Genomic DNA, 56,255 nt, shown 5'->3' with positions numbered 1-56,255 from the left:
CTCCAGCCTGATCAGTCACCTGCTCACCGCGACCGGCCGGCCGAACGTCTTCGGCGGCAACATCGGGGTGCCGACCCTGGACCTGCCCGAGGCGGAGCTGTACGTGCTGGAACTGTCCAGCTACCAGTGCAGCGACCTCACCGACTCGCCCCGGGTGGCGGTGGTCACCGCCCTCTTCCCCGAACACCTGGACGCACACGGCGGGGAACGGGAGTACTACCGGGACAAGCTCAACCTGCTCGCCCACGACCCGCAGACGATAGTGGTCAACGGCGGCGACCCCCGGCTCGCCGCCGAGCTGGGTGAGCTGCCAGCGGTCCGGGCCGGCCGTCCCGACACCACGCACGTCGCCACCGGCATCGACGGCACCCAGTGGTTCCACAGCGGCGACCAGCCGCTCTTCCCGCGCGCGGTGCTGCCGTTGGTGGGCCGGCACAACGAGGGCAACCTGTGCGTCGCGCTCGCCGTGCTCGCCGCGCTCGGCATCGACGTGGTGGCCGAGAAGGACCACCTCGCCGTCGCGGTAGCCGAATTCCAGGGGCTGGCCCACCGGCTCACCGAGATCACCGACCCGTCCGGGCTGACCTTCGTCGACGACACCCTGGCCACCAGCCCGTACGCGGCCATGCACGCCATCGACGCGTACGAGGGGCGACCGTTGACGGTGATCGTCGGCGGCAACGACAGGGGACTGGACTACACCCCGTTGGCCGAGCACCTGGCCGAACGGGAGCTCACCGTGATCGGCATTCCGGACAGTGGCGCCCGCATCGTCGAGGCGCTCGACGGCCTGCCGAAGGTGCGGACCGAGCTGGTCGACGACCTGGTGGACGCGGTCCGGCTGTCCCGGGAGGTGACCCCGGTCGGTGGGGTGGTGCTGTTGTCGCCGGCCGCGCCCAGCTACGGCCGGTTCCGCAACTTCGAGCACCGCTCCGAGGTCTTCGCCCAGGCCGTCGCCGACACCGCCGGCTGAGTCAGCCCCGGTCGGCCGGGGTCGGGTCCGGCGCCTGCACGCCGGGCAGCAGCACGGTGTCGGCGTCGTTCCGGGACTCGCTCGGCTCCGGTGGGTCGGGCTGCGCCGCGACGACCGGTGGGCGGCGGTCCTTGTTCGGGGTCCAGGCGAATGCGAGTGCCCCACCGAGCAGGGCCAGCAGCATCCCGATCACGAAACCGCCCAGGTTCGAGGTCAGCCAGGAGACCAGCCCGAGCACCAGCGTGACAAGTGAGTAGAAGACCCTCTGTTGCGGGTTGGCGATCAGCAGCACCCCGCAGAGCACCAGGACGGTGGGTACCAGGTACGCGGCGAGCCCTTGCGGCCCGACGTGCAGCAGCACCCCGAGCGGCGCGCGCAGGGTCACCAGCATCTCCGCGCCGCCGAGGGCGATCAGCACAGCGGCGGTGAAGGGGCGGCCCCGCCGCCAGCGGCGCCACCGCCCGCGGGATCCGCGGACGGCCGGCGCAGCCTGGTGTCGTTTCGCGCTCACGTCAGCATCCGTCTTGGGTGAACGCCATGCGCAGGTTGGGCAGGTTGAAGACGGCGGCCGTGGTGGCGTAGTTGTTCTGCCGCAGGTTTTCGATGACGATCGAGTCCGCCTGCTGGGAGAAGACGCCGGGGTTGCCCTTCACGCCGGGCACCTTGTCCAGGGTGCTGGCATCCTGGCCGATGTCGATGTTCTTGAAGGCGGCGTTGCCGGCGATCTCGTCACCGTCGACCACCAGGGTCCGGGCGCTGACCGGTTTGTCGCCGTTGCCGGCAGTGATCTTCAGGAAGACGCCGCCCAGGTTGATGCTCTGGCACAGGTTGGTCAGCTCCGCCTTGTCGATCGCCGAGACCATCACCAGGACCTGCCCGCCGGTGTCGCCCTCGTTGGGGCTGTTCTCGATCATGTGGTCGAGGGTGGCGAACTGCTCGAACCCGGTGCCGGTGAGCTTGTCGGCGGTGACGGTGAACGGCATGCCCGAGATGGCGAACTGCGCGGCCAGCACGCCCTGGGCGGTCAGCATGATCATGCCGGCGGCGCCCGCGGCGACGGTGCCGAACGCGGCGGCGAACCGGCGCCAGCGCACACCGCTCCGCGGTGGGCCGGGTTCGATTTCTGCGGTCTCCTCCGACATGGCGCTCTCCTTAGAGATCATTTATCAGCGACAATGGGAATTGCGACCCGGGATGCTGCTTATCTAGGCGCAGAGCCGAAGTTACCGCCGAGTAAATGTTGGGTCAACAGCGTGTAGCAGCCAGTTGCGCGGCATTTGTCAAATGCGGCCAAAGTGAAAAACCGCTGCGGTTTCCGACCGGGGGGTCAGGAGTGGGGCGTCGGCACGCACGGCGCGGTAGTGCTCGGGCCGTCGTCCGGGCGGATCGGGCGGGTCGCCCGAGCCGCGCCCTCGGTGCCGAGGAACGGCGCGGTGGCGGCGTAGGTGAGCACCGGCAGGAGGTGCGGCAGCTCCGCCGCCCGGCCCTGCGCCACGCGCCCGCGAATGGTGGCGTAGACGCCACCAACCACTGTGGACACAAGTGCGTCGCGGTCCACACCGGTGACCTCCGGTCCGGGACCGGCGTCGGCGAAGAACCGGCGGAAGCTGCCGAGCAGCGCGTCCCGTTCCCGGCGGGCGTCCGGGCCGGCGGCGTCCACCTCGACGAGCGCCATCCGGGCGAACGCGGGCACGCTCGCCAGCACCTCCAGCAGGGTGCGTAGTGCCGCGCGGGCGCTGTCCGGCCAGGCCGGGCCGGCCTCGCTGTAGGCGCTGTCCATCAGCTGGGACACCACTGCGATGCCGTGTCGGTACGCGGCGAGGAAGGCGTCCTCCTTGCCGGTGAAGAGGGCGTAGAAGGCCGGGCGCGTCACCCCGGCGGCGTGGCAGATGTCGCTGACCCGGGCGTTGTCGTAGCCCTTCGTCGCCACCTCGTGCACGAGCCCGTCGAAGAGGCGGTCGCGCTGGGTCGCGGCCACCGTCTCGGCGGAGACCCGGCGCGGGCCGCGCTTGATCGCGCGGTCGGGGTCGCGACCGGGACGCGCGCCAGGGAGGGGTACCGACGCTGGGTGCGGGTGGCTCTGCGTGGTCAACTCATTGACCTCTTTTGATGCGTTGACTTTGCGACCCTCCGGGGTTTATAACTTTCTTCACGCTCCGTTGGTGTCCAGTTACCTATGGTGATCTCCCCGGATGGCCGCCCTGACTCGTCGAAGGAGGGCTCGATGGCTGTCATTATCGCCGAACACGAGCACCCTCCCAAGGCCGAGAAGGCGCAGGTGAGGCGACTCCGTCGCGGTGCGCCACGCTGGCCCGCCCACTGAACGCCCCCACCGGCCGCCGGCCGGCCCTGACCGCCGTCCGGCACTCCGCCGCCACCGCCGCCCGGTCCCGACGACCGTCCGGCTCCATCAACGTCCACTGTGGACGTACCTGACCGCCGCCCGGGCGCCCCGCCCGGCGGTGACCGCCTGTGCGGTCCGCTCATTCCCGTCCCACCGCCGGAAGGAAGAACCATGCTCAAGTACGGAAGAATCGGTGGGGGCCTCGTGGCCCTCGCACTGCTGACCGGTCTCGTCGCCGCCACGCCGGCCTCCGCCGACCCGTCGGCAGCCCTCGCCGGCAACGTGCTGACCTACCCCACGGCCGGCGGCACGGCCGTCGCCGTCAACGACGTCATCCAGGCCAGCCTCAAGACCGGCACCAACGCCACCTTCTACAACTCCACCTCCGGCACCACCGGGATCAAGTGCGCCGCGTCCAGCTTCAGCGCCAAGGTGCTGACCAACCCGATCGCCCCGGGCACCGCCACCGAGAGTCTCACCGCCCAGAGCTTCGGCACCTGCACCACCAACGTGTTCGGCACCACCGGGGTGCAGAGCATCGCCCTCAACAACCTGCCGTACACCACCTCCGTCACCAGTGCCGGCGTCGTCACGATCTCCGGCACCACGGCGGCGCCGGTCCAGAGCACCGTCGTGCTGAACTCGCTGCTCGGCACGATCAACTGCGTCTACCGGACCAGCACCAACAGCCTCACCGGCACTGCGGCCAACGCCAGCAACTCGATCACCTTCACCAACCAGCCGTTCACCAAGTTCTCCGGCCCGTCCCTCTGCTTCAACACCGCGTACTTCTCGGCGACCTACTCGCCAGTGCGCGACAGCACCAAGGGCAACGCCGCCGTCTACGTGAACTGACAACGGTCCGCGGGGCCGGTGCGCGGCGACGAGCCGTGCGCCGGCCCCGCGCGGCGAGCCGGTCAGCGGGTGGTCAGCTCGCGGTGCAGGGCGCGCATCGACCGGATCGCCGAGCGGATCTCCTGCAGGTAGCGGCCGGGGGTCAGCGTCGGCTCCGGCAGCCGGGCCAGATCGACCAGGCCGGGGTCCACTCCCACCGTGTCGATCCCGCAGCCGTACGGCACGGCCAGGGTGCGCAGCGCGTCGCAGTGCTGGAACGGCACGTAGATCGGCGCGGTCACCAGCAGCACCTCGTCGTCGAGGGCGAGCCGGACGTGCCCGGCCCAGAATCGCTGGGTGTCGGCGGTGTGGGCACGCCGCCGGTGCGGTTCGCTGGAGGGCGCGGCGAGCACCCGCACCGGTGGCAGGCCGGCCGGCAGATACGTGCGTGACGACCAGGAACGGTGCGGGTGATCCGCGTCGACCCCGTCCTCGACGGCCGGGGCGCGCACGCCGAACGCCATCCGGACCGCCGCGTCCAGGACGTCCACCTCGGTCACGCAGCCGGGCACCCCCGCCTCGGTCAAGGTCCGGTGTTCCCGCTCGGAGAGCGGGCGGAAGCTGCCCAGCACCGCCACCTCGCCGGTCACCGTCAACCCGCCGTCGAGCAGGTGCGCGGCGTACGCGACGCGGCGCAGGCAGGCGTGCGCCAGACCGCCCAACACCACCAGATGGGCGTACGCGGCCCGGGCCGGTGGCACGGGGCGGACGAGCCCGAGCGCGGCGGCGGTGGCGCGTACCAGCTCGACGGTGCCCTGATCGAGGTCCGGCTCCCGCGCGTCGGGTCTCTCCCGGCCACCCCGGAAGTCCCAGTGCGTGGCGGAGAAGTCGTCGAGGAACCCGAGCGTTTCGGCGAGGTCGCCGGTCGGCCACCTGCCGCCGAAACGGTCGACCAGCCGGCGCAGCGGGTCGGCACCGGCCCACCCCGCGATCCCGTCGGTCAGCGCTGACGTGTCCGAGGTCCCGGCGGGCAGCGGCACACCCGACCCGACGAGCACCGGCCGCGGCCGTGGCGGGTCGGGGAGGTCGGACACCGTCGGATCGTACCGACCGGCGTGCACGACCCGAGCGCACGACCCGTCAGCCCGGGCGGTCGGAGTCCCACCGCTCGGTAGGTGATCGACTCGGCTTCATTGATACCGGGGCTCCATCGGGCTTGGATACCCCGGCTTCGAGAAACCCGAGTCGATCACCGCCGCCGGGCCCGCGCGACGAGCGGCGCGCGACTGCCGCGGCGGCCGGCGGTCGAACCCACAGCCAATGCGGACGCCGACCGACCAGCCCTGACGGACTCGGCCGGTCATGGCGTACGCCGACGGGTCGCGGTCGTCGACGCCGAGCCTGGCTCGGTCGGGTACGCGTCCATCACGCGCCACGAGGTTGTCCGATACCGATCAGTGCGTCGATGGACCCACGCAGAGGGCCGGCGAACGCTTGACCGGTAGGAAATCTCCTACCTATTGTGGTCGGCATGACAGTCACGCATGTGCAACTCGTCTCTGTACCCGTCACCGACCAGGACCGGGCCCGCGACTTCTACGTCGACGTCCTCGGCTTCGACCTGGTCTGGGACAACCCGATGGGCCCCGACGGCGGGCGCTGGGTGCAGGTCGCGCCCAAGGGCGCCGCCACCGCCCTGACCCTGGTCACCTGGTTTCCGACGATGCCGCCCGGCTCGCTGAAGGGGATGGTGCTGGAGACCGACGACCTCGACGCCGACGTCGCCCACCTGCGGGAGCGGGGCGTCGAGTTCGAGAGCGACATCCAGTCCGCACCCTGGGGCCGGTATGCCACGCTGCACGACCCGGACGGCAACGGCATCGTCCTCCAGGCCACCCGTGTCTGAACCGGACGTCTTCGCCGCCCTGGCCAACCCGACCCGCCGGGAGCTGCTGCGGCTGTTGCGCGACGGAGGGCAGCAGCCGGTGCAGCGCCTCGCCGACCACTTCGACATGCGCCGGCCCAGCCTGTCCGAGCACCTGCGGGTCCTCAAGGACGCCGGCCTGGTGGTCGAGCGGCCGGTCGGCCGGCAACGGCTGTACGCGCTGCGCCCCGAGCCGCTGCGACAGGTCGCCGACTGGCTGAGCCCGTACGAGGCGTACTGGCGGGGACGGCTCGGCGCACTGCGCGACGTGCTCGACGAGGTCGACGAGGTCGACGAGGTCGACGATGAGTGAGCAGACCACGATCCGGGTGGACCAGTTCCTGCCGCACCCACCGGCGAAGGTGTGGCGGGCGTTGACCGATCCTGATCTGATCGGGCGCTGGCTGATGCCTACCGACTTCGTACCGGTCGTCGGGCACCGGTTCACCCTGCGTACCGACCCCCGCCCCGGGCACGGCTTCGACGGGGTCGTGCACTGCGAGGTGCTCGACCTCGACCCGTACCGCCTGCTGCGCTGGGCCTGGCGCGGCGGAACGCTGGACACCGTCGTCACCTGGACGCTGGTGGCCGAGGGGAGGGGCACCCGGCTCTTCCTGGAACACGCGGGCTTCGATCCGGACGACCCGCTCCAGCGCCGCACCGCCACGCTGCTCGGCGGCGGCTGGCGCTCGCACGTCTGGCGCCGCCTCACCGAGACCCTCGACACGATCCCCACCTGATCAGCCCCCGGTACCGCCACGCGGTAATGAACCGGCGGCGGGTGCGGGGGCGTACCGGGCGGGGGGTCAGGTCGTGGGGAAGAGGCGCGCGTGCAGGGCCGCCGGGTCGGTGAGCTGGGGTAGGTCGCGGGCGGCGAGCCAGGCGGCCGCCGCCGCGCCGTCCCCCGCGGAACGCAGTGGCGCGTCGGGCCAGTGACGGGTGACCTCGGTGCGGACCGCGGCGCCCAGCGGGGTGTCGCCGGTGAGCAGACCGCCGCCGAGGACGAGCGGGGTTCGTGCCCCGGCCGGCCGGATCCGGCTCACGCTCTCGGCCAGGTGCCCTGCGGCCTCGGCGATCAGCGAGGTGGCGACGGGTTCGCCGTCGACGGCGGCGGTGACGACCAGCGGCGCCAGCCGGGCCAGCTCGATCGGCGGGCGGCGGGTGACCGCCTGGATCGTGGCGTCCACGGTGTCGCGGGGCCGGGAGGCGACCTCGGCGCTGCCGGTCAGTGCGGTGAGGACGGCCGTGGTCAGTGTGCCGGGGGTGCGGGCGGCGTCCAGGTCGGCCAGGAGGCGGCGGACGGCCTCTCGGCCGAGCCAGAACCCCGACCCGGCGTCGCCGAGCAGCCAGCCGTGGCCGTCGGCGATCCGGTCGAGGCGCAGGTCGACGACCTGCGCGGTGATCGCGCCGGTGCCGGCGATGAGCACCGTCCCGTCGGGCTCGGCGGTGCCGGAGGCGTAGGCGACCAGGGCGTCGCCGTGCACCGCGTACGGGCAGCGCAGGCCGGCGTCGTGCCAGGCCCGGTCGAAGGCGGCCCGGCCGGCGGGGTCGGCGAGCAGCCGGCCCGCCCCGGCCAGCCCGATGGTGCCGGCGACCACCCGGGCCGGGTCGACGTCGGCGAGCGCCTCGCGGAGCGCGGTCAACAGTTCGGCGGCGGCCCGTTCGGCGCCGTGGCTGGTGGGGTTGCCGCCGCCGGCTCGGCCGGTGCCGAGGCGTTCGCCGGCGAGGGTCAGGGCGGTCGCCCGGGTGGACGTACCCCCGACATCGAGACCGACCACGACGGTGTCGGACATCGGCACGGGCCTCCTTGCGCTGCGCGGTTCTGGGCCTGTTCATGCTGGTCGGCGCGGCCGCGCGGGGCAACTTCGAGGCGGCGCGGAGGGACGTGCGCCAGGTAACAGTTTGAAAACTTCGCCCACGGTCTTGACATAGACGGTCGTTCAGTAAGAAATTTTACCACTATCAGTTAACAGTCCTTCGAAAATGCGAGGCGTCGATGGTTGATCATGAGGTGGACACCGCTGCGGGGACCGCGGTGGTCGACGCCGACGCGATCGACCGGCGAAACGCCCTCGGATCGACGTCCGACGGGGTGTTGGCCCGGGTCCGCAACAGTCTCGGCGAACTGACCGGCGCGCTACGCCGCGTCGCCGAGCATGTCCTCAGCGACCCGGAGGCCGCGGCCCGATCCACAATCGTCGAGCTGGCCGAGCGCAGCGGCACCTCACCGGCGACCATCACCCGCTTCTGCCGGGCGATGGGCTTCGAGGGGTACGCCGACCTGCGGCTGGGCATCGCCGCCGAGACCGGTCGGGCCCGCTCGGCCGGCTGGACCGTCGACATCGGCCGCGAGATCCAGCCGAGCGACCCGCTCGGACGGGTGCTCGACCAGATCATGGCCGCCGACACCCGGGCGATGCACGACACCGCCGCGCTGCTCGACCTCGGCGAGGTGGAACGCGCCGCGGTGGCGATCGCCGGCGCCAACCGGGTGAACATCTTCGGGGCCAGCGGCAGCGCCCTCGTCGGCGAGGAGATGCAGTTCAGCCTGCACCGCATCGGGGTGGCAGCCTGGGCCTGGAGCGACGTGCACGAGGGGCTGGCCAGCGCCGCGCTGCTCGGCGTCGGCGACGTCGCGCTCGGCATCTCGCACACCGGCCAGACCCGGGAGACGATCGAGATGCTCGCCGAGGCGGGCAGCCGGGGCGCCACCACGCTCGCGCTCACCGGCTTCCCCCGCTCACCGTTGGCCGAACTGGCCGACATCGTGCTGCTCACGGCCAGCCAGGCCACCACCTTCCGACCGGACGCGCTCTCCGCCCGGCACCCCCAACTGGTGGTGCTGGACCTGCTCTACATCGCCGTCGCCCAACGCACGCACGACCGCGCCCACGCGGCCTTCCGACGGACCGCGCAGGCCGTCGACGGCCACAAGGCGGCGAAGGGAGCCCTCGCATGATCAGCGCCCAGGGGTACGCGGACGCCGTCCGCCCGGTGCTCGACCGGCTGCTCGACTCGGAATCCGACGGCATCACCCGGGCCGCCGACCTGATCGCCGACAGCCTGCGCGACGGCGGCGTGCTCCAGGCGTTCGGCGCCGGGCACTCCGAGGCGTTCGCCGCCGAGCTGGTGGCCCGGGCCGGCGGGCTGGTCCCCACCAACCGGCTCTCGGTGCGGGACCTGGTGCTGCACGGTGACGCGCCGCGCGACGTGCTCGCCGACCCGAAGCTGGAACGCGACCCCTCCATCGCCCACCAGATCTACGCGCTCGCGGCGCCCCAGCCGCGGGACGTGTTCGTGGTGGCCTCCCAATCCGGCATCAACGGCTCGGTGGTCGAGCTGGCGGCGCTGGTCACCGAGCGCGGTCATCCGTTGATCGCGGTCACCTCGGCCGAGCACACCGCACGGGTCGCGCCACGACACCCGTCCGGTCAGCGGCTCGCCGACCTCGCCGACGTCGTGCTGGACAACGGCGCGCCGTACGGCGATGCACTGCTGCCGCTCGAGGGCGGCGGCGCGGTCTGTGCGGTCTCCTCGGTCACCACGGCGCTGCTGGCGCAGCTGCTGACCGCGGAGGTCGTACGACGGTTCCACCAGGCCGGAGAGGTGCCCCCTATCTACCTCTCCGCCAACGTCCCCGGCGGGGACGAGCACAACATCGCCCTCGAGTCGCGGTACGCCGGGCGTCTCCGGCGTACCGCCTGACCCGAATTCCCCAAGGAGAGACGACGATGTCGAATACCCCCGAACACCCGGCCGCGCTCGACCGTCGCACGGTGCTGCGTCGCGCCGCCGCCGTGGGCATGCTCGCCACCCCGGCCATCGGCCTGCTCAGCGCCTGCGCGACAAGCGGCGGCGACAAGGAGAACGAGCAGGTCGCCGGTGGCACCAAGAGCGAGAAGAACCCGCTGGGCGTCAAGGAGGACGCCGCGATCGAGGTGGTCATCTTCAACGGCGGTTACGGCGAGAAGTACGCCACCGACGTGCACGAGCCGCTGTACAAGAAGGCGTTCCCCAAGGCGGAGGTCAAGCACCAGGCCACCCAGGCCGTCTCCACGGTGCTCCAGCCGCGGTTCGCCTCCGGCAACCCGCCGGAGTTCGTGAACAACTCGGGCGAGAAGCTGATGGACTTCGGTGCGTTGGTCGCCGACGGTCAGCTGCAGGACCTCACCGAGCTGTGGGACGCCCCGTCGGTGGACGACCCGGCCAAGAAGGTCCGCGACACGGTGGTGCCCGGCACCATCGAGGCGGGCTCGTTCAACGGCAAGCCGTTCGTCCTGTACTACGTCTCCACCGTCTTCGGTATCTGGTACTCCGGCAAGCTGTTCAAGGACAACGGCTGGGCACCGGCGAAGACGTGGGACGACTTCATCGCCCTGCTCACCTCGATCAAGGCCAAGGGCATCACCCCGTACGGCTACGCCGGGGCGAACGCGGCGTACTACCAGTGGAACGTGATCCTCACCCACGCCGCCAAGATCGGCGGCACGGACGTGCTGAAGAACATCGACAACCTGGAGGACGGCGCCTGGAAGCAGGACGCCATCAAGCAGGCGGCCACGGCGTGGGCCGAGGTCGGGGCGAAGTTCAGCGACAAGAGCTTCGAGGGCCTCAAGCACACCGACGTGCAGCTGCGGCAGAACCAGTACAAGGTCGCCCTGTACCCCAGCGGCGACTGGCTGGAGGGCGAGCAGAAGCAGGACACCCCGCCCGGCTTCGACTACCAGCTCATGCCGGTGCCGAGCATGTCCTCCTCGGACAAGCTGCCGGCCACCGCGCTGCGGGCCACCGCGGGTGAGGGTTACTTCGTCTCGGCGAAGAGCAAGAACCCCAAGGGCGGCCTGGAGTACATGCGCCAGATGCTGTCGAAGGAGGGCGCGAAGGGCTTCACCGAGGTGGTCAAGGCCCCGACCGTGGTCACCGCCGGCTCTGAGGGCTTCTCCTTCCCGCCCGGTGTGGCCAGCTCGCAGGCCGCGCTCAAGGCGGCCGGCCAGGACGTGTTCAACCTGTACTTCGACGGTTGGTACAAGGAGCTCGACACGGAGGCGCGGACCGCCACCAACGAGCTGATGTTCGGCCGGATCAACGCGGACGCCTTCGTGGAGCGGATCCAGAAGAAGGCCGACGCGATCAAGAAGGACAGCTCCGTCACCAAGTTCAAGCGCTGATCGATCGGAGCTAGGGTCATGCGGCACGGCAAGTATCCATTCGTGATCGGGTTCCTGATCGTCCCGGTCGCGCTGTACGTGACCTTCGTGATCGCGCCGTACGCGCAGGCGTTCCAGATCTCGATGACCAACTGGCGGGGCCTGTCGGCCCCGCGGTGGGTGGGCTTCGACAACTACCGGAGGCTGCTCGACGACGGCACCTTCTGGAAGGCGGTCCAGCACCACGGCGTACTGCTGCTTGCCCTGCCGCTGATCACCATCGCCATCGCGCTGTTCTTCGCCTTCCTGCTCAATGTGGGCGGCAAGGCCAGCGGCGGGCAACGCCAGGGGGTCTGGGGGTCGAGGTTCTACCGGGTGGTGTTCTTCTTCCCCCAGGTCCTGGCGGTGGCCATCATCGCGGTGCTGTTCCAGACGGTGTACCGGCCGGACGAGTCCGGCCTGATCAACGGCGTGCTGATGAAGATCGGGCTGGACCCGGTGCTGTTCCTGATCCGGCCGAACCTGGCGCTCTGGTCGATCATCGGGGTGCTGGTCTGGCAGGCCGTCGGCTTCTACGTGGTGCTCTTCTCGGCCGGGATGGCCTCCATTCCCGGTGAGATCTACGAGGCCGCGGAGATGGACGGGGCGAGCAGGGTGACCCTGTTCTTCCGGGTCACCCTGCCGCTGCTCTGGGACACCCTCCAGGTGGCCTGGGTGTATCTGGGCATCGCGGCGTTCGACGCGTTCGCCGTCGTGGCGGTGCTCTCCATCGACCAGGGTGGCCCGGACGGCGCCACCACCGTGCTCGCCGTGGAGATCTACCGCAACGCGTTCACGTACCAGAAGTACGGCTACGCCTCGGCGATGGGTGTGGCGCTCTTCTTCCTCACCCTCACGTTCGCGGCGCTGACGCTGCGGCTCACCAAGCGGGAAAGCGTGGAGTACTGATGGACGCGCAGACGACGCTGCCGCCGACGGCGGCCACACCGCCCCCGCCGAGCACGGGTCCGAAGGCCGCCGGCGGCCGCCGGGGCAGGGGTCCCCGATCCGAGGTACGCCTCTTCGCCGGCCTCGGTCACCTGGCCCTCGCCGCGTGGGCCGTGATCGTCATCGTGCCGATCCTGTGGACCTTCCTGGCCGCGTTCAAGAACACCAGCGAGATCTTCAGCAGCCCGTGGACGCTACCGGCCGAACTGCGCTGGGAGAACTTCGGCCGGGCCTGGACCAAGGCGCACGTCGGCAGGTACTTCCTCAACAGCGTGCTGGTGGTCGGGGCGAGCACCTTCTGCACCATGCTGTTCGGCTCGATGGCCGCGTACGTGCTGGCCCGGTACAAGTTCATCGGGAACCGGGCGATCTACTACCTGTTCGTCTCCGGGTTGGCCTTCCCGGTCTTCCTCGCCCTGGTGCCGCTCTTCTTCGTGGTGCAGAACCTGGGCCTGTTGGGCACCCACACCGGGCTGGTGCTGGTCTACACCGCGTACTCGTTGCCGTTCACCGTGTTCTTCCTGGCCGCGTTCTTCAAGACGCTGCCGACGTCGGTCGCCGAGGCGGGGATGATCGACGGCTGCGGGCACACCCGGCTGTTCTTCCAGGTGATGATGCCGATGGCGAAGCCGGGCCTGATCAGCGTGGCGATCTTCAACATCATCGGTCAGTGGGCGCAGTACCAGTTGCCGCTGGTGCTGCTGCCCAGCGGCTACGAGGACAAGTGGGTGCTCACCCAGGGCATCGCGAACATCTCGGTGAACGCCGGCTACCAGGCGGACTGGTCTGGACTGTTCGCCGCACTGACAATCGCCATCCTCCCGATGATCGTCGTGTACGCGGTCTTCCAACGCCAGATCCAGGCCGGCCTCACCGCCGGCGCCGTCAAGTAGGCAGTCACCTCGGGCGCTCGTCGGCCTGACTGTGCCAGGAGCGCCACAGGTCCGCGTACGCCCCGTCGGCGGCCACGAGGTCGTCGTGGCTGCCGATCTCGGTGATCCGCCCGTCGGCCAGCACGGCGACCCGGTCGGCGTCGTGCGCGGTGTTGAGCCGGTGCGCGATGGCGATGACGGTCCGTCCGACCAGCACCGCGGCCAGCGCCCGTTCGGTACGGCGCGCGGTGCTCGGGTCGAGCGCGGCGGTCGCCTCGTCGAGGATCAGCGTGTGCGGGTCGGCGAGCACCAGCCGGGCCAGCGCGAGCTGCTGTGCCTCGGCCGCGCCGAGCTGCCGGGCCCCGTCGCCGAGCTGCGTGTCGAGCCCGTCGGGCAGCTCGGCGTACCAGTCGGCGCCCACTGTCGCCAGCGCGGCGCGCATCTGCTCGTCCGACGCGTCGGGCGCGGCGAAGGAGAGGTTGTCGCGCACCGAGCCGATGAAGACGTGGTGTTCCTGGGTGACAAGGGCGATGCGCCGTCGACGCTCGGCGGGGTCGAGGTCGGTGACCGGGCAACCGCCGATGCTGACCACGCCGTGGCGGGGAGCGTCGATCCCGGCCAGCAACCGGGCCAGGGTGGACTTGCCGGCGCCCGACGGACCGACGACGGCCAGCCGTTCACCCGGCTGCACCTCCAGGTCGATGCCGTGCAGCACGTCCGGCCCGCCGGAGTAGGAGAACCGCGCCCCGCGGACGACCACCCGTTCGCCCCGCGACGTGGCCGGCTGCCCGGGTGGCTCCGGCGGGACCATGCCGACGCCGAGCACCCGGGCGTACGACGCGAAACCGCGCTGCGCCTGCTCCGTCCACTGCAACAGCCGGTCCAACGGATCGATCGCCTGTTGCAGGTAGAGCGCGGCGGCGACCACCGCGCCGAGGGTGACCAGATCCCGGGAGAGCAGGTAGCCGCCGACGAGCAGCACCACTGCGATCGGCAGCGGGTAGCTGGCCTCGACTACCGAGAAGAACACCGTACGCAGCGCCAGGGTCGCCCGGCGGGCCTGCCACACCCGGGTGATCCGGGTGGTGCCGTGCCGGATCCGGTCGTCGGTCAGCCGCAGCGCCTCCACCGTGCGGGCGCCCTCGGCGGTGGTGGTGAGCGTCTCGGTCAACTCGGCCGCCGCCGCGCCCTCGGTGAGGTAGGCGGGACTGGCTCGCCGCAGGTACCAGCGGGTGACCGCCACGATCGACGGGAGCCCGGCCAGCGCCGCCAGACCGAGCAGCGGATGCAGCAGGAAAACCGCCCCGAACAGCAAGATCAACTGAACCGTGGCGATGACGATGGTGGGCACCACGTCGCGCACCGTGGTCCCGACCGTCGAGACGTCGACCGAGCTGCGGGTGGCCAGGTCGCCGGAGCCGGCGCGCTCGACGACCGAGACCGGCAGGCCGAGGGTCCGGGAGACGAACTCCTCCCGCAGCTCGGCGACGGCCCGTTCACCGAAGCGGTGGCCGGCGTACTGGGCGTAGCGGGAGAGCAGCGCGCTGACCAGGACACAACCGGCGATGGCCAGCGCCAGCCGGTCCACTGTGGCCACTCCGGCGCCCGCGGTGACGCGGTCGACGATGGTGCCCAGCAGCCACGGCGGGGCCAGGCCGGCGATCGCTGCCGCGCCGTGCAGCGCCAGCACGACGCCGACGGCCCGGCGGTGCCGGCTGATCATGTTCCGCAGGGCGCGCCGTACGGTGCGCCGGTCGGCCACCGGCAGCCGGCTCACCGGTAGACCTCCTCGGTGTCGGCGGGCTGGTCGAGATCCGCATCGCCCCGGGCCACCAGGTGCCGGTAGCCGGCGTCGGAATCCAGCAGGTCGGCGTGGCTGCCGGTGGTGATGCTCCGGCCGGCGCCCAGGTGTGCCACCAGGTCGGCCCGGCCGAGCAGCAGCGGCGACGTGGCGATCACCACTGTCGTCCGTCCGGCCCGGGCGACGCGTAACCGTTCGGCGATCCGCGCCTCGGTGTGCGCGTCCACCGCCGAGGTCGGGTCGACGAGGATCAGCACCTCCGGCTCGCTGAGCAGCGCCCGGGCCAGGCGCACCCGTTGGCGCTGACCGCCGGAGAGGGTCCGGGCCCGGGCGTCCAGCGGGGTGTCCAGCCCGGCGGGCAGGGCGTCGACGATGTCGTCCGCCGAGGCGGCATGCAGGGCTGCCCGGATCCGGCGATCGTCGCCCCCGGGGCACAGCACGTCCCGCAGGGTCCCGGCAAAGAGGTACGAGTCGTGGTCGGCGACCACGATCCGGGCGCGGACCTCGTCCAGGGCGACCCTGGCCAACGGCACGCCACCCCAGGTGGTGTCGCTGACGACGTAGCGGCCGAGCCGGTCGGCGAGCGCCACGGCCGCGGCCGGGTCGTCGGCGGCCACCCCGGTCAGCCGGCCGGCGGGCACGGTCAGGCCGGTCTCCGGGTCGTGCAGGTCGGCGGGGCCGGCCGGTGCGGCCAGGGCCCCCGGCTGGCGGGCGTCGCGCTGGCGGGGGTCGGGCACCGGGCCCGACCATCGCCGACCCGGGCCACCGACCTCGTCCGCTGTCACGTTGAGCAGGTCGGCGATCCGTCGGGCGGCGACCCTCCCCCGGATCAGCTGGTGGCTGCCCTCCAGCAGGAACCAGACCGGCACGATCAGAGTCGCCACGTAGCCGTAGACGGCGACCAGCTCGCCGATCGTGACGGCACCTGTCACCGCCATCCGAGCCGTCAGCCACACCACGGCGGCCAGGAACAACCCGGGGATGGCGACTGTCGCCGCGTCGATCCAGCTGTTCACCGCGCCGACCCGGTAACCCTCGGCGCGCAGGGCCTGGGACCTGGCCGCGTACCGCCGGGCGAACAGGTCCCGGCCGCCCACCCCGGCGAGCACCCGCAGCCCCGCCACGATGTCGCCGGAGCGGGCCGTGAGCGCGCCCTGCTGCCCGCGATAGACCGACTCGGCCCGTTCCAGCCGGCGCAGCAGCGGGCCGACGACCAGGCCGACCGCCGGCACTCCCAGCAGCACGCAGAGCGCCAGCAGCGGGGAGATCGACCAGAGCACCACGGCGATGATCCCGTACGCCACGATCGCGCCGACGCCCGGTCCGGTAAGCGTCAGCACCTGTGCGGCCCAGTCGATGTCGGAGCCGCCGATTGTGGACACCTCGCCCGCGCCGACCCGGCGCGGCAGCACCGCGCCGATCCGGGACAGGTGGCGCAGCAGCACCTCCGCCGAGCGCGCCTTGGCGTCCTCCCGGATGAAGGTCATCGTGCGGTGCCGCATGATGCCGAGGTAGGACAGGCCCACTCCCGCGACGATGATCGTCGCGATCCAGAGCGCCAGGGCGCGGGTGTCCCCGGCGCGCAGCCCGTCGTCGACGGCTCGGTAGATCAGGTAGGGCCGCGCCGACAGCCCGACCATCCAGGCCGTCCCGAACAGGCTGCCGCGCAGCACCCGCCACGGTTGGCAACGGACCAGCCACCACAGGTATCGCATCGGACCCCGCGTGTCGGGGGTGCCAGGATCGGAATGGGGGATTTGCGGGGGCACCTGACCACGCTACCGAGCAGCTCCGCCGCCCGACCGACCCATTTCCGGTGAGGTGCGCCTCCGTTTCTGTCGGGAGGGGGAGGCAGAATCACGTTCGTGCTGGTGGCGGTGGTGTCCGACGAGCGGGGTGGGGGCGTGCTGTGCCCGCTGGCTGCCGACGGGCGCCCGACCGGCCCGGCCGAGGTCGTCGTCGACCTGGCCGCCGCGGTCGCCGCCCGCGAGGCCGCCAAGCACCCGCGGTGGGTCTGGTCCACCGCCACTTCCGCCTACCCGCCGCTGCTGCGCGCCGGCGTCCGGGTCGACAGGTGTCACGACGTGGAGTTGACCGAGGCGTTGCTGCTCGGGCAGGCGGGCCGCTGGGGTGAGCCCCGCTCGCTGGCCGCGGCCTGGGCCCGGTTGACCGGCGCGCCGGTGCCGCCCGACCCGGCGCCGCGCGCCGCCGCACCTCCCGGGCACGGCCAGGGCGCGCTCTTCGACACGGTGCCCGGCCCGCCGGGCCCGGGCATCGAGGCACTGACCCGGGTGTACGCCGACCAGCTCGCCCGCATCGCCGCGACCGAGCACCCCGGCCGGTTCCGGTTGCTGGTGGCCGCCGAGTCGGCGGGCGCGCTGATCGCTGTGGAGATGGGTGCCGCCGGGTTGCCGTGGCGTGCCGACGTGCACGACGAGATCCTGCACGAGTTGCTCGGCGAGGCGTCCCCGGTCGGTGGCCCGCCCCGCCGGCTCGCCGAGCTGGCCGCCCGGATCGCCGACGCGTTCGGCGTCCGCCACCTGCACGCCGAGTCCCCGGCGGAGCTGCTGAAGGCCTTCGCCCGGGCCGGGGTGGAGCTGCCCAACACCCGGGCCTGGGTGCTGCGCGGGGTCGACCATCCGGCGGTGCCGCTGCTGTTGGAATACAAGGAGCTCTACCGGATCTGGACGGCGCACGGCTGGTCCTGGCTCGATCAGTGGGTGCGCGACGGGCGGTTCCGGCCGGAGTACGTGCCGGCCGGTGTGGTTTCCGGCCGCTGGGCGACCCGCGGCGGTGGCGCCTTGCAGATCCCGAAGGTGATCCGCCGGGCGGTGGTGGCCGATCCGGGCTGGCGGTTGGTGGTCGCCGACGCCGGCCAGTTGGAGCCGCGGGTGCTGGCGGCGGTGTCCGGCGACGCGCGGCTGGCGGCGGCCGGCGGAGCCGGCGACCTCTATGCCGCGCTGGCCCGCGACTCGTTCGGCGGCGACCGGGCCAAGGCCAAGGTGGCCCTGCTCGGCGCGATGTACGGGCAGACCGGCGGCGCGGCGGTGCCCGCGTTGGCGGTGCTGAAGCGCAGCTACCCGACGGCGTTCGGTTACGTCGAGGCGGCGGCGCGCACCGGCGAGGCGGGTGGGCTGGTGCGGTCGTGGTTGGGGCGGACGTGCCCGCCCGGTTCGGTGGGGTTCGGTGATCCCGACGACGCGCCCTCCGATCCGGACGGGGCGGCTGACCCACACGGTCCCCGGGCTCGTGCCGCGCGATCCCGGGGCCGGTTCACCCGCAACTTCGTCATCCAGGCGACCGCCGCCGAGTGGGCCGCCACCTTGCTTGCCACGCTGCGCACGGAGTTGGCCGGCAGCGACGCGCAGCTGGTCTTCTTCCAGCACGACGAGGTGGTCGTGCATGCGCCCGCCGCGCAGGCGGAGGCGGTCGCCGAGGCCGTCAGCCGGTGCGGCGAGCAGGCCTCCGCATTGCTGTTCGGTGTGACGCCGGTCCGGTTCCCGCTGGATCTGTCCATCGTGGAGTGTTACGCCGACGCGGCCTGACCCGCGCGGTTGCGCAGGTCGTCGGGGTGGGCCGCGTGGGGTGGAACCTCGCCGAGGGGGCCGACTCGGTTAGCCTCACCGCTGGCGTCGGATAGTCGTCGTCGCAACGGGGGAGGTGCGCCGTGGTTGCCGGAATCGCCCGTCACCTGGCTGGCATTGTCGTCGCCTGGTTGGTCTTCGTCGCCGAGGCGATAGTGGGCTACCTCGGGCTGCTGGCCTACACGTTGGCCACCGGTTCCGAGGTGGGCGGCCCACTGGCCGGGCCGATGCTCGTGTTGATCGCCGCCGTGCTCGGCGTGGCCCTGGTACCACTGCTCTTCCTGCCCTCGGTGGCGGTCGCGGAGCTGGCCAGCCGGCGGCGGGGGACCGGTCGGGTGGTGGCGGTGGCCGCGCCCGTCGCGGTCGTGCTGGCCGCCGGGTACGCGGTGGCCGGGGCGATCGCCACGCAGGTGCCCACCGGGTACGTGCCGCTTGTCGCGGCAGTCGCCGCGCTGCTCGTCCTCGCCCCGGTCGTGCTGTACGCGCTCACCGCCCGCGGCGTCGGCTGGATGGCCCGACGGGTGTCCCTGCGGTGGGGTGGCACGGCGGTCGCGCTGTCTCCCCAGGTGGGCTGACCGCCGCTCGACGGCCGCCGGGACTCCCGCCGGTCCACGACGCATCCTCGCCCGACCGCTCTGAGGGGAGCCGCCGGGCGTGTAACGGTTGTGCTATTTCTCCTTTTCGCCCCGCTACTCCCGGCCGGCCGTCCTCGTTGCAGTGTCCGTAGGAGGGGGCGGATCGGTAGCGGTCGCTCCCATGCGTGAGGGGGCACAGCTGAACGGGATCGCAGGAATGATCATCGCCGCAGGCGGGGGACGACGGATCGGTGGTCCCGAGGCGCTGCTGCACCAGGGCGAGAAGCCACTGGTCAACCAGATGATCGACACGATGACCGAGGCGGGCTGCGAGCAGATCGTGGTCGTGCTGGGTGCCGCCGCCGAGCAGGTCCGGGAGACCGCCGACCTGGGCGGCGTCACCGTCGTCATCAACAAGGCATGGGGCACCGGGGTCGGCTCCTCCATCCGGGCCGGCCTCGCGGCAATGGACGACGAGGGGATCGAGGCGGTGGTGGTGGTCCCGGTCGACATGCCGGGGCTGACCGCCGTGGCGGTCCGTCGGGTGGCCGCGCTGCCGTACCCCGACGTGCTGGTCTGCGCCACCTACGACGGGCTGCGCGGCTACCCGATGCTCTTCGGTCGTCGGCACTGGTCCGGCATCGCCACCCTGGCCAGCGCCGACGTGGGTGCCCGACCGTACCTGCTGGCACACAAGGACCAGATCGTCGACATCGCCTGCGACTCGGTGGCCGACGGCAGTCGGGTCGACACCCCGGCGCTGATGGAGCTCTACGGGCTCACCGTCCCGCCGCAGCGCGTCGAGGTGTAGCAGGCGTCGGCGACCAGCAGGTCACCGCGCCACCCGGGCCGCGCTCTCGTACGCCGCCGCTCGGGCGGTCACCTCCTGGCTGGCCCGGTCGGGATGGCCGCTGTCGAACGGCGGTTGTGGGTCGTACTCCATCCAGAGCTGAACGGCCCGCGCGGTCGTCCGGTCGGTCAGGAGTTCGACGAGTCTCAGCCCCATGTCGATGCCGCTCGACACGCCGGCCGCGGTGATGATCCGTGCGTCCAGTTCTTCGACGACCCGCTGGTTCGTCGGCTCGGCGCCGAAGCGGCTCAACTCCCGCGCCACCCGGTAGTGACTCGTCGCGCGCCGCCCCCGCAGCAGCCCGGCCGCGCCGAGGAGAATCGAGCCGGAACAGACGGAGGTGGTGAACGTCGTCGTCTCGTGGATCCGCCTGATCCAGCCCGGTAGTGGTCCGGCCAGGGCCTGGACGGTCCCCGGTCCTCCCGGGACGACGAGAACGTCGGTCGCCATCACGTCGTCGAACCCGGACTCGGCCACCAGTGAGGCCGCTCCGCAGTCGTCCCGGACGGGGCCGGGGAGTTCGGCGACCAGGGTCACCTCGATGCCCGGAGTGAGGGCCAACGGCTGGTAGACGCCGATGACGTCCAGCGCGGTGAAACGCTCGTACAGCGGGATGACGACCTGGGTCAACAGAGGCTCCTACTCGGGTGGGTTGCGGTCAGCGGGTCGAGAAGCGTTCGCGAAAAGCGCCAGGGGTGGTGCCGAGCCGATCGCCGAAAATCCGCCGCAGCGACTCGGCGGATCCGAATCCCGCCCTGGCCGCCACGGCGTCGAGACCCAGGTCGGACTGCACCAGCAGGCGTTTGGCCGCCTCCAGGCGCAGTTCGGCGAGGTAGCGCCCGACGGTGAGTCCCGTCTCCCGGGCGAAGAGCCGCTGAAAGTGCCGGGGTGACATGGCGAACCGCGCGGCAAGGTCGTCGACCCGATGTGTCGCGGCCGGATCGGCGTCGAGAACCCGCTGAACGGCGGCGATCCGCTTCTCTGTGGCGCGTTCCAACCACACCGGGCCGGAGAACTGCGCCTGCTGGCCGGGCCGGTGCAGGAACATCACCAGCCAGCGGGCGATCTCCTGGGCGACTCGTGCCCCGTGGTCGGCCGCTACGACGGCAAGTGCCAGATCGATTCCTGCCGTGACCCCACCCGAGGTCCAGACCGGGCCGTCGTGCACGTAGAGGGCGTCGTGGTCGACGGTGAGGTCGCAGAACCGCCGACCGAGGGCCCTGGACAGCGACCAGTGGGTGGTCACCCTGCGACCGCCCAGCAACCCGGCCCGCGCGCACAGGAACGCCCCCGAGCAGATCGACAACAACCGGGTGGGGCGGCACCGCCGCAGCCAGGCGACGAGGTCGGCGTGTTCGTCCTCGGCCGCCGCCGCAGCGCCGCCGGGCACGACGAGGGTGCCGGAGCTGACGGGCTCTGCCAGCGCGTCGGCCACCATCACGAGGCCGCTTTCGGACGCGACAGCGCCCTGCCTGCCCGCCAGCCTCAGGTCGTACGCGGGGCGCTCACCGTGCGCCGCCCGGTACCGGTTCGCCCCCGTCAGGACCTCCCACGGCCCGGTCACGTCGAGGGACTGCATGCCCGGGAAGGCGACAACTGTGACGTGCTCAACCATGCCCCGAGTCTGCCGACGCAGCCATCGTGGCGCCATGACGCCGTTGCCACGGAAAGTGACACGGCGGTGGACGCCCCGGTCCGGGTTGAAGCGTCCTAACCCGGCGGTGACCGTCGGTCACCTTCGTGGGATCGGTTGCGGCGGTGAGCGGTATACCTGAGGGTCATGTTCATACCCCTGAGGTAAACCGCTCACCGGCACATCGAGAGGGCGGGCAGCCACAGCGGATGGCGAGAGCCCTCCGGTCAGTCCTGCGCCGAGTCGAGCTTTCCGGTGGCGGCGAGCCGCTGGTACCAGTGGGCGCTGTCCTTCCAGATGCGCTCCTGGGTGTCGTAGTCGACCCGGATGATCCCGAAACGGCGGTCGTAGCCGTAACCCCACTCGAAGTTGTCGAGCAGCGACCAGACGAAGTAACCGCGCACGTCCGCGCCCTGCGCGCGGGCGTCGGCCATCGCGCCGATGTGCCGACGCAGGTAGTCGATCCGCCGGTCGTCGTGGATCCGCCCGTCGGCCGACACCACGTCGTCGAACGCCGCACCGTTCTCGGTGATCATCATCGGCTGGCTGGGGTATTCGCGGTGCAGGCGCAGCAGCAGTTCGGTAAGGGCCGGCGGGTCGATGTTCCAACCCATCGCCGTGTACGGGCCGGGCTGCGGCAGGAAGTCGACGTCGTCCGCGGCGACCCACGGCGTCGAGGCCGACGCACCGTGCCCGTCGGCGTCGGAGCGGGCCGACACGCCGTCCCACGCCCGGACCAGGGTGCTGGAGTAGTAGTTGACCCCGAGCACGTCCAGCGGCACCGCGATCAGCTTCTCGTCACCGGCACGCACGAACGACCAGTCGGTGACGGACGCGGTGTCGGCCAGCAGGTCGGCCGGGTATTCCCCGTCGAGCATCGGGCCGAGGAACGCACGGTTGGCCAACGCGTCGATCCGCCGCACCGCGTCCTGGTCCGCCGCCGAGTCCGAGGCGCCCCGGATGACGTGCAGGTTCAACGTCACCGACAGCTCGGCGGCGGGCGCCAGCTCCCGGACCACCCGACCGGCCAGGCCGTGCGCCAGGTTGAGGTGGTGCACCGCGGCCAGTGCCGCCGCCGGCTCGGTCCGACCCGGCGCGTGCACCCCGGAGGCGTAGCCCAGGTACGCCGAGCACCACGGCTCGTTGAGCGTCGTCCAGGTGTGCACCCGGTCGCCAAGCGCGCCGACGATGCCGGCCGCGTACTCCTGGAAGCGCAGCGCGGTCTCCCGGGACGCCCAGCCGCCAGCGTCCTCCAACTCCTGCGGCAGGTCCCAGTGGTACATCGTGGCCACCGGCTGGATGCCCCGTTCCAGCAGACCGTCCACCAGCCGTGCGTAGAAGTCGATGCCGGCCTGGTTGAAGCGGCCCGAACCGCCCGGCTGCACCCGCGGCCAGGCGATGGAGAACCGGTACGCGCTGAGCCCCAGGTCGGCGACGTGCCCGAGGTCGTCGGCCCACCTGTGGTAGTGGTCGGCAGCCACGTCGCCGGTGTCACCGTTCAACGTCCGACCCGGCGTGTGGCTGTAGGTGTCCCAGATGGACGGTCCGCGCCCGTCCTCGGTGACCGCACCCTCGATCTGGTACGCCGCCGTCGCGGACCCCCAGACGAAGCCTTCCGGGAAGTGGTGTTGCGTCATCGTTGCGTCCCCTGGATCTCGCAGCTGTAGCCCGTCGAGGTGCCGGCGACCAGTTCGACACTGGCCGTCGCCGCCTCGTAGCGCACGTCGAACTCGGCGCCCGGCCCGTCCCCGGGTGACGGTACCCGTACCCGGGTCCGCTGCCCCTCGGCCGGTGCGTACAGCCGTAGCCGCACATCGTCGGCCCACTCGTAGTCGGGTCGGTCGGTGCGGGAGCCGAACGGGATGACCGCGCCGGGCCGGGCCAGCACCGGCAGGCTGTCGATCGCGTGTTTCTCGGTGACCCACGCCGGACCGGTGACCTGAGCGCCGCTGACCAGGTGCGTCCAGGTGCCGGCCGGCACGTAGTAGGTGACGGTGCCGTCGGCGCTCAACACCGGTGCGACAAGGACGTCGGGGCCGAGCATGTACTGCCGGTCCAGGTGCGCCGTGGCCGGATCGTCCGGGAACTCCAGGAACATCGGGCGCATCACCGGCGTACCGTTGCGGTGCGCCTCCTGCGCGGCGGCCGCCAGGTACGGCATCAGGCCGAGCTTGAGCCGGGTGAAGTGGCGCAGCACGTCGACGGCCTCCTCGTCGAACGCCCACGGCACCCGGTACGACCCCGAGCCGTGCAGCCGGGAGTGCGAGGAGAGCAACCCGAAGGCGACCCACCGCTTGAACACCGTCGGATCGGGGGTGCCCTCGAAGCCGCCGATGTCGTGGCTCCAGTAGCCGAAGCCGGACGCGGCCAGGGACAACCCGCCGCGCAGCGACTCGGCCATCGCGACGAACGTCGCCTCGCAGTCGCCACCCCAGTGCACCGGGAACTGCTGGCCGCCGGTGGTGGCCGAGCGGGCGAACAGCACCGCCTCGCCCTCGCCGCGTTCGGTCTCCAGCAACTCGAAGACCGCCTTGTTGTAGAGGTAGGAGTAGTAGTTGTGCATCCGCTGCGGGTCCGAACCGTCGTGCCAGACCACGTCGGTCGGGATGCGCTCACCGAAGTCGGTCTTGAAGCAGTCGACGCCCATGTCGAGCAGCGCCTTGAGCTTGCCGGTGAACCAGCGCACCGCGTCCGGGTTGGTGAAGTCGACGAGCGCCATGCCGGCCTGCCACTTGTCCCACTGCCAGACCGAACCGTCCGGGTTGCGGACCAGGTAACCGGCCTCGCGCCCCTCCTCGAACAGGTACGACCGCTGCGCGATGTACGGGTTGATCCAGACGCACACCTTCAGGTCACGCTCGTGCAGCCGGCGCAGCATCCCCTCCGGGTCCGGGAAGGTCGCCGGGTCCCAGACGAAGTCGACCCAGTGGAACTGGCGCATCCAGAAGCAGTCGAAGTGGAACACCGACAGCGGCAGCCCGCGTTCGGCCATCCCGTCGACGAACTCGGTGACGGTCTTCTCGTCGTACGAGGTGGTGAACGAGGTGGACAGCCACAGCCCGTACGACCAGGCGGGGATCCGGGCCGGGCGGCCGGTGAGCGCTGTGTAGCGGCGCAGCACGTCCTTCGGTGTGGGCCCGTCGATGACGTAGTAGGTGAGCGACTGACCCTCGACGCTGAACTGGGTCTGCGCGACCACCTCGGAGCCGACCTCGAACGACACGTGCTCCGGGTGGTCCACGAACACCCCGTAGCCGGCGCTGCTCAGATAGAACGGCACGTTCTTGTACGCCTGTTCGCTGGCGGTGCCCCCGTCGGCGTTCCAGATGTCGACGGTCTGCCCGTTCTTCACGAACGGGCCGAAGCGCTCACCCAACCCGTACACCGTCTCACCGACGCCCAGGGCGAGCCGCTCGTGTACGTGCCGGCGGCCCTCGCCGTCGGTGACGACGCCGATGCTGCGCTCGGTGGACGCGGTGACGAGCCGGTCGCCGTGCCGGAACTCGACCCGCCAGCCGTCGATGAGCGCGACCCGCGCGGTCAACTCGCCGGTGGTCAACGTCGCGCTGATCCCGGTGATGTCGACAGCGACCGGGTGCGTCTCGTCGGTGTTCAGCCCGAAGTGCGGCTCGCGGGGCAGCCCACCGGTGTGGTGGGCGATGGTCACCCCGATGACGCCGGGGGCGGGGGAGAAGAACCGGACGGTGACCACGGGTCGGTTGAGGGTGGCGCCGCGACCGGTGAGCTGGCCGGTCGGCGCGAAGACGGTGAAGCCGCGCTCGTCCGGCTCGACCGACTCCACGACGCCGGGGCGCAGGACGCTTACCCCGGGACGCAGTTGCCAGTACCCGTCGGTGAACTTCACTTCTCGGCTCCTGCCGTGATGCCGCGCGCCAGAGTGCGCTGGAAGATGAGGAAGAAGAGGATGGCCGGTACCAGGCTGATCAGCGCGCCGGCGTTGGTGGTCGGCGCGTCCATCAGCCGGTCGCCCTGCAACGACGCGAGCGCGACCGGGATGGTCTGCGTCTGGTTGTCGATGAGCATGACCAGCGGGATGAGGAACTCGTTCCAGGTCCAGATGAAGAAGAAGATGAGCAGCACCGACAGGGTGGGGCGCAGGTTGGGGAAGACCACCCGCCACAACACCGTCCACTTGCCCGCGCCGTCGAGCGCCGCCGCCTCCAGCAGCGAGCGGGGGAACGTGCCCAGCACCGAGGCGAGCAGGTACGTGCCGAACGCGCTCTGGATCACCGTGAAGATGATGATCACCGCGAGTCGGGTGTTGTAGAGCCCGACCTCCTTGGCCGCGTAGTACAGCGGGTAGATCAGCGCCTCCTGCGGCAGCATGTTGGCGAGCAGGAAGAGACCGACGATCCAGAGCCGGCCGCGGACCCGGCCAATGCCCAGGGCGTACGCGTTGAGCAGCGAGACGGCGACGCCGAGCACTGCCACGCAGCCGGCGATGAGCGCCGAGTTCCAGAGCTTGAGCGGGAAGTCGACAGCGGTCCAGTACGTGCGCAGACCCTTTGTGTAGAACTCCGTCGGCCAGCTCAACGGGCCACCCGAGGAGTAGTCGCCCGGCGACTTGAACGCGTTGAGCAGCATGAACGCGAACGGCACGAGCATGACCAGCGCGCCGAGGACGACCAGGGCGAGCACCACCCAGCGGCTGACGCCACGGTGGTGCCGATCGGGTACGTGCCGACGTGGCGCGACCGGCGCGGTGCTCGGTGTGAGCGTGACAGCCATGTCAGATCCCCCGGTCCCGGCGTTCGCTGCGCGCCTGCATCCAGATGAAGACCACTGCCACCACGACGATGATCAGGGTCAGCACCGTGGAGATCGCGGAGCCGTAGCCGACCTGCAACTTCTTGAAGAACGTGTAGTACGCGAAGTAGCTCGGCACGTTTGTCGCGTTGTCCGGGCCGCCCCGGGTCAGGGCGAAGATCGGCCCGAACACCTTCAGCGCGGCGATGGTGCAGGTGAGCGCCACCACGAACGTCTCCGGCCGGATCTGCGGGAGGGTGATCGCCCGGAACCGGTGCAGCCAGTTCGCGCCGTCGACCTCGGCCGCCTCGTACAACTCGGGGTCGACCCGCTGGAGCGCGGCCATGAAGACGACCACCGGGTAGCCGATCTGCACCCAGATCATCACCGCCATCACGGCCGGCAGGGCGGTGCCCGGGTCACCGAGCCAGTCGTGGCGCAGCGCGCCGAGACCTACCGCGTCGAGCAGACTGTTGAACGCCCCGTCGGGGCGCAGGATCCAGCCCCAGACGATGCCGGCCACCACGACGGGCAGCACCTGCGGGAGGTAGAACGCGGCCCGCAGCGCGGCGGCGGTGCGCGGCTTGAACCGGCGACCGATGACGTCGAAGAGCACCGCGGCGAGCAGCAGCCCGAGCACTGTGGGCACCACCACCATCGCGACGATCATCCAGACGGTGTTGCGGAACGACGCCCAGAACACGTCGTCCTGGAAGAGTTGCCGGTAGTTGTCCAGGCCGACCCACCGGGGGTCGCCGATGCCGGACCACTTGGTGAGCGACAGGTAGAGGGTGCCCACCAGCGGAACGCCGATGACCAGGATGAAGAGCACCACTCCGGGGAGCAGGTAGAGCCAGTACGCCGCGTTGCGGCCGCGGCGTCCGCGGCGGGGCGCGGGCGGGGTGGGCGTCGCGGCCGGTGGTGTGGCGGCGACGGTCTCGGAGACTGCCATGGAAGATCCTTCCCGGCGGGGCGGGCGGGCGCGCCGGTCGTGCCGGTCGCGCCCGCCGCTCGCCGTGTCACTTGCCGGTGATCTCCTTGACGCCGTCGGCGTACGGCTTGGCGATCGTGTCGAGGACCTGGTCGGGCGACTTGGAGCCGTTGATCAGGGCCTGGAAGCCGGAGACCAGCACGTCGTAGTAGCCGGGCACCGGCCAGTCCGGGTAGAAGGCGAGCCCGTCCTGCTTGCTCACGGTGTTGAAGTCCTCGATCAGCTTGCGGTCCTTCGGGTCGCTGATCTTCGACGCGTCCGCGGCGATCGGGACACCACCGTTGTTGCCGATCAGGTCCTGGATCTCCGGACGCAGCGTGATGTCGATGAAGTCGTACGCCAGGCTCTTGGCCTTGCTGTTCTCCGGCACCACCCAGAGGTTGCCGGAGGAGCCGGCCTGCAGGGTGTTGCCGGGGAAGAGGAAGGTGTCCCAGTTGGCCTTCATCTCGGTCTTGAACCGGCCGTACCACCAGCTACCCGAGACGATCATCGGAACCTTGCCGCCGATGAAGGCGGTGCCCATGTCCTCGGCCTTGAGGCTTGCCGAGTTCTTCGCGACGTAGCCCTTCTGCACCCACTGGGCGAAGGTCTCCGCGCCGTACTTGAGCGGGCCGGCCTTGAAGTCGACAGGGTTCTTGTAGAGCTGGTAGTTGTCGACGAACTGCCGGTCGCCCTTGGAGAGGGCGAGCTGGTAGAAGAGCTGCCCGGCCGGGTACTCGGCACCGGCCATGCCCAGCGGGGTGATGCCCTTGCCGACGAAGGTGTCCATCGCGGCGGTCATCTCCGCCAGGGTGGTCGGGACCTTGACGCCGTTGCTCTGGAACAGGTCCTTGTTGTAGTAGACAGTGACGTACTCGCCGTAGTTCGGCACACCGAACCACTTGCCCGAGCCCATCACACCCTTGTCGCTGTACCGGGCGGTGGTCTGCAGGCTGGGGCTGAGCTTGCCGGCCCAGCCGCGCTTGTCGGCCTCCGCGCTCAGGTCGGAGAGCAGGCCCTGGGTGGAGAGCAGGCCGGCGGTGGCGTTGCCCTTGTTGTACTCCATGATGTCCGGGCCCTCGGACGAGTTGATGATCATGCCGGCGTTCTGCTGGATCTGCTCGAACGCCTTACGCTCGAAGCGCACCTCGACGCCCGGGTGCTCGTCCTTGAAGATCTCGATGGCCCGGTTCCAGCCGACCCCCATGGCACTGTTCTCGCTCTCGTAGTGCCAGAGCTTGAGGACCTTGGCGTCACTGTCGTCACCGTTGTCGCCACCGCCGCAGGCGGCCAGGGTGGTCGTCGCGGTCGCCGCCAGGGCGAGCGCGGCGACGATCCGGCGGAATCGTTGCATTACCATCCTCCTCGTTGAGTATCTAGCCGGTACTTCACGAGGCCCGTCGTCGCGTTGCCGCGCGGCGGCGGGCCGTTCCTACCTGTCAGCCCCCATGGGTTGGCGGCTTCGTGGCGCGGCCGTCGAACCCCGGATCTCCAGCGAGCACGGCAGCAGTTGCTGGTGCAGCCGATTACCGGCGCCATCCAGGTGACGCACCAGCGCCTCGATCGCGATCCGACCCAGTGTCGAACCGGGTGACGTCATCGCGGTCAGCGCCGGGGTCGCCAGTTCGGCCACCTGCGGCGAGGTGACCATCGAAACGACGGAGACGTCGTCGGGCACCGACAACCCCCGGCCGGTCAGCTCGCCGAGAATGCCGAAGATCGCGGTCTCGTTCATGGCCAGCACGGCGGTCAGCTCCGGGGCCCGCGCGAACGCGTCGGCCAGGGCGGCACGACCGCCGGCGGCGCTGTCCTCCGCCGTGATCATCACGGGGTCGAGGCCGTGCCCGGTCATCGCCGCGACGAAGGCGTCCCGGGTCCGCAGCGCCGGCCCGTACCCGCTGGCCACCGTCGCGGCCGAGTGGTTGACGTAGACGATCCGCCGGTGCCCGAGACCAACCAGGTGTGCGACGGCCTCCCGGACGGTCTGGTCGAAGTCGATGTCGACGTAGGAGAGCGCGCTGGTGTCGCCCGTCCGACCGATCAACACGAGCGGTACGCCGGCCTCCTGGAGCACGGTGACCCGCTCGTCGGCGAGCTGAACCTCCATCAGCACGACGCCGTCGAGCATCCGCTGGGTGGCCAGCCGCCGCAGGTCGTCCAGGTCGCCACCGCCGACCGGCGAGAGCACCAGGTGGTAGCCGGCCGCGCTGGCCGCCGAGGCGGCGCCGGTGACGAAGGCCGTTTCGGTGGCGCCGAGGCCGCGCTCGTCCATCGGCATCAGCAGGCCGAGGATCCGACTGCGCCGGCTGGCCAGGCCACGGGCCATCGCGTTGGGTTGGTACTGCAACTCCGCCATCGCGGCGAGCACCTTGTCCCGGGTGGCCTGGGAGATCGGCCGGGCGCCGGTGAGCACGTACGAGACGGTGCTCACCGAGACCTGCGCGAGGCGGGCGACGTCGTGCATGGTTGCCACGCGTACCTCCTCTGGCCGGCGGCGGGACCGCGTCCACAGCTTCGTCGAAACGCTTCGTCGAAGCGGTTCGACAGGACGCTAGGCCACCTGTTACGGCGACGTCAATAGCGGATGTCGAAAAGAATTCGCCTCGCGCCTCGCGCCTCGCGCCTCGCGCCTCGCGGTTCAAGATCGCGCTTGATCCTGGATGTAGTTCCCTCTGTCTTTTCGGATGCCACTGCATCCAGGATCGAGCACGATCTTGAGGTGGGTGTGGGTGTGGGTGTGGGTGTGGGTGTGGGTGTGGGTGTGGGTGTGGGTGTGGGTGTGGACGTGATCTGCGGGCCTCGCGGTTCAAGATCGCGCTCGATGCTGGATGTAGTTCCCTCTGTCGTTCTGGAGGCCACTGGATCCGGGATCGAGCACGATCTTGGGCGCGGGGCGCGGGGCGCGGGGCGCGGGGCGCGGGGCGCGGGGGGCGCGGGATGGCTTGGCCTCGTTGAGCGGGGGCTCCTGGGCGGGGGCGTGTGGGATGGGGGGCGAGTGCGGGGGCGTCAGGGGAGGCCGAAGAGGGCGGCGGCGTTGTTCCAGCAGACTGCGCGGAGCCAGTCGTCGCCCAGGTCCAGGCGGGCCAGTCCGGTCAGTTGGTCGGCGTACGGGTAGGGGATGTTGGGAAAGTCGCTGCCGAGGAGCACTTTGCCGGCCAGCCCCAACTCGCGCAGCCGGGGCAGCTCGGCTCTGGGGAAGGGGGCGAACCTGTCGAGAAACGGCGTGAACGCCATTGTGGTGTCCAGCCGGACCTGTTCGTACGTCTCGCTGAGGTCCAGGAACTCCCGGTAGTCGGGGGCGCCGAGGTGTGCCACCACCGCGGGCAGCCGAGGGTGGCGGGCGAGCAGGGCGGCGAACGGGTCGGGGCCGGTGTGTGCGATCCCGACCGGGGCGTGCCCGGCGTGTACGACCACCGGTACGCCCGCGTCGGACAGCATCCCCCACACCTGGTCCAACGCCGGGTCGGTCGGCGCGAAGTTGCCGACCTGGATGTGCACCTTGAAGACCCGGGCGCCGCCGGCCAGTGCCGCCGCCACGTAGCTGGGGGCGTCCGCCTCGGGGAAGAAGGTGGCCGAGGGCAGGCAGCCGGGGGTGTCGCGGGCGAATTCAAGTGTCCAGCGGTTGAGTTCGACTGCCATGCCCGGCCGGTGGGCGTACGCCAGGGCGCTGAATGCCACGACTCCCAGCCGGCGCAGGTGCGCGACCCGGTCGGCGTCGCTCCACCGGTACCTGATCGGCCACTCGGTGCCGACCAGCGGCCCGGCCGCGTCGAAGTACGCCCAGACCCGGCGCATCAGCCGTGGGGGCAGGAAGTGCACGTGTACGTCGGCCAGCCCGGGGAGCCCCAGCGCGCGCCAGAACGCCGGCACCTCGTCGTCGGCCGCTGGCGGTGACGCGACAGCTGGATCGGTCATACCTCGATGTCGAACCGGCTCAGCACCGAGGGCGCGATCAGGCCGATGGTGGCGAGCGCGGAGACGATTGTCAGTGCGATGCGCATCCCGACCACCTCGGCCTTGCTGCCGACCCGCAGGGCGATCTTGTTCGGTAGGCCGATCATCATCCACATCCGCCGCTTGATCGGGATCGGCCAGAGGATCGGCACACCCGCTCGGGTGATCATGTCACCGAGGATGTGCACGAAGCAGCCAACGCCCAGGGCCGTCCCGATGAGCGGATAGCCGCGACCACCCGGCAGGTTCGCATAGGTGAACCAGGCGGCCCCGGCCGACGCGAGGGTGATGATGACCCACCCGGCGCGTTCGGCCCACTCGTCGAACAGCCCGCGCAGCGCGAGGCCGAACATGAAGAACAGGATGGTGATGACCGCCCACTTGCCGTACGCCGCGCAGAGCGCGGTGGTGCCCCAGCCGACGAGCACGGTGAACGGCAGGGTGTGGGTGAGCGTCCGGTGTCCGTTGTTGCGACGGGGGTCCTTGCTGAGCTTCGTGGCGTAGTAGACCCCGAGTGAGATCTTCTCCATCACCTCGGCGGCGAAGAGCGAGAAGACGCCGAAGGTGCGGGCTACCGTGGCTCCACCCTGGTTCTTCGTCACCTTGCCCGACATGTCGAGGTCGGGAAAGAGTGCCCCGCCCGCACACACCGCGGTGCCCACCGCCAACGCGAGTGGCGACTGGTGATAGTCGGCGAACTGGTCCAGTGCCCAGGACCCGGCCAACCACGCCGCCGCGCCGGACAGCGCGTGTTGCGGTCCCATCATCTCGGCTCACCCTCCCCAGGGATCTTGAGCGCCCAAAACTACGCCACTGTAGTCAGCGCCGGTGCCGCAGGGGCATCACCCGGAAGGTCCACATCGGACCGGGTCACATCGCGGGCGTGAAGCTCTGCCGGATCATCGGCAAGTATGCCGCGTTGACCTGCCAGTCGAACTCTTTTGTCAACCACGAGACGGTGTAGGAACGCGTGGCCGAGGTGTTGGCCAGCAACCGGAAACTGTGTAGCTGATCGCCGGCGGCGTTGCGCCAACCGCACTCCCAGACCGCGCCGCCCCTGAAGATGTCCATCGCGGAGATGTCCACCCCGACGTAGCCGGTCAGCAGCGCGTCGCCGGTGGTGAGCCGCGCCTCCTCCGCCTTCAGGTACGCCACCGGGTCGGCCCGCGCCGGCCCTGCCTCGACACTGAGTACCCGGGCGCCCCCCTGCTCCCGGAAGCAGGTCACCGCCCCCTCGGTCCAGCGTGTCCAGCCCACCGGCGCGGCGATCCGAAACCCGGTCGGGTCGTCGTGCCACGTCCAGCCCTCGCGCAGTCGGTAGGGCGCGTCCGCCGGGCGCGACATCGCGACCACCGGAGTGGCCGACGGTGGCGGCGGCGGTGGTGCCGCGCAGGCGAACGCGGCCGGTCGGGCGGTCGGCGCGCCCCCTCCGGACCCCGACGGTGGTGTCCGCTCGACGGTGCGGTCGACAAGTGCCAGCGTCACCCCCGCGGCGACGAGCAGGGCGGTGACCGCGCCGCCGAGGACGATCAGACGACGCCGGCCGGGCCGGGTACCCGGCGCGCGGGTCCGCGTCGGTGCGTCGCCGGGTGGGCCCGGCGGGTCGACCGGTTCGGGCCGCAGGGCCCGGCTCGCGCTGCGTACCGCGCTCACCGCCGAGGACGGCATCGGGTCGACCGGCTGCTCGTGGCCCGCGGCGGCGCTGCGCAGCAGCGGTTCCACCTCGGTCGCGGTCAGCCGCCGCCAGGGGTCGCGTTGCAGCAGGCCGGTGAGCGCGGGGCGCAACGGACCGGCGCGGCGCATCGGGTCCGGCGGGTCGGTGGCCAGCGCGCTGAGGGTCGCCATCGCGCTGGACCGGGCGTACGGTGACTGCCCCTCGACCGTCGCGTAGAGCGTCGCGCCCAGCGACCACAGGTCGGTACGCGGATCGGACACCCCCTCGCGGGCCCGCTCCGGCGCGACGAACTGCGGCGAGCCGAGCACCGTGCCCGGCCCGGTCATGGCACCCTCGCCGCCGTCGAAGGTGGCCAGCCCGAAGTCGGTGAGCACCACCCGCCCGTCGTCGGCGACCAGCACGTTGTGCGGCTTCACGTCGCGGTGCAGCACCCCGGCGGCGTGCGCGGCCCGCAGCGCGGCGAGCACCGCCAAGCCGATCTGGGCGGTGCGCTGCGGGCTCAGCGGCCCCTCGGCGCTGATGATCTGCTGCACCGACCGGGACGGCACGTACTCCATCACGATCCAGGGGCTCTCCCGGTCGTGCACCACGTCGTAGATCCGGACCACATTGGGGTGACTGAGCCGGGCGGCGGTGCGCGCCTCGCGCAGCGTGCGCAGTCGCGACTCCTCGCGCTCGGCCTCGGACAGCCAGGACGGCGGCACGACCTCCTTCACCGCGACGTCGCGGTGCAGCATCTCGTCGCGAGCAAGCCACACCCGACCCATCCCGCCGGTGCCGACCAGGTCGAGCAGCCGGTACCGACCCGCGATCAGCAACTGATGCACGGTCGCTCCCCCTCGGTCACCCCGTGTTACACGATAGCCACCGTCGGCCGCATTCTCATCCGCTGAGCGGCCTCGATCCACGCCGGACGGTGGTCCGGATCATGGCCATACGGTGCAGGTCAGCGGGGTGGTCGGAAACTTTCTCGCACCACTGCCCAGTCGGCGTCGGCTGCCGCCCAGTCCCCGTCGTCGGTGATCCAACCCAGCGTCCACGGGCCGGCGCCGACGACGAGTTGTCGGGCGTGGAGCATGGGCCCGTCCGGAGTCCGCCAGCGGCACTCCCACTCGGCGCCACCGTCGCTCGCGGAGAGTCGGATCTCGTCGTACGCCGGCAGTGCCCCGGCGCGGGCCGCCGCGTCACGGACCGCCCGCAGCCCGGCCAACGGATCGGCGGTGCCACCCGCGCCGACGCTGAACGCCCGGCCGGTCGCCGGGTCCTGGAAACAGGCCACCACCCCGTCGCGGGAGTAGTACCAGGTCGCCGGCACGGAAACCCGGAAACCGGCGGTGTCGGCGTGCCAGACCCAGCCGGACGGCGGGCGGAATCGTTCGCCGGGAGCCGGCGCACCGGCCGACACCGGGGCACCGCCAATGTCCGGTCGAACGCAGGCGAACGGTGGCGGGGCCACGCCGCGCCCGCCGGGTGGCGGTTGGTGACGGTCCGGGCCGGGACCGTCCCGGCCGCCGTCCCACCGGGCGCGCGGGGGTGGGTCGGTGGGTCCGCTCGCGGTGTCGGTGGGCTGGTCAGCGGTGACGGCCAGCGCGGTGCCGACACCGGCGGCCACGGCCACCAGCAGTGACACGGCGACAAGCGCGACCCGTCTCGTCGAGCGCCGCCCGTTCGAGCCGGAAAGCGTCGCAGCCGGCTCACCTGGTGCGGCGGCCCCACCGGCCGCGGGCAGCGCAATTGTCGGCTCCTGTTCGGCCAGCTCGTCGGTACCGGCCGGCGGTGCGCCCGCGGCCGGGCCGAGCCGGCCCGCCGCCGAGGCACCCGCCGGCCGTGCCGACGCCAGCTCCGTACCCGACGCGGCCGACGTCGGCTCCGCCGCTGACGCGGCCGACGCAGCTGACGTCGGCTCCGCCGCCGACGCGCCCGACGCCACCGACCCGGCCGACGCCACCGACGACGACGCCACCGACGACGACGCCACCGACGACGACGCCACCGACGACGACGCCACCGACGACGACGCCGCCGACGTCGCTGCCGAGCCGGCCGGGGGTGGGTCGGTGCGGCCGGTCGCGGCCCTGACCAGCAACCGGCGGGCCGCGTCGTGGTCGAGGCGGTCGCGCGGGTCACGGCGCAGCAGCCCCGCGAGGACCGGCGCGAGCACTCCGGCGTGCGGGGCCGGGTCCGGCGGTCCGGCGGCCAGCGCGCTCAGGGTGGCCATCGCGGTGCTGCGGGCGTACGGGGAGCGGCCCTCCACCGCTGCGTGCAGGGTCGCCCCGAGGGACCACAGGTCGGCGGCGACAGTGGACGCTCCCTCGGCGGCCCGCTCCGGGGCGACGTACTGCGGGGAGCCGAGGACCATGCCGGGGCGGGTCGTCACGCCGTCACCGCCGTCGAAGGTGGCCAGCCCGAAGTCGGTGAGCATCACCCGCCCGTCGTGCGCCACCAGCACGTTCTGCGGTTTGATGTCGCGGTGCAGCACCCCGGCGGCGTGCGCGGCGTGCAGCGCGTCGAGGACGGCCAGGCCGACCCGGGCGGCGCGGCTCGGCTCCAGCGGCCCCTCGGCGTCCACCACGTCCTGCAGCGTGCGGGACGGGACGTACTCCATCACGATCCACGGGCTGCCGTCGACCGGGATGACGTCGTAGAGCCGGACCACTGCGGGATGGTTGAGCCGGGCCGCGGCCCGCGCCTCCCGCAGGGTGCGCGAGCGCAGTTCGTCCCGCTCGTGGTCTCCCAGCCAGGTCGGCGGCACGATCTCCTTGACCGCGACGTCGCGGTGCAGCATCTCGTCGCGGGCCAGCCACACCCGACCCATGCCCCCGCGCCCCACCAGGTCGAGTAGCCGGTACCGACCGGCGATCAGCACCTGCGCACGCTCCTCCTCCACCGCTGTCCGGGCTACACCCTAACCAGCGGATCGGGAGTCACCTATCGGTAGTCCGACTTGGCTCAGCAGGCGGCGTGGTCGACGCGTGCCAGCAGATTGCCCTCCGGTATGGCAATCCGGGCACGTCCGCCGGCCAGTCGGGCGGAGGCCCGCCGGGCCTGGAGCGGGTCGTGCTCCCGGCGGGCCGCGGCGTAGCTCGCGGCCGTGCGGGCGGCGATCGTGGCCCAGCCGTACTGTTCGCCCACCATGGTGCGGGCCCGGCGGGCCACCCGCCGGGCGAAGATCTCGTCGTCGAGCAGTTGGCCCACCGCGCCGGCGAGCGCATCCGGGTCGCTGTGCGGGAAGGTCACCCCGGTTACGCCGGACTCCACGATCTCGGCGAGGCCGCCGGTGCGGGCCACCGCCAGTGGCGCCCCGGCGGCGGCCGCCTCGAGCGCCACCATGCCGAACGGCTCGTAGAGGCTGGGCACCACCGTCGCGTCGGTGGCGCCGAGCATCGCCGGCAGCTGGGTGGAGTCGAGGAACCCGGTGAACCGGACGGTCGAGCAGAGCGCCAGCCGGCGGGCCTGGTCTTCGAGCTCGGACCGGTACGGGCCGTCACCGGCGATCACCACACGCAGGCCCTGGTGCTGCTCGCGCAGCCGGGGCACCGCGTGCACCAGGTGCTGCACGCCCTTCTCGTAGACCAACCGGCCGGCGTACCCGATCAGCGGGCCGTCCGCGGCGAACCGGGCCCGGGCCGACGCGACCGCACGCGGACGCGCCCGCCAGGCCCGGCCGTCGACCCCGTTGGGCACCACGTCGACCTGGCTGGCCGGGATGTCGAACAGGGCCTTCACCTGCTCACGCATGTACCCGGAGCAGACGATCACCCGACCGGATTCGGTGCTGAGCCATTGTTCGACGCCGTGGATGGTGCGGTTCATCTCCTCGGGCAGCCAGCCCTGGTGCCGTCCGGCCTCGGTGGCGTGGATGGTGGTGACCAGGGGTAGGTCGAGGTGGTCGCGCAGTGTCATGGCGGTGTGGGCGACGAGCCAGTCGTGGGCGTGGATGACGTCGTAGGCGCCGGCTTGGGTGGCGCGTAGGGCGGTGCGGGTGAGGGTGTGGTTGAAGGCCATGGTCCAGGCCAGCAGGGAGTTGGTGGCGAGGGGGAAGGTGACGGGGTCCTCGGCGGCGCGCAGGATGCGGACACCGTCGGCGTACTCCTCCATGGGTGCGCCGTCGGTGTGGCGGGTGACGACGGTGACCTCGTGGCCGGCGGCGGCGAGGGCGACGGAGAGTGCGTGCACGTGGCGGCCGAGGCCGCCGACGAGCACCGGCGGGTACTCCCACGACAGCATCAGCACCCGCAGGTGCCGGGCGGGGTGAATGTCGATCACGTGGGCGTCGGGTGACATGCGGCCCCCTTTGAGTTGTCCCCGGGCGCGCGCCGACCGACACCGGAAGTCGATGTCGCCGTCGCGTCTGGATCGGGGCCAATCCTGCCGCGATCGAGATAACCGGCGGCGACACCGCCGTTGCGGTCGTGTAAAGCGCTACTGGCCCTTTCGGCGCACCCGCAGCAGCTCGGCCACCGACCACGCCTGAAAGGGGCAGCCGGTCGCGGCGTGCGGCGCGAGGCCGTCGGCCGTCTCGCTTACCGAGCCTAATCCATATTCGGTCAGATGTGACTCAATCCCAACGAACGCGTCATCGACTGACATCTTCCTCCGGCGGGCGGCGTCGACGTACGGGCCGAGCAGCCACGGCCACACGGTGCCCTGGTGGTAGCCCCCGTCGCGTTCGGCGGGGCCACCCCGGTGCCGGCCCACGAACTCCGTCGAGTCGGGGGCGAGGCTGCGGGGCCCGAGCGGGGTGAGCAGCCCGTCCGCGACGCGGCGCAGCGTCGCCTCGTCCGGCTCCAGCGGCGCGAACGGCAGCGACCAGGCCAGCAGCTGATTGGGCCGCAACGCGTCGTCGTCGTGCAGGGCCGCACCCCCGAGGGGGTACGCCGGCGCGGGCGCGTCAAGCACGTCGTGCAGCCACCCGGTCGGCGCCGGGAAACGCTCCCGGAACGAGGCGGTCGCCTGCCCGTGCCGTCGCCACAGCTCGTGCGCGTCGTGCCCGGCCAACTCGGTCAGCTCGGCGAGCCCGGCCAACCCGTTGATCCACAACGCGTTGACCTCGACCGGTTTGCCGGTACGCGGGGTGACCGGCACCCCGTACACCCGGGCATCCATCCAGGTCAGCGCGGTGCCCGGGGCGCCCTGGGTGAGCAGCCCGTCGGCCGGGTCGACGGCGATGCCGTAGCGGGTGCCGGCGACGTGGGCGTCGATCACCGCGCGCAGGGCGGGCAGCAACTCGTCGCCGAGGTCGGTGTCGCCGGTGACGGTGACGTGCCGGCTCACCGCGTGCAGGAACCACAGCGTGCCGTCGACGGTGTTGTACTCCACCCGACCGGTGTCGGCGGTGTTGGCGAGCATCCCCTCGGACAGCGTCGCCGCGTAGGACCGCAGTAGCGCCCTGCCCAGGTCGGCGCGATTGGTGCAGAGGAACAACCCCTCGTACGAGATCATGGTGTCCCGCGACCAGGCCCCGAACCAGGGGTAGCCAGCCACCACGTCCGCCGGCGCGTCGTTGGTGCGCACCACGAACGCGTCGGCGGCCAGCGCCAGGGTGGCCTCGACGTCGTCGGCCGGCTTCGCCGTCGCCACCACCTGCCGGTTGCGCCGCCGGGCCGTCGCCACGATCTCCTCGGCCGGCCCCGGCTCCAGGTCGAGCTGGCCGGCCCAGGCCCGCACCGACACCGTGTCACCGGGGCGTTCCAACTCTCCGGAGAAGCGGCCCGCGTACCAGAGGTCCTCGTCCGGGTGCAGGCCCCGGTTGGCCTCCTCGCGGTGGTGCACGCCCAGCCACCACTGCCCCTCGGGCGTCCAGCCCGGCCCGGCCAGCCGGTACGCGCCCTCGACCACCGCGCCGTCGGCGACCGCCTCGACCTGCGGGGTCGGGCCGTCGGCCCGCCGCTCGCCGTGCGCGTCCCGCCAGGTGCAGGCGGCCGACAACTCCAGCCGGACCGGCCCGCCGGCGACCAGCCGGTGCACCACCGCCACGCAGGAGCGGCCGGGCAGCATGGCCACCTCCCGTTCGATCACCACCGCGCCGATCCGCCACCGCCAGCGGGGCAGCCCGTCGATGAGGTCGAAGCGCTCCAACAGCTCGAAGCCGCGTGGGTCCACGTCACCTGAGGCCCACTCGTGCGCGCCGAGCCGCACCCGCGCCCCGGACGGCAGGGTGACCGCCGGATCCAGACTTACCAGTCCCACCTGGCGGGAGGCCGGGGTTTCGCCGGGGACCACGAGCAGACCGTGGTAGCGGCGGGTCCGCAGCCCGGCGACGGTGCCCATCGCATATCCGCCGACACCGTCGGGCACCAGCCACTCCCGGCTGGCCGCGCTGGTCAGATCGCCGCAGACCTGCGGACCGAAGTGAATGTCGATCAACTTTCCTCCACCGGCGGCAAGGTGTAACACGCCACGACGACAATGGCTGCTGTGGTCAAGTACGGAGACGGCGTCAAGGATGTGTACGTGATCACTGACCGATCGTCCTCCGACGCCTCGCCACCCGACGCTGAGCGGCTCCGGCTCGCCCAGGCCGACTCGGGGGAGCAGGACTGGCGCGCATGGGGTCCCTATCTGTCCGAACGGGCGTGGGGGACGGTACGGGAGGACTACAGCGAGCACGGTACGGCCTGGGACTACTTCCCGCACGACCACGCGCGGTCCAGAGCCTACCGGTGGAATGAAGACGGGATGGCCGGCGTCTGCGACGAACGACAGACGTTCGCCTTCGCTCTCGCGCTGTGGAACGGCAGGGATCCGATCCTGAAGGAACGGATGTTCGGCCTCGGCGGCGACAGCGGCAACCACGGCGAGGACGTCAAGGAATACTGGTGGTACGAGGACTCCACGCCCACCCATTCCTGGATGCGCTGGCGTTACCACTACCCGCAGGCCGCCTTCCCGTACGACGAACTCGTCGCGGTGAACGCGTTGCGCGGCCGCGACGACACCGAGTACGAGCTTGTCGACACCGGAATCTTCGACGACGACAGGTACTGGGCGGTGACAGTCGACTACGCCAAGGCGTCCCCCACCGACCTGTGCATCGTGGTGACGGTCACCAACCGGGCCGACCGGGCGGAGACCCTGCACGTGCTGCCCACCCTGTGGTTCCGCAACACCTGGGCCTGGGGCCTGCCCGGCGGTGACCGGATCCCCCGGTTGACCGGCCAGGGCACCCGGCTCGTCGGCGAGCACCGGGTGCTCGGCCAACTGCTGCTCGAGGGCGACGGCGGGCCGGTGCCGCTGCTCTGCGACAACGACACGAACGCCGAACGGCTCTGGGGCCTGCCCGGCCGCTCGAAATATCCCAAGGACGGCATCAACGACCACGTCGTCAACGGCGCGGCCACTGTCAACCCCGACCGGGAGGGCACCAAGGGCGCGCTGCACTACGTGCTCGACGTGCCGGCCGGCGGGCAGCGTCAGATCCGGCTGCGGCTGACCCGTACCGCGTCACCGCCGGCCGCCGCGCCGCCCCCGCCGGCCGACCTCAGCGACGGCTTCGAGGCGGTGGTGTGGGCGCGGCGGGCCGAGGCGAACAGGTTCTTCGCCGGGGTGATCCCGCCGGCGGCCACCGCCGACGAGGCGCTCGTCGCCCGGCAGGCCATCGCCGGGCTGATGTGGGGCAAGCAGTTCTATCACTTCGACGTCAAACGCTGGCTCGAAGGCGACCCCGGCTCGACACCGCCGGCCGGGCGTCGGCACGGGCGCAACAGCGCCTGGTGGCACATGACCAGCTTCGACGTCATCTCCATGCCCGACCCCTGGGAGTATCCCTGGTACGCGGCCTGGGACCTGGCCTTCCACTGCGTGAGCATCGCCCGGGTCGACCCGGGCTTCGCCAAGGAGCAACTGCTGCTCCTGCTCCGCGAGTGGTACCTGCATCCCAACGGGCAGATCCCGGCGTACGAGTGGGCGTTCGGTGACGTGAACCCGCCGGTGCACGCGTGGGCGGCGCTGAAGGTGTTCGAGATCGACGGCGGTCAGGACTACGAGTTCCTGGGCCGGGTGATGCACAAGCTGCTGCTCAACTTCACCTGGTGGGTCAACCGCAAGGACACCGGCGGCAACAACGTCTTCGAGGGCGGCTTCCTCGGGCTGGACAACGTCGGGCCGTTCGACCGCTCGGCGGCGCTGCCGGTGGCCGGTGTGCTGGAGCAGTCCGACGGCACCGGCTGGATGGCGATGTACGCGCTGAACATGCTGGACATGGCGATCGTGCTGGCCGAGCACGACCGGACCTGGGTGGACACCGCCACCAAGTTCTTCGAACACTTCGCCTACATCGCCGCCGCCGCGTACGAGCAGGGGTTGTGGGACGACGAGGACGCCTTCTTCTACGACGTGCTGCGCCTCGCCGACGGCACGAAGGTGCCGTTGAAGGTCCGTTCCGTCGTCGGTCTGCTGCCGTTGGCCGCGACCACCCGGCTCACCGCGAAGACCCTGCACCGCATCCCGGAGTTGGGCGCGCGGTTGCGCTGGTTCCTCACCAACCGACCGGAGTACGCCCAGGTGATCGGCGTGCGCCGGCTGGGCCCGGACGGCCGGCAGCAGCGGCTGCTGTCCATGGTCGGGCCGGAGCAGGTGGTCCGACTGCTCGCCCGGATGTTGGACTCCGACGAGTTCCTCTCCGACTTCGGCCTGCGGACGCTGTCCCGCGCGCACCTGGACAAGCCGTTCTCGGTCACCCTCGGCGGGCAGGAGTTCTCCGTCGGCTACGAGCCGGCCGAGTCGACAAGCGGTCTGTTCGGCGGCAACTCGAACTGGCGTGGCCCGATCTGGATGCCGACGAACTTCCTGCTGATCAGCGCGCTCCGCGACTACGCGGCGTTCTTCGGCGACGATCTCCAGGTGGAATATCCGACCCGCTCCGGGGTGAAGCACACACTCGACGAGATCGCCGACGACCTCTCCGCCCGGCTGATCTCGCTCTTCACCCAGGACGACTGGGGTCGGCGGCCGATCTACGGTGCCGCGCAGATGTTCCAGACCCACCCGGACTGGCGCGACCTGATCGCCTTTCCCGAGTACTTCCACGGCGACAACGGGGCCGGTCTGGGCGCCTGGCACCAGACCGGCTGGACCGCCCTGGTGGCCGACCTGATCCTCACCCTGCGCCGCTGACCACCCACCCCGGCGCGGCGCGGCGCGCCGTGTCCGCGCCGCGCGTAGTCCGGGGCCGCCGCGGCCATGATCGTGCTCGATCCATGTTGTGGTGGTGTCCTTGCGTCCGGAGGCCACCACATCCTCGATCGAGCACGATCATGCGCGCAGCGCGCAGCGGGCTGCGCTAACCGCACGCGGCGTTGTGGCTGGCGACCAGGCTCGGCAGCTCGTCGAGCGAGTCGATGCGGAAGAGGCACTGCGCGGCCACGTCGGGAAGGTCGAGGATGTGACCCCACGGGCCGCGCCGGATCAGGCACGTCGGCATGCCGAGCTCCTGGGCCGGGCGTACGTCGTTGTCGGGCCGGTCGCCGACGTACAGGATCGTCGACGGGTCGCCGCCGCCGGCGCTGACGACCTGCTCGAAGAAGGCGGGCGACGGCTTCGCCACTCCCCACCCGTGCGACGTGCCGATCACGTCCACGGGGAGGTCGAGGGCGCGAAGGGACGCCTCGGCGTGCGCCGGCTGGTTGCCGGCCAGGCCCAGGAGCAGGCCCTGTTCCTTGAGGGAGATCAGGCACTGCCGGGCGTCCGGGTAGAGATCCTCCTCGCCGAACGACTCGGCCTGGCCCGCGGCGGCCCGCCGCTCAAGCTCGGCGTCCAGGTCGAAGTCGGGCCGGAAGGCCCGGAACGTCTCCTGATAATCAAGCCCTCTGGCGATCACCGCGCCCAGGACGGCCGAGAGCGTGTGCCGGGGCACACCGAACCAGTCGGCCCAGGTCGCGAACTCGCGGGACTCGTCGAGGATCGTGCCACCGACGTCGAAGAAAACCGCCTTGATCACTGCGCCCCCCGGGTCACGGTCGTGATGTCGGTGCAGCGTAGCCGCTTGTCGCCTGTGGACAGGGGGCGAGGGAATGGCACTCACGTCGTACCGTGTGCCGGTGCATGTCCTTGACGATCCGGCCCTGTCGGCGAGGGTGGCCCGCTTCCTCGCCGCGCACGGGCAGCGGTGGCCGAGCACCCCGGTCGAGCAAGTCCGGCGGTTGGCGAGCGCGGACGGACCGGACGGGCCGCTGGCCGTGGTGCCCGACGAGCTTGTCGCGGTCGCCGTCGCGTTCGAGCAGCGGTACGGCGGGCTCGCCTACCGGCTCAGGACCAACGGCAACCACATGGAGTACGGCCTGGACGGTGAGGCGTACTTCCGCTGGACCGCCGAACACGGGTGGATGTTCCCGGCAGCCGTCGACGGGGACTGGACCTGGGGTGTCGATGTCCTGCTCGACGGGCGGACCGCCATGGCCCCGGGTGAGTGGCCGTACCGGCTGATCGACAGTGCCGTGCAGCAGCGGCTGGAGAAGCACGCGCTGCTGGCGGAGGTGCGGCTCTGGCCGCACGTCACGCTCACCTACGAGACCGAGACCCTGGTCCCGCCGACGGTCACAGTGACCGGTGTCCCCGAGGTGCCCGAGGCCACCGGCCCGGCCGACCGTTGGTGGTACGACGGCGAGGTGGCCGCACACCTCTCGCTCCGCGGCTGGCCGGCGGGGACGGACCACTGGGTGCTGCGGTGCTTCTCCCGAGCGAGAGCTGGGTTGTCCGGCGTGCTCGACAGGCTCAGCGCGGTCGGCGAGTTGGACGACTGGTGCTCGATCTGCGGCCGGGCCCTCCAGCCGTCGTTCCGTTCGTACGTGCCCCAGGGCGGCGAACTCGGCCTCTGTCTGCCCTTGCCGGTAGCCCGCTGAAGCGTGCTCCGCCCACGTTTCCTGGCGCTGCGCCGACGGCGCCGAACGTGTCGACCATTCACTATCGTGAACGTCCATGGGGGAGTCGGCCGAGCCGGTGGGTGAGGTGCTCGTACTCGGGCAGTCCCGGGTCTGGCCCGCCGTCGCGGTGCCGGCTGCGGTCCTGATCGGGCTGATCGTCGGCGCGGTGCTGCTCGACTGGGTCAGCTGGGGCGGGTTGCTGCTCGGCGCCGTGTCGATAGTTCTCGCGTTCCTCCAACGGCGCAACGCGGTGTTGGCTGACGACACCGGTCTGCTGGTGCGCGATCGGGGCGGCTTGCGGCGCTCGTACGCGTGGCCGGAGATCGAGCGGATGGGCTGGCAGAATTCCGGAATGTGGGGGAGTTCCCTGGTGGTGTATCCCCGCGGCGGCCCCTACGACGTACCCGGACCCAATGCGTCCGTCACCGTGGCACGCATCTGGCGACCGACACGCGCACACCTCGCCGACCCGATGCCCGCGCTGCTCCGGACGCACGGCATCAAGACGATCAGCGAGCCCTGACCCGCTCAGGGGCGAGGTGGCTCATGATTCATGACCAGTCGCAGCGTCCGGGCGGCCGTGGGTGCGAAACCCAGGGCGCGGTAGATCGACTCCCCGTCCTCGCTGGCCTTCAACTCGATCACCGTCACCCCACGGTCGTGATACCAGGCCAGCAGGGCCTCCAGGCAGGCTCGGGCGTAACCGCGGCGGCGATGGTCGGGGTCGGTGGCGACGTTGAAGACGTACCCGGTCGCACCGCTGGGGTTGATCGGTCCGCCGAGTCGGTGCTCGACGACGCCGACCACGCACGCCGCCAGCTCGTCGGGCACGTCTGGCTTGTCGACCACGTATGCCGCCAGCGAACCCTCCGGATCCGTGAGGTGTCGCCGCAGCGCCCGCAGGGCTTCGTCCTGCCACGGGCCGGGCTCCGGCGCCCGCCCGTCCATGGCGGTCAGCAGCACCCCGCGCAGCCGCACCAGTTCCCGGGCATCGTCGATGGTCGCCCGGCGTACGGTGATCACACGCCAGACCCTAGGCCTCTTGCCTCTTGCCTCCAGGACTGGCCACGACGACCGGCGGCGGTGCGCTGAACTACCTGTCTAGTAAGGCGGGGTGGGCATTTCCGGCGCGCGCCGACGTGACCGTCGGGAGTCCGCGCCGACCACGGCGAGCAGTACCACGGCGGTGGCGGCGCTGGCGATGAGCGGGTTGAGGTGCGGTGCCACCGGCACCAGCAGGCCGAGGGTCAGCAGGCCGGCCGTGCGCGATGGGGAGACCCGGGCGAAGACCTGGTATTCCAGGGCCGCCCGGCCGGCGAGGAAGAGCGCCGGGCCACCGAGGATGGCGATGAGCCAGGCCGCCGAGAGGTGCCGGAGTGGTTCGGTGATGACCAGTTCGAAGCCGACGCCGGTCAGTACGATTCCCGCGATCATGATCAGGTGGGTGAAGGCCATGTCGGTGGCGAGCCGGGCGGCGTCGCGGGAGTGGCCGATGGCGGCGTCCAGCAGTCCTCCCGCGACGTGGAAGTAGATCCGCCACAGCAGGACGGTGCTCGCCATGGCGAGCAGGAAGCCGCCCGTCTGGTCGGCGTGGAACTCGCTGCCGCTGAACGCCAGCCCGATGACGAAGATCGCCTCACCGAGGGCGATGAGCAGGAACTGTTGGTACCGCTCGGCCAGGTGCTCGGCCGCGATGGCCTGGACGCCGAGCCGTCGCGCGCCGAGTCGCGGTGTCGGCCAGCCGAGGAACAGGCCGGTGTAGTCGATCAGCACCGCGGCGGTCCAGAGTGGCCCTCGGACGTTTCCTTCGGCGGCCAGGGCACCGATGACCCAGAGTGGCGCGCTCATGCCGAGCCAGAACAGCACCCGGATGGATTGCCGGGGGTCCGGTCGGCCGTGCGCGGCGAGGTGGAAGTAGATCACCCGGCCGATCTGCAGGCTCACGTAGGTGATGGCGAACAGGGGTGCCCGCGCGCCGAAGCCGTCGGGGACCGCGACCGCCATCGTCATGGCGCCGACCACTGTCATCACGATGACGATCTGGACGATCGGCGCCTCCGGGTCGAGCCAGCTGGTCGACCAGGCAGTCAGCGACCAGACCGCCCAGAGCGCCAGGAACAGCAGCAGGGCCTGACCGAGGCCCGCGTACACGCCCCGCTGGCCGTCGGTGAAGTCGCTGATCACCCGGGCCGAGATCCGGGTGAGGGCGAAGACGAAGACCAGGTCGAGGAAGAGTTCCAGGAACGTCGCTCGTTGCCGGCTGGCGGCGCTGCGCACCAGCCCTTCGGCGCGCCGGTCGCTCATCCGTCCGCCACGGGCCGGTGCCGTGCAACGACCACGTGCCCTCCCGTCGTGGTGATCTCCTCACCTAACGACTGACGGTTGGCGGTGGCACGTGGGGCGGAGAAGCTGACCTGTTCGCCTTACGACGGTTGTAAGGTCATGCGGCGACCACACCGAGAACGCGGGCTCGCAACAGGCGCGGCGAGGGTGCCCAGCTCCGGGCGGCGACGCCGCTGTTTCCCTGGCCGCCGAACCTGCCGGCGCCCCCCCGTAGGCCGGCTGGCATTGCTGGTCTGACCGGCCCAAACAGTCGCCAATCCGTCACCAGCCGGCTGCGCTCGGTGTCCGCCCTTACGCTCAACTGCGTGCCCGGACCTGCCGAGAACGCCACCGAACAGGACCGGCGTGACCTCTGTGTGCCCGGATCTGGCGAGCAGGCCACCGAACGGGACCGGCGTGACCTCATCGTCACCGTGGCGCGCGAGCTGGCCGAGGCGGAGGGCTGGGCGGGGGTGAGCACCCGGCGGCTCGCCGAGCGGGCCGACGTTGACGTCGGGGACCTCTACCGGCACTTCCCGGATCTTGACGCACTCCTCGCCGCCGTGGCCGTCTGCGCCTTCGCCGATCTGGCCGCCGATCTGGCGGAGGCGCACGCGGAGGCAACAGGCAGCCCCGAGGGGGCCTGGCCGGCGGTCGCGACCGCGTACCTCGACTTCGCGTACACCAATCCGGAGGTCTATGACGCGATGCTCGCGCTGACCCCCGACCTGGCCCTCGGCGTCGATGGCGTCCCGGCCGCGCCGCGGGCGGTCTTCGCCGAGCTGCGCGCGGCGCTGACCCCGTTGGCCGAGGGGCGCGACCCGGACACCCTCGCCGAGGTGGGTTGGAGTCTGTTGCACGGCGTGGTGATGCTCACCCGGGGTGGTCGGCTCCGCCCCGAGGGGCAGGAGGAACGCGAGGTGTTGATCGCTCAGCAGATGCTGCGCTGGCCGTGACCGACGGTGCGGTCAGTCCGTGCGCTCGCGGTCGGCCGGCCCCCCGTCGCCGATCTCCCGCCTATCCTGTCCCTTCGACCCGGCGGGTGACGTCACGGGGGAGGGGAGACGGTATGACGGACGGTGCGGTGGCGCGGCGGCAGGCGCAGGTGCTGATCTTCGATGCGGACGACACGTTGTGGGAGAACAACGTCGTCTTCGAGCGGGTGATCGACGACTTCCTTGAGTGGCTCGACCACCCCACCCTGGACCGCACCGAGATCCGGCTGATCCTCGACGACATCGAGCGGGCCAACACGGTGGCGCACGGGTACGGCAGCAAGGTCTTCCTGCGCAGTCTCGCGGAGTGCCTGGAGCGGCTGCGCGAACGGCCGGCCACCGACGCCGAGCGTCAGGAGATCGAGCGTCTGGCAGTCGCTCTCGTCGAGCACCAGGTGGAGCTGATGCCCGGGGTGGCCGACGCGCTCGACGAGCTGGCCGGCCGGCACGAGCTGCTGCTGCTCACCAAGGGGGACAAGGCGGATCAGCAGCGCAAGTTGGACGCCTGCGGGCTGCTGCACCACTTCCGGGCCGCGCACATCGTCGCCGAGAAGGACGTCGAGACGTACCGGTGGCTGGTCCGGGAACACCGCCTTGATCCGCCCCGGGCCTGGATGATCGGCAACTCCCCGAAGTCGGACATCCTGCCGGCCCGCGCGGCCGGGTTGAACGCGGTCTTCATCCCGAACGAGAACACCTGGGTGTTGGAGCACGACGAACTGGACCCCACCGACGCCGGGGTGTTGCGGCTCGCCGCGTTCCGCGACCTGGTGCGGCACTTCTGAGCGTTCCGAAAGCCAACAGCGTCAGCGATCATGGTCGCGTTACGGAGACTTGTCTGATTTTCACACTGGGCTCAGGCACGCCGTCGGTCGCCCGGCACTGCTTGTCCGCCCGGTCCGGCTCGGCCTAACCTGGCTCGGCGCTCACGGCATTCGGGGTGTCTGCCGGGGGTGCGCGCCGGTGTTCGGCGGCTGGCACCGTGGAGCTGAGTGCCGGAGCTGTCCGCTCCCATCCGGACGGCAGCGGGTCAGGACCGGGTAGTTGCGGACCCGGCCCTGACCCGGCCACGGATCGACCCCGCCACCGGCGAGCCGGGCAGACCGCGCGCCGGTTGGACTGTGAGGATGACGGGATGAACCGCCGAGCACTCCTGTCTGGCGCTGCCGCGGCTCTGGCGGCACCTGTCCTGTTCGCCCCGACGACGCCCGCGCTCGGCGCGACCCGGCCGAGGCCGCCCGAGGCTGCCACGCCGCCGCCCCGCCGCAGCGGACCGAGCACCCCGCGCCGTAACCTGGCCGCCCGGTTGACCACCCTGCCGACACAGACTCGGCAGGTGCTCGTCGTCGGCGCCGACAGCTACACCACCACGTACGCCACCCTTGAGGCGTACGTGCGGATCCGGGACCGCTGGCAGCCGGCGTCGGCCGCGTTGCCGGCCCGCCTCGGCTCCAGGGGTTTCAGCGACAACCACGTGGAGGGCGTGCCGACCACCCCCACCGGTGTCTACTCGATCGGCCCCACCATGTACGGCATCGCCGCCAACCCGGGAGTGCGCTACCCCTATCACCAGTTGGTCAGCGGCGACTGGTGGAACGAGAACCCGTCCTCCCCGCGCTACAACACCTTCCAGCACAGCTCGACCAGCCCGGGTGGGGCCAGCGAGGCGCTGTGGCAGGAGACCCCCTCGTACACGCACTTCGCGGTGATCACCTACAACATGCCGCCGAACGTGCCGACCCCGATCCCCAACGCGGGCAGCGGCATCTTCCTGCACCAGTTCCGGGTCAGCGCCGGCAACACCACCGCCGGCTGCGTCTCGCTCGCCCACGACCACCTGGTCGGCGTGCTCAACTGGCTGGACCCGGCACTCTCGCCGCGCATCGTGCTCAGCCCGTACGCGCAGCTTGACCGATATTGACCAGCGTCGTGCGGGCCCGGCCTCAGGAGGTCTCGCCCCGGACGATCGCGACCGCCACCCGACAGAACTCGTCCATGTCCGGGTTGAACCCGGCGGCGATGTCGGGATGCAACCCGGAGCGGGTCTCCTCCAACAGTCGCTGGCAGACCTGCTCGACCGGTTCGCCGCCGTAGCCGGCGCGGACCCGGTCGGTGGCCGCCTGAAGCGCCGAGGTCAACTGCTCTTCCAGCGGGCCCCGTAGCTTCTGCTGGACCGGGTCGAGCCCGCGTGGGTCGAGCGTGACATGTGGCTCCGACATCGGTGCTCCCTTCATCGGCGTCCGCGATACCCCACCGCGATCGTCGGTCAAACCCCGTCCGGCACGGCGGCGACCCGCACCTGGTACGAGAAGTCCTCGCCCGGCTTCTCCTGGTACGACAATCGGCGGATCTGCCGGTCGTCGTGGTAGAGCGCGACGTCCACCAGCACACCGAGGTGGGTGAGGCCGATTGACGACACCCGCTTCTTGTCCTGCAACACGGCGCAGACGCCGCCGAGCAGGGTGCTGGCGTCGGCCGTGCGGTGCCCGGGCGGGCATCGCAGGACCAGCTCCACCTCGATCGGCCCGGGCAACGGCGTCCAGCCGGTGCGCTGAGCCGCCGCCAGGGCGGCCTGGAGCAGGGTGCGGACCCTCGTCGCCTGCCGATGCCCGGCGGCGAAGATGGACAACGCTTCGGTCTTGACCGGTGGCAGGCCGCTCACCTCGAACGTCAGGGCGAGAGCGCGGGTGTCCTGCACGAGCACCTCCTCGTTGGGACGATCCTGCCGAACCGGGGGAGCGGCGGTGGGACGTTCCCGCGATTACCAACCGATCGGGCAGGCAGGGGTCGGCCGGAGGCGTGTCGACGGCGGCGGCGAGCGCCCTGGCTGCGGCGTGAGGAAAACGCTAGCCGACGGCGCCCGCCCCCGGTAGTCGGCCAGTTACCCGATGGGGTGCGGCGGAAAGGCGCAGAACTCGTTGCCCTCCGGGTCGGCAAGCACCCACCAGCGGGCCTGGGGGTGTGGCTCCCGCAACAGGGTCGCGCCCGCGTCGATGAGCGCGGTGGGCTCCGGGTCGACCAGGTCGACGTCCCAGTGCAGCCGGTTCTTGACCGTCTTGGGCTCGGGCACCCCGACGAAGACCCAGTAGTCCCAGGGGAAGCCGGCCGCGCCGCTGATCCCCGCGTGGCTTGACTCGTCCTCGACGGTGCCGCCGACCACGCCGGCCCACCAGGTCGCCTGCGCGAGCGGGTCGGCCGAGTCGACGACCAGCTCGAACGGGCCCGGCCGGGCGCCCTCGCGAGCCGGGAACGCGCAGAACTCGTTGCCCTCCGGGTCGACGAGCACCCACCAGGTCGCCGCGCCGGCCGGTTCGCGGACCAGCCGGGCGCCGGCTGCGAGCAGCGCCGCCGGGTCCGCGTCGGCCAACCGCAGATCCAGGTGTACGCGGGTCTTGCCGACCCGTGGCTCGGGCACCTTGTTCACCCAGATCGATTCGGCAGGTGAGCCTGCGGAGCGGGGGTCGACCCGGGTGTCGTCGTCGCCAGCGTCGGCCACGTCGGCGTCGAGCATCCGGGCCCAGAAACCGCCGAGGGCGAGTGGGTCGGCGGCGTCCAGACAGAGATCCTTGAAGCGCGCGATCATGTGTCGGCCGGGTCAGTGCTGCTTGGCCGAACCGACGAAAGCCTTCCAGGCCGCCGGATCGACACGCAGGGTGTCGCCGGACCGGGTCGACTTGCGCCACTGTGGGGTCAGCATGTCCATGACTTCGCCACTCCCTTGATCAGCTCGGTTGACTGCCGGCGGGGAACGCCGCGTTCCGCACGATCTCCCACGTCTTCGCCAGCTTAGCGACGTCGGTCGGTGCATCGCCCTGTCGTCCGGTGCAGCAGCGCCAGGTCCTTGCCGGTCGCCATGGTCAGCGCCTCGGTCGCTGCCACCACGCAGGTGACGCTCGTACCGTCAGGCGGGTTTGACTCTGGTGGTGTCCGGGTGCGAGGTGTCGGAGGCGGCCCGGCCCTCGCGCACTGACAGGTGACGTGCCAGTGCCGTGGCGCCCGCGAGTGCGGCCAGGACCAGGGCGATCTCCGTGACCACCACTGACGGGGCCAAGCTGTAGCCGGTGGCCCAGGCGAAACCGATGGTGATCGGCATGATGATGATGCAGGCCACCGGTACGAAGACGGTCATCATCCGAGCCGTCCGCCGAATCATGGGCAGGTCACGTAGTCGAGTCCGTACCGCGATGACCATTCCGGCGGCGACCACAACGGCCGGTACGCCGTAGTAGACGGCGACGGCGAGTTGGATCGGTACGTCGATCGAGCGGGGGATGTCGACCATGCGGACGAAGACCGGGTAGGCCGCCATCAGGAGGCCGTAGCCGAGCACGGCACCGAGCACCGCGCCGGTCAGTGCGGTGCCGAGAACGCGGCAGTAGTCGCCGCGCACCCGTCGGACGCCCGCCTCGTCGGCGAGCCGCCGTGCGAAGCCGGCCACGTCGCCGCCGATCAACTGGGCGGGATCGCCCCCGTCGGAGGCCGCGGCCCGCAGGTCGAGGCGCAGGTCCGCGGCGAGTGCCGCCCGGTCGGCCGCGCCGACCCCGTACCCACGCCACGCCTGGTCGGCTTCGCTCAGCAGGCAGTCGATGGTGTCCATGGGTCAGCTCCTCGTGGGGTTGTGGTCGAGCGGGCGGAGGGCGGCGTCGACGGTGTCGGTGAAGCGGTCCCACTGTTTCCGCCAGGCATCCAGGTGGAGCTGACCGGACCCGGTCAGCGCGTAGACCTTTCGGGGCGGGCCGGTCGGACTGGCCTGCTGTTTGTGAGCGACGAGGCCGAGTCGGCGCATCCGCGTCAGCAGGGGATAGATGGTGCCGTAGCTGATGGCGCCGAAGCCGGCCGTCTCCATCCGCCGCACCAACTCGTAGCCGTGCGCGGGCTCGCGCGCCAGCAGTGCCAGCAGACACATGTCCAGCGCGCCCCGCAGTAGTTGGGTCTGCCGGTCGTTGTCGTCGATCGGCTGGCTCTCCGCCCCTATCATGCGACACATACTACCTCGCTATTTGGCGTCGCGATATACCGGAACGGACTTCCGCTGTGACAGCAGGTTTCGCGACTTCGCGGGTGGGGCAGAGTAGCCGCACAGAGCTTCCGGGCCGGGGCGTTTTCGCAGCTCGTCGACTTGGACATGGCTCGCCGTGCACCGGGGCACGGACGCCCTCCCCGGTCTTTCGCCGAGGAGAGGGGGAGGGCGATGACGGACCCCGAAACGGCTCGACACCGACGCCGGCCGATTGTTCGGCTGGGCGCGGCGGCTGCCGCGTTGGCGCTGGCCGCACCGCTCGCCGCGTGCGGCGCGGGCGACGACGGCGGCCCACCGACGATCAACCTGTACTACCCGCCCGAGCAGAACCTGCAAAAGGTCGTCGACGACTGCAACGCGCAGGCCCAGGGGCGCTACGAGATCGCCTACCAGGTGCTGCCCCGCCAGGCCGACGACCAGCGGGTGCAGATGGTGCGCAGGCTCGCCGCCGAGGACAGCGGCATGGACCTGCTCGGGCTGGACGTGACCTGGACCCAGGAGTTCGCAAGCGCCGACTGGATCCGCGAGTGGACCGGCCAGGACAAGGCCGAGATCGAGCAGGGCACCCTCGCCGGGCCACTGTCGACCGCCCGCTACCAGGACAAACTGTACGCGGCACCGAAGAACACAAACGTCCAGCTGCTCTGGTACCGCAAGGACCTGGTGCCGCAACCGCCGACCACCTGGGACCAGATGATCAGCGCCGCCCAGCAGCTCAAGGACCAGGGCAAGCCGTACCAGGTGCTCACCATGGGGGCGCAGTACGAGGGCCTGGTCGTCCTCTACAACACCCTGGCCGAGAGCGCCGGAGGGAAGATCCTCAACGACGACGGTACGCAGGCCGTGATGGACGAGGGCACGGTCCGGGCGTTGGAGCAGCTCAAGAAGTTCGCCACGTCGGGCGTGACCTCGCCGTCGTTCAGCAACGCCACCGAGGACCCGGTCCGGTTGGAGTTCCAGTCCGGCTCGGGCGCGTTCCAGGTGAACTGGCCGTTCGTCTACCCGGCCCTGCAGGAGGCCAACCCGGACCTGGCCAAGCAGGTCGGCTGGGCGCGGATCCCCGGCGTCGACGAGGGCACCCCCAGCAAGGTCACCATCGGCGGAGTCAACCTGGCGGTCAGCTCGTACTCCAAGCACCCGGAGATGTCCTTCGAGGCGGCCCGGTGCATCCGTAGCGCCGAGCACCAGAAGTTCTCCGCGATCAAGGACGGCGTGCCGCCCACCATCGAGGCGGTCTTCGACGACCCGGAGATGACCGAGGCGTACCCGATGAAGGACACCATCCTGGAAGAGCTGAAGGAACCGGCGACCCGTCCGCTGACGCCGGCGTACCAGAGCATCTCCACAGTGATGTCGGCGATCCTGTCGCCGCCGTCGGGGATCCGGCCGCAGCAGACCGCCGACGAGCTACGCGACGCCATCGCCGACGCCCTCCAGTCGAAGGGGGTCCTGCCGTGAGCATCAACGCCACGCCTACCGGCGCGGACGTCGCCGCCCAGGAGACCCGTGCGCCCGCCGCCGTGCCCACCCAACGCGGCGGCCGCCGTAAGCCGCCGTTGAGCGAGAACAAGAAGGCCGAACGCCGGCTCGGCTGGTTGCTCTGCGCACCCGCCGCGCTGGTGATGGTCGCGGTGACCGCGTACCCGATCATCTACTCGGTCTGGCTGTCACTACAGCGCTTCGACCTGCGCTTCCCCGACGAACGTGAGTTCATCGGGCTGGAGAACTACGTAACGGTGCTCACCAACGAGTTCTGGTGGACCGCGTTCGGGGTGACCGCACTGATCACCGTGGTCACCGTGGTCGTCGAACTGGTGCTCGGCATGGGCCTGGCGATCATCATGCACCGCACCCTGGTCGGCCGCGGCCTGGTCCGCACCTCGGCGCTCATCCCGTACGGGATCGTCACTGTCGTCGCGGCGTTCTCCTGGCGGTACGCCTGGACGCCCGGCACCGGCTACCTGGCCGAGCTGTTCAGCGACGGTGCGCCGCTCACCGAGCGGGCCAGCGCGCTGGCGATCATCATGCTCGCGGAGATCTGGAAGACCACCCCGTTCATGGCGCTGCTGCTGATGGCCGGGCTGGCGCTGGTGCCGGAGGACCTGCTCAAGGCGGCCTCCACCGACGGCGCGACCGCCTGGCAGAAGTTCACGAAGGTGATGCTGCCGGTGATGAAGCCGGCGATCCTTGTCGCGCTGCTGTTCCGCACCCTGGACGCCTTCCGCGTCTTCGACAACATCTTCGTGTTGACCGCCGGGGGCAACGAAACCTCGTCGGTGTCGATGCTCGCCTACAACAACCTGATCCGGGGCCTGAACCTCGGCATCGGCTCGACCATGTCGGTGCTGATCTTCATCACCGTGGCGATCATCGCGTTCGTCTTCGTGAAGCTGTTCGGCACCGCTGCTCCCGGCAGCGACGACGGGGAGAGGCGCTGACATGGCTGTCGAAACCACCACCCGGGCGAAGTTGCGCTGGGGCCTGCTGGACGTCCTCGTGATCGTCTTCGCGCTCATCCCGGTGCTCTGGATCGCGTCGCTGTCGTTCAAGACGTCGGCCACCCTCACCGACGGGAACTTCATCCCGCGGGAGTGGACGCTCGACAACTACCGAACGATCTTCGACACCGACCAGTTCGTCCGAGCGCTCGTCAATTCCATCGGCATCGCCCTGATCGCCACGCTGATCGCTGTGGTGCTCGGTGCGATGGCCGCGTACGCGATCAGCCGGCTGGACTTCCCCGGCAAGAAGCTGTTGGTCGGGGTCTCCCTGCTGATCGCGATGTTCCCGCAGGTGTCGCTGGTGTCCCCGCTGTTCGAGATCGAGCGTCAGCTCAAGATCTTCGACACCTGGCCGGGGCTGATCCTGCCGTACATCACCTTCGCCCTGCCGCTGGCGATCTACACGCTGTCGGCGTTCTTCAAGCAGATCCCCTGGGACCTGGAGAAGGCGGCCAAGATGGACGGCGCCACGCAGGCCCAGGCGTTCCGTCGGGTGATCGCCCCGCTGGCCGCGCCCGGATTGTTCACCACGGCGATCCTGGTGTTCATCTTCTGCTGGAACGACTTCCTGTTCGCCATCTCGCTGACCTCCACCGAGCGGTCCCGCACGGTGCCGGCCGCGTTGTCGTTCTTCACCGGCGCGTCACAGTTCGAGGACCCCACCGGGGCGATCTGCGCCGCCGCCGTGGTGATCACCGTACCGATCATCCTGTTCGTCCTCTTCTTCCAGCGCCGCATCGTGTCCGGTCTGACCTCCGGCGCCGTCAAGGGATAGGTGAGTAGTCATGGCTGACATCGTGCTGGACAAGGTGAGCAAGAGCTTCCCGGACGGGACCGTCGCCGTGCAGGACGTCGACCTGGAGATCGCCGACGGCGAGTTCGTGATCCTGGTCGGCCCCTCGGGCTGCGGCAAGTCCACCACCCTCAACATGATCGCCGGGTTGGAGGACATCAGCTCCGGCGAGCTGCGCATCGCCGGCCAGCGGGTCAACGACAAGGCCCCCAAGGACCGGGACATCGCCATGGTGTTCCAGTCGTACGCCCTGTACCCGAACATGACGGTGCGGGAGAACATGGCGTTCCCGTTGCGGCTGGCGAAGCTGGACAAGGAGACCATCAACTCCAAGGTCGACGAGGCGGCCAAGGTGCTGGAGCTGACCCCGCTGCTGGACCGCAGGCCGGCCAACCTCTCCGGCGGGCAGCGCCAGCGGGTGGCGATGGGCCGGGCGATCGTCCGCCAGCCCAAGGCGTTCCTGATGGACGAGCCGCTGTCCAACCTCGACGCCAAGTTGCGGGTGCAGATGCGCACAGTGGTGTCCCGGCTGCAGAAGCGACTCGGCACGACCACCGTCTACGTCACCCACGACCAGACCGAGGCGATGACCCTCGGCGACCGGGTGGTGATCATGCGCGGTGGCGCGGTGCAGCAGGTCGGCGCACCGCAGGAGCTCTACGACCACCCGCGCAACCTCTTCGTGGCCGGCTTCATCGGCTCCCCGTCGATGAACTTCCTGCACGCAGCCGTCCAGGACGGCCGGCTGCACACCGCGCTCGGTGACGTGCCGCTCGGCGACCGGGTCCGCCGCGAGTTGGAGGCCGCCGACGCACCCCGGGAGCTGATCCTCGGCATCCGCCCCGAGCACTTCGAGGACGCCGAACTTGTCGACG

Annotated in this window: 53 protein-coding genes (2 of these 53 running past the window's edge); 23 read left to right on the top strand and 30 right to left on the bottom strand. The window is 71.0% G+C overall.

Features of this window, described 5'->3' with window-relative positions; all coding sequences use genetic code 11:
- Positions 1-973 carry the 3' portion of a UDP-N-acetylmuramoyl-L-alanine--D-glutamate ligase gene (gene murD, locus AB0B85_RS14805; RefSeq protein ID WP_357407345.1) on the top strand. 374 nt of this gene lie to the left of the window's left edge, so only the last 973 of its 1,347 coding nucleotides appear in the window; its start codon lies beyond the left edge, outside the window; the stop codon is at positions 971-973.
- Position 974: 1 nt separating this feature from the next.
- Here the strand turns inward: murD and AB0B85_RS14800 are convergent, their stop codons facing one another.
- The 3 genes from AB0B85_RS14800 to AB0B85_RS14790 all read right to left on the bottom strand — a co-directional run bounded on the left by AB0B85_RS14800 (position 975) and on the right by AB0B85_RS14790 (position 3,065).
- Entirely contained in the window at positions 975-1,484 is a 510-nt protein-coding gene (locus AB0B85_RS14800) for a DUF6114 domain-containing protein (RefSeq protein WP_357407343.1), read from the bottom strand.
- A gap of 1 nt (position 1,485) precedes the next feature.
- A complete protein-coding gene (locus AB0B85_RS14795) occupies positions 1,486-2,115 on the bottom strand; it encodes a DUF6230 family protein (protein ID WP_357407341.1) in 630 nt (209 codons plus the stop codon).
- A gap of 185 nt (positions 2,116-2,300) precedes the next feature.
- Entirely contained in the window at positions 2,301-3,065 is a 765-nt protein-coding gene (locus tag AB0B85_RS14790) for a TetR/AcrR family transcriptional regulator (protein ID WP_357407339.1), read from the bottom strand.
- Between the two features lie 423 nt (positions 3,066-3,488).
- Between AB0B85_RS14790 and AB0B85_RS14785 the strand changes: the two genes are divergently transcribed.
- Positions 3,489-4,172: a Tat pathway signal sequence domain protein gene (locus tag AB0B85_RS14785; protein ID WP_357407337.1), complete on the top strand. Its 684-nt coding sequence runs from the start codon at positions 3,489-3,491 to the stop codon at positions 4,170-4,172.
- 62 nt (positions 4,173-4,234) lie between these two features.
- Here AB0B85_RS14785 and AB0B85_RS14780 read toward each other — a convergent pair whose 3' ends face one another.
- Positions 4,235-5,245, bottom strand: coding sequence for a hypothetical protein (locus tag AB0B85_RS14780; protein WP_357407336.1), 1,011 nt, complete (start codon positions 5,243-5,245; stop codon positions 4,235-4,237).
- Between the two features lie 437 nt (positions 5,246-5,682).
- On the opposite strand from AB0B85_RS14780, the gene AB0B85_RS14775 reads away from it, so the two are divergent.
- From AB0B85_RS14775 to AB0B85_RS14765, 3 genes are read left to right on the top strand one after another with little or no spacing between them, the layout of a single operon-like run.
- A complete protein-coding gene (locus AB0B85_RS14775) occupies positions 5,683-6,057 on the top strand; it encodes a glyoxalase superfamily protein (RefSeq protein ID WP_357407334.1) in 375 nt (124 codons plus the stop codon).
- Positions 6,050-6,388: a metalloregulator ArsR/SmtB family transcription factor gene (locus AB0B85_RS14770; RefSeq protein ID WP_357407332.1), complete on the top strand. Its 339-nt coding sequence runs from the start codon at positions 6,050-6,052 to the stop codon at positions 6,386-6,388. Before AB0B85_RS14775 ends, AB0B85_RS14770 begins: the two co-directional genes overlap by 8 nt.
- Complete coding sequence (locus AB0B85_RS14765; protein WP_357407330.1) at positions 6,381-6,815, top strand: SRPBCC domain-containing protein; 435 nt, start codon at positions 6,381-6,383, stop codon at positions 6,813-6,815. Before AB0B85_RS14770 ends, AB0B85_RS14765 begins: the two co-directional genes overlap by 8 nt.
- 66 nt (positions 6,816-6,881) lie before the next feature.
- Here AB0B85_RS14765 and AB0B85_RS14760 read toward each other — a convergent pair whose 3' ends face one another.
- Positions 6,882-7,868: a BadF/BadG/BcrA/BcrD ATPase family protein gene (locus tag AB0B85_RS14760; RefSeq protein WP_357407328.1), complete on the bottom strand. Its 987-nt coding sequence runs from the start codon at positions 7,866-7,868 to the stop codon at positions 6,882-6,884.
- 203 nt (positions 7,869-8,071) lie between these two features.
- Between AB0B85_RS14760 and AB0B85_RS14755 the strand changes: the two genes are divergently transcribed.
- Genes AB0B85_RS14755 through AB0B85_RS14735 form a run of 5 tightly spaced genes read left to right on the top strand, consistent with a single transcriptional unit; the run spans position 8,072 to position 13,102 of the window.
- Entirely contained in the window at positions 8,072-9,034 is a 963-nt protein-coding gene (locus AB0B85_RS14755; protein ID WP_357407326.1) for a MurR/RpiR family transcriptional regulator, read from the top strand.
- Entirely contained in the window at positions 9,031-9,780 is a 750-nt protein-coding gene (locus AB0B85_RS14750) for an SIS domain-containing protein (RefSeq protein WP_357407324.1), read from the top strand. Before AB0B85_RS14755 ends, AB0B85_RS14750 begins: the two co-directional genes overlap by 4 nt.
- 26 nt (positions 9,781-9,806) lie before the next feature.
- On the top strand, positions 9,807-11,243 hold the full coding sequence (gene ngcE, locus AB0B85_RS14745; RefSeq protein ID WP_357407322.1) for an N-acetylglucosamine/diacetylchitobiose ABC transporter substrate-binding protein: 1,437 nt from the start codon (positions 9,807-9,809) through the stop codon (positions 11,241-11,243).
- An 18-nt stretch (positions 11,244-11,261) separates the two neighbouring features.
- Positions 11,262-12,170: a sugar ABC transporter permease gene (locus AB0B85_RS14740; RefSeq protein ID WP_357407320.1), complete on the top strand. Its 909-nt coding sequence runs from the start codon at positions 11,262-11,264 to the stop codon at positions 12,168-12,170.
- Positions 12,170-13,102 carry a carbohydrate ABC transporter permease gene (locus AB0B85_RS14735; RefSeq protein WP_357407318.1) on the top strand — a complete coding sequence of 311 codons (933 nt, stop codon included), beginning with the start codon at positions 12,170-12,172 and terminating at the stop codon, positions 13,100-13,102. Before AB0B85_RS14740 ends, AB0B85_RS14735 begins: the two co-directional genes overlap by 1 nt.
- Positions 13,103-13,106: 4 nt before the next feature.
- Here the strand turns inward: AB0B85_RS14735 and AB0B85_RS14730 are convergent, their stop codons facing one another.
- Together AB0B85_RS14730 and AB0B85_RS14725 are read right to left on the bottom strand one after the other, a co-directional pair.
- Positions 13,107-14,804 (bottom strand): ABC transporter ATP-binding protein, encoded by a 1,698-nt coding sequence (locus AB0B85_RS14730; protein ID WP_357407365.1) that lies wholly within the window; start codon positions 14,802-14,804, stop codon positions 13,107-13,109.
- Between the two features lie 50 nt (positions 14,805-14,854).
- Complete coding sequence (locus AB0B85_RS14725; protein WP_357407316.1) at positions 14,855-16,597, bottom strand: ABC transporter ATP-binding protein; 1,743 nt, start codon at positions 16,595-16,597, stop codon at positions 14,855-14,857.
- Positions 16,598-16,717: 120 nt separating this feature from the next.
- On the opposite strand from AB0B85_RS14725, the gene AB0B85_RS14720 reads away from it, so the two are divergent.
- The 3 genes from AB0B85_RS14720 (at position 16,718) to AB0B85_RS14710 (ending at position 19,852) form a co-directional block, all read left to right on the top strand.
- Positions 16,718-18,427 (top strand): bifunctional 3'-5' exonuclease/DNA polymerase, encoded by a 1,710-nt coding sequence (locus AB0B85_RS14720; RefSeq protein WP_357407363.1) that lies wholly within the window; start codon positions 16,718-16,720, stop codon positions 18,425-18,427.
- Between the two features lie 122 nt (positions 18,428-18,549).
- Positions 18,550-19,041, top strand: a complete 492-nt coding sequence (locus AB0B85_RS14715) for a hypothetical protein (RefSeq protein WP_357407315.1) — start codon at positions 18,550-18,552, stop codon at positions 19,039-19,041.
- A 217-nt stretch (positions 19,042-19,258) separates the two neighbouring features.
- A complete protein-coding gene (locus tag AB0B85_RS14710) occupies positions 19,259-19,852 on the top strand; it encodes a nucleotidyltransferase family protein (protein ID WP_357407313.1) in 594 nt (197 codons plus the stop codon).
- 21 nt (positions 19,853-19,873) lie between these two features.
- On the opposite strand, the gene AB0B85_RS14705 is transcribed toward AB0B85_RS14710, so the two are convergent.
- The 14 genes from AB0B85_RS14705 to AB0B85_RS14640 form a co-directional block, all read right to left on the bottom strand.
- Positions 19,874-20,521, bottom strand: a complete 648-nt coding sequence (locus AB0B85_RS14705) for a DJ-1/PfpI family protein (RefSeq protein ID WP_357407311.1) — start codon at positions 20,519-20,521, stop codon at positions 19,874-19,876.
- Between the two features lie 28 nt (positions 20,522-20,549).
- On the bottom strand, positions 20,550-21,506 hold the full coding sequence (locus AB0B85_RS14700) for a helix-turn-helix domain-containing protein (RefSeq protein WP_357407309.1): 957 nt from the start codon (positions 21,504-21,506) through the stop codon (positions 20,550-20,552).
- 245 nt (positions 21,507-21,751) lie between these two features.
- Positions 21,752-23,161 (bottom strand): GH1 family beta-glucosidase, encoded by a 1,410-nt coding sequence (locus tag AB0B85_RS14695; protein ID WP_357407307.1) that lies wholly within the window; start codon positions 23,159-23,161, stop codon positions 21,752-21,754.
- On the bottom strand, positions 23,158-25,389 hold the full coding sequence (gene yicI / locus AB0B85_RS14690) for an alpha-xylosidase (RefSeq protein ID WP_357407305.1): 2,232 nt from the start codon (positions 25,387-25,389) through the stop codon (positions 23,158-23,160). The genes AB0B85_RS14695 and yicI overlap by 4 nt, the downstream gene beginning before the upstream one ends.
- On the bottom strand, positions 25,386-26,273 hold the full coding sequence (locus AB0B85_RS14685) for a carbohydrate ABC transporter permease (RefSeq protein ID WP_357407303.1): 888 nt from the start codon (positions 26,271-26,273) through the stop codon (positions 25,386-25,388). The genes yicI and AB0B85_RS14685 overlap by 4 nt, the downstream gene beginning before the upstream one ends.
- A 1-nt stretch (position 26,274) precedes the next feature.
- A complete protein-coding gene (locus tag AB0B85_RS14680; RefSeq protein WP_357407301.1) occupies positions 26,275-27,243 on the bottom strand; it encodes a sugar ABC transporter permease in 969 nt (322 codons plus the stop codon).
- Between the two features lie 67 nt (positions 27,244-27,310).
- Positions 27,311-28,615, bottom strand: a complete 1,305-nt coding sequence (locus AB0B85_RS14675) for an extracellular solute-binding protein (RefSeq protein ID WP_357407299.1) — start codon at positions 28,613-28,615, stop codon at positions 27,311-27,313.
- Between the two features lie 78 nt (positions 28,616-28,693).
- Positions 28,694-29,725 carry a LacI family DNA-binding transcriptional regulator gene (locus tag AB0B85_RS14670; RefSeq protein WP_357407361.1) on the bottom strand — a complete coding sequence of 344 codons (1,032 nt, stop codon included), beginning with the start codon at positions 29,723-29,725 and terminating at the stop codon, positions 28,694-28,696.
- A 542-nt stretch (positions 29,726-30,267) separates the two neighbouring features.
- The gene (locus tag AB0B85_RS14665) at positions 30,268-31,176 is read right to left on the bottom strand and encodes an amidohydrolase family protein (protein ID WP_357407297.1); all 909 of its coding nucleotides are present in this window, start codon (positions 31,174-31,176) and stop codon (positions 30,268-30,270) included.
- A complete protein-coding gene (locus tag AB0B85_RS14660; RefSeq protein ID WP_357407295.1) occupies positions 31,173-31,982 on the bottom strand; it encodes a metal-dependent hydrolase in 810 nt (269 codons plus the stop codon). Before AB0B85_RS14660 ends, AB0B85_RS14665 begins: the two co-directional genes overlap by 4 nt.
- A 103-nt stretch (positions 31,983-32,085) precedes the next feature.
- Positions 32,086-33,717, bottom strand: coding sequence for a serine/threonine-protein kinase (locus AB0B85_RS14655; protein WP_357407293.1), 1,632 nt, complete (start codon positions 33,715-33,717; stop codon positions 32,086-32,088).
- Positions 33,718-33,836: 119 nt separating this feature from the next.
- Positions 33,837-35,777 carry a serine/threonine-protein kinase gene (locus AB0B85_RS14650; RefSeq protein ID WP_357407291.1) on the bottom strand — a complete coding sequence of 647 codons (1,941 nt, stop codon included), beginning with the start codon at positions 35,775-35,777 and terminating at the stop codon, positions 33,837-33,839.
- A gap of 62 nt (positions 35,778-35,839) precedes the next feature.
- The gene (locus tag AB0B85_RS14645) at positions 35,840-37,174 is read right to left on the bottom strand and encodes a glycosyltransferase family 4 protein (protein WP_357407289.1); all 1,335 of its coding nucleotides are present in this window, start codon (positions 37,172-37,174) and stop codon (positions 35,840-35,842) included.
- Positions 37,175-37,312: 138 nt separating this feature from the next.
- Positions 37,313-39,256, bottom strand: coding sequence for an amylo-alpha-1,6-glucosidase (locus AB0B85_RS14640; protein WP_357407287.1), 1,944 nt, complete (start codon positions 39,254-39,256; stop codon positions 37,313-37,315).
- Between the two features lie 42 nt (positions 39,257-39,298).
- Between AB0B85_RS14640 and AB0B85_RS14635 the strand changes: the two genes are divergently transcribed.
- Positions 39,299-42,004: a glucosidase gene (locus tag AB0B85_RS14635; RefSeq protein WP_357407285.1), complete on the top strand. Its 2,706-nt coding sequence runs from the start codon at positions 39,299-39,301 to the stop codon at positions 42,002-42,004.
- A 166-nt stretch (positions 42,005-42,170) separates the two neighbouring features.
- Here the strand turns inward: AB0B85_RS14635 and AB0B85_RS14630 are convergent, their stop codons facing one another.
- Entirely contained in the window at positions 42,171-42,827 is a 657-nt protein-coding gene (locus AB0B85_RS14630; protein WP_357407283.1) for an HAD family hydrolase, read from the bottom strand.
- Between the two features lie 100 nt (positions 42,828-42,927).
- On the opposite strand from AB0B85_RS14630, the gene AB0B85_RS14625 reads away from it, so the two are divergent.
- Complete coding sequence (locus tag AB0B85_RS14625; RefSeq protein ID WP_357407281.1) at positions 42,928-43,728, top strand: hypothetical protein; 801 nt, start codon at positions 42,928-42,930, stop codon at positions 43,726-43,728.
- A gap of 76 nt (positions 43,729-43,804) precedes the next feature.
- A complete protein-coding gene (locus AB0B85_RS14620; protein ID WP_357407279.1) occupies positions 43,805-44,272 on the top strand; it encodes a hypothetical protein in 468 nt (155 codons plus the stop codon).
- Positions 44,273-44,277: 5 nt separating this feature from the next.
- Here AB0B85_RS14620 and AB0B85_RS14615 read toward each other — a convergent pair whose 3' ends face one another.
- A complete protein-coding gene (locus AB0B85_RS14615; protein WP_357407277.1) occupies positions 44,278-44,772 on the bottom strand; it encodes an N-acetyltransferase in 495 nt (164 codons plus the stop codon).
- Between the two features lie 78 nt (positions 44,773-44,850).
- Positions 44,851-46,053, bottom strand: coding sequence for a low temperature requirement protein A (locus AB0B85_RS14610; protein WP_357407275.1), 1,203 nt, complete (start codon positions 46,051-46,053; stop codon positions 44,851-44,853).
- A 344-nt stretch (positions 46,054-46,397) separates the two neighbouring features.
- Between AB0B85_RS14610 and AB0B85_RS14605 the strand changes: the two genes are divergently transcribed.
- The 3 genes from AB0B85_RS14605 (at position 46,398) to AB0B85_RS14595 (ending at position 48,987) form a co-directional block, all read left to right on the top strand.
- Positions 46,398-47,027, top strand: coding sequence for a TetR/AcrR family transcriptional regulator (locus AB0B85_RS14605; protein WP_357407273.1), 630 nt, complete (start codon positions 46,398-46,400; stop codon positions 47,025-47,027).
- Between the two features lie 113 nt (positions 47,028-47,140).
- Positions 47,141-47,851, top strand: a complete 711-nt coding sequence (locus AB0B85_RS14600) for an HAD family hydrolase (protein ID WP_357407271.1) — start codon at positions 47,141-47,143, stop codon at positions 47,849-47,851.
- Between the two features lie 350 nt (positions 47,852-48,201).
- Positions 48,202-48,987: a L,D-transpeptidase family protein gene (locus AB0B85_RS14595; RefSeq protein ID WP_357407269.1), complete on the top strand. Its 786-nt coding sequence runs from the start codon at positions 48,202-48,204 to the stop codon at positions 48,985-48,987.
- A 22-nt stretch (positions 48,988-49,009) separates the two neighbouring features.
- On the opposite strand, the gene AB0B85_RS14590 is transcribed toward AB0B85_RS14595, so the two are convergent.
- The 6 genes from AB0B85_RS14590 to AB0B85_RS14565 all read right to left on the bottom strand — a co-directional run bounded on the left by AB0B85_RS14590 (position 49,010) and on the right by AB0B85_RS14565 (position 52,044).
- Entirely contained in the window at positions 49,010-49,285 is a 276-nt protein-coding gene (locus AB0B85_RS14590) for a hypothetical protein (protein ID WP_357407267.1), read from the bottom strand.
- Positions 49,286-49,332: 47 nt separating this feature from the next.
- Complete coding sequence (locus tag AB0B85_RS14585) at positions 49,333-49,764, bottom strand: hypothetical protein (protein ID WP_357407265.1); 432 nt, start codon at positions 49,762-49,764, stop codon at positions 49,333-49,335.
- A 183-nt stretch (positions 49,765-49,947) separates the two neighbouring features.
- The gene (locus AB0B85_RS14580; protein WP_357407263.1) at positions 49,948-50,649 is read right to left on the bottom strand and encodes a VOC family protein; all 702 of its coding nucleotides are present in this window, start codon (positions 50,647-50,649) and stop codon (positions 49,948-49,950) included.
- 12 nt (positions 50,650-50,661) lie between these two features.
- Entirely contained in the window at positions 50,662-50,769 is a 108-nt protein-coding gene (locus AB0B85_RS14575) for a DUF397 domain-containing protein (protein ID WP_357407261.1), read from the bottom strand.
- A gap of 198 nt (positions 50,770-50,967) precedes the next feature.
- Positions 50,968-51,663 carry a hypothetical protein gene (locus AB0B85_RS14570; RefSeq protein WP_357407259.1) on the bottom strand — a complete coding sequence of 232 codons (696 nt, stop codon included), beginning with the start codon at positions 51,661-51,663 and terminating at the stop codon, positions 50,968-50,970.
- A gap of 3 nt (positions 51,664-51,666) precedes the next feature.
- Positions 51,667-52,044: a PadR family transcriptional regulator gene (locus tag AB0B85_RS14565; protein ID WP_357407257.1), complete on the bottom strand. Its 378-nt coding sequence runs from the start codon at positions 52,042-52,044 to the stop codon at positions 51,667-51,669.
- A 213-nt stretch (positions 52,045-52,257) separates the two neighbouring features.
- Between AB0B85_RS14565 and AB0B85_RS14560 the strand changes: the two genes are divergently transcribed.
- The 4 genes in view from AB0B85_RS14560 to ugpC are tightly spaced (at most 10 nt apart) and all read left to right on the top strand, a layout consistent with a single transcriptional unit that may run on beyond the window.
- The gene (locus tag AB0B85_RS14560) at positions 52,258-53,544 is read left to right on the top strand and encodes an ABC transporter substrate-binding protein (RefSeq protein WP_357407255.1); all 1,287 of its coding nucleotides are present in this window, start codon (positions 52,258-52,260) and stop codon (positions 53,542-53,544) included.
- Complete coding sequence (locus tag AB0B85_RS14555; RefSeq protein ID WP_357407253.1) at positions 53,541-54,524, top strand: sugar ABC transporter permease; 984 nt, start codon at positions 53,541-53,543, stop codon at positions 54,522-54,524. Before AB0B85_RS14560 ends, AB0B85_RS14555 begins: the two co-directional genes overlap by 4 nt.
- 1 nt (position 54,525) lies before the next feature.
- On the top strand, positions 54,526-55,362 hold the full coding sequence (locus AB0B85_RS14550) for a carbohydrate ABC transporter permease (protein ID WP_357407251.1): 837 nt from the start codon (positions 54,526-54,528) through the stop codon (positions 55,360-55,362).
- Positions 55,363-55,372: 10 nt separating this feature from the next.
- Positions 55,373-56,255 carry the 5' portion of a sn-glycerol-3-phosphate ABC transporter ATP-binding protein UgpC gene (gene ugpC / locus AB0B85_RS14545; RefSeq protein ID WP_357407249.1) on the top strand. The gene runs 326 nt beyond the window's last position, so the window shows 883 of its 1,209 coding nt (coding positions 1-883); the start codon lies at positions 55,373-55,375; the stop codon falls past the right edge of the window.

Origin of the sequence: Micromonospora sp. NPDC049044, from assembly GCF_040649215.1 — a bacterium.
Taxonomy (GTDB): Bacteria; Actinomycetota; Actinomycetes; order Mycobacteriales; family Micromonosporaceae; genus Micromonospora.
This window is presented reverse-complemented; position numbering and strand designations above follow the sequence as displayed.

Excerpts from the sequence above, each read along its gene's own strand:
- AB0B85_RS14795 (WP_357407341.1), bottom strand. The coding sequence starts at position 2,115 with ATGTCGGAGGAGACCGCAGAAATCGAACCCGGCCCACCGCGGAGCGGT.
- AB0B85_RS14785 (WP_357407337.1), top strand. The coding sequence starts at position 3,489 with ATGCTCAAGTACGGAAGAATCGGTGGGGGCCTCGTGGCCCTCGCACTG.
- AB0B85_RS14775 (WP_357407334.1), top strand. The coding sequence starts at position 5,683 with ATGACAGTCACGCATGTGCAACTCGTCTCTGTACCCGTCACCGACCAG.
- AB0B85_RS14765 (WP_357407330.1), top strand. The coding sequence starts at position 6,381 with ATGAGTGAGCAGACCACGATCCGGGTGGACCAGTTCCTGCCGCACCCA.
- AB0B85_RS14760 (WP_357407328.1), bottom strand. The coding sequence starts at position 7,868 with ATGTCCGACACCGTCGTGGTCGGTCTCGATGTCGGGGGTACGTCCACC.
- AB0B85_RS14755 (WP_357407326.1), top strand. The coding sequence starts at position 8,072 with ATGGTTGATCATGAGGTGGACACCGCTGCGGGGACCGCGGTGGTCGAC.
- AB0B85_RS14750 (WP_357407324.1), top strand. The coding sequence starts at position 9,031 with ATGATCAGCGCCCAGGGGTACGCGGACGCCGTCCGCCCGGTGCTCGAC.
- ngcE (WP_357407322.1), top strand. The coding sequence starts at position 9,807 with ATGTCGAATACCCCCGAACACCCGGCCGCGCTCGACCGTCGCACGGTG.
- AB0B85_RS14740 (WP_357407320.1), top strand. The coding sequence starts at position 11,262 with ATGCGGCACGGCAAGTATCCATTCGTGATCGGGTTCCTGATCGTCCCG.
- AB0B85_RS14735 (WP_357407318.1), top strand. The coding sequence starts at position 12,170 with ATGGACGCGCAGACGACGCTGCCGCCGACGGCGGCCACACCGCCCCCG.
- AB0B85_RS14730 (WP_357407365.1), bottom strand. The coding sequence starts at position 14,804 with ATGATCAGCCGGCACCGCCGGGCCGTCGGCGTCGTGCTGGCGCTGCAC.
- AB0B85_RS14725 (WP_357407316.1), bottom strand. The coding sequence starts at position 16,597 with ATGCGATACCTGTGGTGGCTGGTCCGTTGCCAACCGTGGCGGGTGCTG.
- AB0B85_RS14710 (WP_357407313.1), top strand. The coding sequence starts at position 19,259 with ATGATCATCGCCGCAGGCGGGGGACGACGGATCGGTGGTCCCGAGGCG.
- AB0B85_RS14700 (WP_357407309.1), bottom strand. The coding sequence starts at position 21,506 with ATGGTTGAGCACGTCACAGTTGTCGCCTTCCCGGGCATGCAGTCCCTC.
- AB0B85_RS14695 (WP_357407307.1), bottom strand. The coding sequence starts at position 23,161 with ATGACGCAACACCACTTCCCGGAAGGCTTCGTCTGGGGGTCCGCGACG.
- AB0B85_RS14685 (WP_357407303.1), bottom strand. The coding sequence starts at position 26,273 with ATGGCTGTCACGCTCACACCGAGCACCGCGCCGGTCGCGCCACGTCGG.
- AB0B85_RS14680 (WP_357407301.1), bottom strand. The coding sequence starts at position 27,243 with ATGGCAGTCTCCGAGACCGTCGCCGCCACACCACCGGCCGCGACGCCC.
- AB0B85_RS14675 (WP_357407299.1), bottom strand. The coding sequence starts at position 28,615 with ATGCAACGATTCCGCCGGATCGTCGCCGCGCTCGCCCTGGCGGCGACC.
- AB0B85_RS14670 (WP_357407361.1), bottom strand. The coding sequence starts at position 29,725 with ATGCACGACGTCGCCCGCCTCGCGCAGGTCTCGGTGAGCACCGTCTCG.
- AB0B85_RS14665 (WP_357407297.1), bottom strand. The coding sequence starts at position 31,176 with ATGACCGATCCAGCTGTCGCGTCACCGCCAGCGGCCGACGACGAGGTG.
- AB0B85_RS14660 (WP_357407295.1), bottom strand. The coding sequence starts at position 31,982 with ATGATGGGACCGCAACACGCGCTGTCCGGCGCGGCGGCGTGGTTGGCC.
- AB0B85_RS14645 (WP_357407289.1), bottom strand. The coding sequence starts at position 37,174 with ATGTCACCCGACGCCCACGTGATCGACATTCACCCCGCCCGGCACCTG.
- AB0B85_RS14635 (WP_357407285.1), top strand. The coding sequence starts at position 39,299 with ATGGCTGCTGTGGTCAAGTACGGAGACGGCGTCAAGGATGTGTACGTG.
- AB0B85_RS14620 (WP_357407279.1), top strand. The coding sequence starts at position 43,805 with ATGGGGGAGTCGGCCGAGCCGGTGGGTGAGGTGCTCGTACTCGGGCAG.
- AB0B85_RS14610 (WP_357407275.1), bottom strand. The coding sequence starts at position 46,053 with ATGAGCGACCGGCGCGCCGAAGGGCTGGTGCGCAGCGCCGCCAGCCGG.
- AB0B85_RS14600 (WP_357407271.1), top strand. The coding sequence starts at position 47,141 with ATGACGGACGGTGCGGTGGCGCGGCGGCAGGCGCAGGTGCTGATCTTC.
- AB0B85_RS14595 (WP_357407269.1), top strand. The coding sequence starts at position 48,202 with ATGAACCGCCGAGCACTCCTGTCTGGCGCTGCCGCGGCTCTGGCGGCA.
- AB0B85_RS14590 (WP_357407267.1), bottom strand. The coding sequence starts at position 49,285 with ATGTCGGAGCCACATGTCACGCTCGACCCACGCGGGCTCGACCCGGTC.
- AB0B85_RS14580 (WP_357407263.1), bottom strand. The coding sequence starts at position 50,649 with ATGATCGCGCGCTTCAAGGATCTCTGTCTGGACGCCGCCGACCCACTC.
- AB0B85_RS14575 (WP_357407261.1), bottom strand. The coding sequence starts at position 50,769 with ATGGACATGCTGACCCCACAGTGGCGCAAGTCGACCCGGTCCGGCGAC.
- AB0B85_RS14570 (WP_357407259.1), bottom strand. The coding sequence starts at position 51,663 with ATGGACACCATCGACTGCCTGCTGAGCGAAGCCGACCAGGCGTGGCGT.
- AB0B85_RS14565 (WP_357407257.1), bottom strand. The coding sequence starts at position 52,044 with ATGATAGGGGCGGAGAGCCAGCCGATCGACGACAACGACCGGCAGACC.
- AB0B85_RS14560 (WP_357407255.1), top strand. The coding sequence starts at position 52,258 with ATGACGGACCCCGAAACGGCTCGACACCGACGCCGGCCGATTGTTCGG.
- AB0B85_RS14550 (WP_357407251.1), top strand. The coding sequence starts at position 54,526 with ATGGCTGTCGAAACCACCACCCGGGCGAAGTTGCGCTGGGGCCTGCTG.